Annotated in this window: 65 protein-coding genes (1 of these 65 only partly in view); 9 read left to right on the top strand and 56 right to left on the bottom strand. The window is 40.7% G+C overall.

Annotation, left to right across the window (positions count from 1 at the left end; all coding sequences use genetic code 11):
• The 41 genes from groL to OCF96_RS07155 form a co-directional block, all read right to left on the bottom strand.
• Positions 1-507, bottom strand: the beginning of a protein-coding gene (groL, locus tag OCF96_RS07355; protein ID WP_084927048.1) for a chaperonin GroEL. Its footprint begins 1,116 nt before the window's first position; the window shows 507 of its 1,623 coding nt (coding positions 1-507); it begins with the start codon at positions 505-507; its stop codon lies off the left edge, out of view.
• A gap of 15 nt (positions 508-522) precedes the next feature.
• A complete protein-coding gene (gene groES, locus OCF96_RS07350; protein WP_261044157.1) occupies positions 523-807 on the bottom strand; it encodes a co-chaperone GroES in 285 nt (94 codons plus the stop codon).
• 353 nt (positions 808-1,160) lie between these two features.
• A complete protein-coding gene (locus tag OCF96_RS07345; RefSeq protein ID WP_261446821.1) occupies positions 1,161-1,556 on the bottom strand; it encodes a single-stranded DNA-binding protein in 396 nt (131 codons plus the stop codon).
• A gap of 77 nt (positions 1,557-1,633) precedes the next feature.
• Positions 1,634-2,395: an SDR family NAD(P)-dependent oxidoreductase gene (locus tag OCF96_RS07340; protein WP_261446820.1), complete on the bottom strand. Its 762-nt coding sequence runs from the start codon at positions 2,393-2,395 to the stop codon at positions 1,634-1,636.
• A 41-nt stretch (positions 2,396-2,436) separates the two neighbouring features.
• Positions 2,437-3,063 (bottom strand): YtpR family tRNA-binding protein, encoded by a 627-nt coding sequence (gene ytpR / locus OCF96_RS07335; protein ID WP_261446819.1) that lies wholly within the window; start codon positions 3,061-3,063, stop codon positions 2,437-2,439.
• Positions 3,064-3,078: 15 nt separating this feature from the next.
• A complete protein-coding gene (locus OCF96_RS07330; RefSeq protein WP_172928074.1) occupies positions 3,079-3,396 on the bottom strand; it encodes a thioredoxin family protein in 318 nt (105 codons plus the stop codon).
• Entirely contained in the window at positions 3,393-3,692 is a 300-nt protein-coding gene (locus OCF96_RS07325; protein WP_261446818.1) for a DUF4651 domain-containing protein, read from the bottom strand. The genes OCF96_RS07330 and OCF96_RS07325 overlap by 4 nt, the downstream gene beginning before the upstream one ends.
• A 240-nt stretch (positions 3,693-3,932) precedes the next feature.
• On the bottom strand, positions 3,933-5,006 hold the full coding sequence (locus OCF96_RS07320; RefSeq protein WP_261044161.1) for an N-acetylmuramoyl-L-alanine amidase family protein: 1,074 nt from the start codon (positions 5,004-5,006) through the stop codon (positions 3,933-3,935).
• 119 nt (positions 5,007-5,125) lie between these two features.
• On the bottom strand, positions 5,126-6,733 hold the full coding sequence (locus OCF96_RS07315; RefSeq protein WP_261032666.1) for a CTP synthase: 1,608 nt from the start codon (positions 6,731-6,733) through the stop codon (positions 5,126-5,128).
• A gap of 236 nt (positions 6,734-6,969) precedes the next feature.
• Positions 6,970-7,557, bottom strand: coding sequence for a DNA-directed RNA polymerase subunit delta (gene rpoE / locus OCF96_RS07310; RefSeq protein ID WP_000418409.1), 588 nt, complete (start codon positions 7,555-7,557; stop codon positions 6,970-6,972).
• Between the two features lie 216 nt (positions 7,558-7,773).
• Positions 7,774-8,571, bottom strand: coding sequence for a hypothetical protein (locus tag OCF96_RS07305; RefSeq protein ID WP_261446817.1), 798 nt, complete (start codon positions 8,569-8,571; stop codon positions 7,774-7,776).
• An 18-nt stretch (positions 8,572-8,589) separates the two neighbouring features.
• A complete protein-coding gene (locus tag OCF96_RS07300) occupies positions 8,590-10,656 on the bottom strand; it encodes an ATP-binding protein (protein WP_084927044.1) in 2,067 nt (688 codons plus the stop codon).
• A 12-nt stretch (positions 10,657-10,668) separates the two neighbouring features.
• Positions 10,669-11,832 (bottom strand): DNA cytosine methyltransferase, encoded by a 1,164-nt coding sequence (locus OCF96_RS07295; RefSeq protein ID WP_084927043.1) that lies wholly within the window; start codon positions 11,830-11,832, stop codon positions 10,669-10,671.
• 71 nt (positions 11,833-11,903) lie between these two features.
• Entirely contained in the window at positions 11,904-14,555 is a 2,652-nt protein-coding gene (locus OCF96_RS07290; protein WP_261446816.1) for a valine--tRNA ligase, read from the bottom strand.
• A complete protein-coding gene (locus tag OCF96_RS07285) occupies positions 14,548-15,126 on the bottom strand; it encodes an AAA family ATPase (protein ID WP_261446815.1) in 579 nt (192 codons plus the stop codon). The genes OCF96_RS07290 and OCF96_RS07285 overlap by 8 nt, the downstream gene beginning before the upstream one ends.
• Positions 15,126-15,686, bottom strand: a complete 561-nt coding sequence (locus tag OCF96_RS07280) for a GNAT family N-acetyltransferase (protein ID WP_261014322.1) — start codon at positions 15,684-15,686, stop codon at positions 15,126-15,128. Before OCF96_RS07280 ends, OCF96_RS07285 begins: the two co-directional genes overlap by 1 nt.
• Positions 15,673-16,251 carry a flavin reductase family protein gene (locus OCF96_RS07275; RefSeq protein WP_049515942.1) on the bottom strand — a complete coding sequence of 193 codons (579 nt, stop codon included), beginning with the start codon at positions 16,249-16,251 and terminating at the stop codon, positions 15,673-15,675. The genes OCF96_RS07280 and OCF96_RS07275 overlap by 14 nt, the downstream gene beginning before the upstream one ends.
• A gap of 282 nt (positions 16,252-16,533) precedes the next feature.
• On the bottom strand, positions 16,534-16,929 hold the full coding sequence (locus OCF96_RS07270) for a helix-hairpin-helix domain-containing protein (protein ID WP_049515944.1): 396 nt from the start codon (positions 16,927-16,929) through the stop codon (positions 16,534-16,536).
• A 95-nt stretch (positions 16,930-17,024) separates the two neighbouring features.
• Positions 17,025-17,279, bottom strand: coding sequence for a DUF1912 family protein (locus tag OCF96_RS07265; RefSeq protein ID WP_000119706.1), 255 nt, complete (start codon positions 17,277-17,279; stop codon positions 17,025-17,027).
• Positions 17,280-17,288: 9 nt separating this feature from the next.
• Complete coding sequence (locus OCF96_RS07260; protein WP_261446814.1) at positions 17,289-18,623, bottom strand: DUF438 domain-containing protein; 1,335 nt, start codon at positions 18,621-18,623, stop codon at positions 17,289-17,291.
• A complete protein-coding gene (locus tag OCF96_RS07255) occupies positions 18,623-18,856 on the bottom strand; it encodes a DUF1858 domain-containing protein (protein ID WP_261446813.1) in 234 nt (77 codons plus the stop codon). Before OCF96_RS07255 ends, OCF96_RS07260 begins: the two co-directional genes overlap by 1 nt.
• A 265-nt stretch (positions 18,857-19,121) precedes the next feature.
• Positions 19,122-19,304, bottom strand: coding sequence for a hypothetical protein (locus tag OCF96_RS07250; RefSeq protein ID WP_000522924.1), 183 nt, complete (start codon positions 19,302-19,304; stop codon positions 19,122-19,124).
• 214 nt (positions 19,305-19,518) lie between these two features.
• Positions 19,519-19,869, bottom strand: coding sequence for a 30S ribosome-binding factor RbfA (gene rbfA / locus OCF96_RS07245; protein WP_001273601.1), 351 nt, complete (start codon positions 19,867-19,869; stop codon positions 19,519-19,521).
• Positions 19,870-20,125: 256 nt separating this feature from the next.
• On the bottom strand, positions 20,126-22,927 hold the full coding sequence (infB, locus tag OCF96_RS07240) for a translation initiation factor IF-2 (protein WP_261446812.1): 2,802 nt from the start codon (positions 22,925-22,927) through the stop codon (positions 20,126-20,128).
• A gap of 16 nt (positions 22,928-22,943) precedes the next feature.
• Positions 22,944-23,243, bottom strand: a complete 300-nt coding sequence (locus OCF96_RS07235) for a YlxQ-related RNA-binding protein (protein ID WP_001041390.1) — start codon at positions 23,241-23,243, stop codon at positions 22,944-22,946.
• Complete coding sequence (gene rnpM / locus OCF96_RS07230) at positions 23,236-23,529, bottom strand: RNase P modulator RnpM (RefSeq protein WP_261047396.1); 294 nt, start codon at positions 23,527-23,529, stop codon at positions 23,236-23,238. Before rnpM ends, OCF96_RS07235 begins: the two co-directional genes overlap by 8 nt.
• Positions 23,530-23,550: 21 nt before the next feature.
• Entirely contained in the window at positions 23,551-24,687 is a 1,137-nt protein-coding gene (gene nusA, locus OCF96_RS07225; protein WP_000032285.1) for a transcription termination factor NusA, read from the bottom strand.
• 43 nt (positions 24,688-24,730) lie between these two features.
• Positions 24,731-25,210 carry a ribosome maturation factor RimP gene (rimP, locus tag OCF96_RS07220; RefSeq protein ID WP_055386898.1) on the bottom strand — a complete coding sequence of 160 codons (480 nt, stop codon included), beginning with the start codon at positions 25,208-25,210 and terminating at the stop codon, positions 24,731-24,733.
• Between the two features lie 139 nt (positions 25,211-25,349).
• Positions 25,350-26,519: a glycoside hydrolase family 3 protein gene (locus OCF96_RS07215; RefSeq protein ID WP_261446811.1), complete on the bottom strand. Its 1,170-nt coding sequence runs from the start codon at positions 26,517-26,519 to the stop codon at positions 25,350-25,352.
• Positions 26,520-26,691: 172 nt separating this feature from the next.
• A complete protein-coding gene (trmB, locus tag OCF96_RS07210; RefSeq protein WP_153224279.1) occupies positions 26,692-27,327 on the bottom strand; it encodes a tRNA (guanosine(46)-N7)-methyltransferase TrmB in 636 nt (211 codons plus the stop codon).
• Positions 27,324-28,118 carry a cell cycle regulator CcrZ gene (gene ccrZ, locus OCF96_RS07205; protein WP_000362999.1) on the bottom strand — a complete coding sequence of 265 codons (795 nt, stop codon included), beginning with the start codon at positions 28,116-28,118 and terminating at the stop codon, positions 27,324-27,326. The genes trmB and ccrZ overlap by 4 nt, the downstream gene beginning before the upstream one ends.
• Positions 28,119-28,279: 161 nt before the next feature.
• Entirely contained in the window at positions 28,280-28,891 is a 612-nt protein-coding gene (locus tag OCF96_RS07200) for a CPBP family intramembrane glutamic endopeptidase (RefSeq protein ID WP_261446810.1), read from the bottom strand.
• A 26-nt stretch (positions 28,892-28,917) separates the two neighbouring features.
• Complete coding sequence (gene blpZ / locus OCF96_RS07195; protein ID WP_261446809.1) at positions 28,918-29,166, bottom strand: immunity protein BlpZ; 249 nt, start codon at positions 29,164-29,166, stop codon at positions 28,918-28,920.
• Positions 29,167-29,207: 41 nt separating this feature from the next.
• Positions 29,208-29,897, bottom strand: a complete 690-nt coding sequence (locus OCF96_RS07190; RefSeq protein WP_261446808.1) for a CPBP family intramembrane glutamic endopeptidase — start codon at positions 29,895-29,897, stop codon at positions 29,208-29,210.
• 28 nt (positions 29,898-29,925) lie between these two features.
• Entirely contained in the window at positions 29,926-30,246 is a 321-nt protein-coding gene (locus OCF96_RS07185) for a hypothetical protein (RefSeq protein ID WP_000645118.1), read from the bottom strand.
• Positions 30,247-30,260: 14 nt separating this feature from the next.
• Positions 30,261-30,488, bottom strand: coding sequence for a Blp family class II bacteriocin (locus OCF96_RS07180; RefSeq protein WP_261446807.1), 228 nt, complete (start codon positions 30,486-30,488; stop codon positions 30,261-30,263).
• A gap of 20 nt (positions 30,489-30,508) precedes the next feature.
• Positions 30,509-30,913, bottom strand: a complete 405-nt coding sequence (locus OCF96_RS07175; protein WP_261150472.1) for an immunity protein — start codon at positions 30,911-30,913, stop codon at positions 30,509-30,511.
• Positions 30,914-30,973: 60 nt separating this feature from the next.
• A complete protein-coding gene (locus OCF96_RS07170) occupies positions 30,974-31,642 on the bottom strand; it encodes a CPBP family intramembrane glutamic endopeptidase (RefSeq protein WP_261446806.1) in 669 nt (222 codons plus the stop codon).
• A 274-nt stretch (positions 31,643-31,916) separates the two neighbouring features.
• On the bottom strand, positions 31,917-32,108 hold the full coding sequence (locus tag OCF96_RS10260) for a hypothetical protein (RefSeq protein ID WP_419991739.1): 192 nt from the start codon (positions 32,106-32,108) through the stop codon (positions 31,917-31,919).
• 233 nt (positions 32,109-32,341) lie between these two features.
• The gene (locus tag OCF96_RS07160; protein WP_261446804.1) at positions 32,342-33,691 is read right to left on the bottom strand and encodes a sensor histidine kinase; all 1,350 of its coding nucleotides are present in this window, start codon (positions 33,689-33,691) and stop codon (positions 32,342-32,344) included.
• A gap of 13 nt (positions 33,692-33,704) precedes the next feature.
• Complete coding sequence (locus tag OCF96_RS07155; RefSeq protein ID WP_261446803.1) at positions 33,705-34,442, bottom strand: response regulator transcription factor; 738 nt, start codon at positions 34,440-34,442, stop codon at positions 33,705-33,707.
• A 295-nt stretch (positions 34,443-34,737) separates the two neighbouring features.
• Between OCF96_RS07155 and OCF96_RS07150 the strand changes: the two genes are divergently transcribed.
• Positions 34,738-35,067, top strand: a complete 330-nt coding sequence (locus OCF96_RS07150; RefSeq protein WP_261446802.1) for a helicase BlpT — start codon at positions 34,738-34,740, stop codon at positions 35,065-35,067.
• A 60-nt stretch (positions 35,068-35,127) separates the two neighbouring features.
• Here the strand turns inward: OCF96_RS07150 and OCF96_RS07145 are convergent, their stop codons facing one another.
• Positions 35,128-36,177: an ABC transporter permease gene (locus OCF96_RS07145; RefSeq protein WP_261446801.1), complete on the bottom strand. Its 1,050-nt coding sequence runs from the start codon at positions 36,175-36,177 to the stop codon at positions 35,128-35,130.
• Positions 36,174-36,905 carry an ABC transporter ATP-binding protein gene (locus OCF96_RS07140; RefSeq protein WP_261446800.1) on the bottom strand — a complete coding sequence of 244 codons (732 nt, stop codon included), beginning with the start codon at positions 36,903-36,905 and terminating at the stop codon, positions 36,174-36,176. The genes OCF96_RS07145 and OCF96_RS07140 overlap by 4 nt, the downstream gene beginning before the upstream one ends.
• A 67-nt stretch (positions 36,906-36,972) precedes the next feature.
• On the opposite strand from OCF96_RS07140, the gene OCF96_RS07135 reads away from it, so the two are divergent.
• A complete protein-coding gene (locus OCF96_RS07135) occupies positions 36,973-37,383 on the top strand; it encodes an HIT family protein (protein WP_049487995.1) in 411 nt (136 codons plus the stop codon).
• A gap of 9 nt (positions 37,384-37,392) precedes the next feature.
• Positions 37,393-37,680, top strand: a complete 288-nt coding sequence (locus OCF96_RS07130; RefSeq protein WP_049487998.1) for a hypothetical protein — start codon at positions 37,393-37,395, stop codon at positions 37,678-37,680.
• A gap of 25 nt (positions 37,681-37,705) precedes the next feature.
• Here the strand turns inward: OCF96_RS07130 and dnaJ are convergent, their stop codons facing one another.
• From dnaJ to OCF96_RS07075, 11 genes are all read right to left on the bottom strand, one after another.
• Positions 37,706-38,842, bottom strand: coding sequence for a molecular chaperone DnaJ (gene dnaJ, locus OCF96_RS07125; RefSeq protein ID WP_001066308.1), 1,137 nt, complete (start codon positions 38,840-38,842; stop codon positions 37,706-37,708).
• A gap of 331 nt (positions 38,843-39,173) precedes the next feature.
• Positions 39,174-40,997: a molecular chaperone DnaK gene (dnaK, locus tag OCF96_RS07120; RefSeq protein ID WP_000034661.1), complete on the bottom strand. Its 1,824-nt coding sequence runs from the start codon at positions 40,995-40,997 to the stop codon at positions 39,174-39,176.
• Positions 40,998-41,249: 252 nt separating this feature from the next.
• Positions 41,250-41,774, bottom strand: a complete 525-nt coding sequence (gene grpE, locus OCF96_RS07115; RefSeq protein ID WP_000046038.1) for a nucleotide exchange factor GrpE — start codon at positions 41,772-41,774, stop codon at positions 41,250-41,252.
• 26 nt (positions 41,775-41,800) lie between these two features.
• A complete protein-coding gene (gene hrcA / locus OCF96_RS07110) occupies positions 41,801-42,835 on the bottom strand; it encodes a heat-inducible transcriptional repressor HrcA (RefSeq protein ID WP_261446822.1) in 1,035 nt (344 codons plus the stop codon).
• Positions 42,836-42,995: 160 nt separating this feature from the next.
• Positions 42,996-43,508, bottom strand: coding sequence for a DUF2812 domain-containing protein (locus tag OCF96_RS07105; protein ID WP_218493998.1), 513 nt, complete (start codon positions 43,506-43,508; stop codon positions 42,996-42,998).
• Positions 43,509-43,542: 34 nt separating this feature from the next.
• Positions 43,543-44,118: a DUF2812 domain-containing protein gene (locus tag OCF96_RS10210; protein ID WP_004238824.1), complete on the bottom strand. Its 576-nt coding sequence runs from the start codon at positions 44,116-44,118 to the stop codon at positions 43,543-43,545.
• Positions 44,118-44,438, bottom strand: a complete 321-nt coding sequence (locus tag OCF96_RS07095) for a PadR family transcriptional regulator (RefSeq protein ID WP_000423971.1) — start codon at positions 44,436-44,438, stop codon at positions 44,118-44,120. Before OCF96_RS07095 ends, OCF96_RS10210 begins: the two co-directional genes overlap by 1 nt.
• A 122-nt stretch (positions 44,439-44,560) precedes the next feature.
• The gene (gene glnA, locus OCF96_RS07090; RefSeq protein ID WP_049501990.1) at positions 44,561-45,907 is read right to left on the bottom strand and encodes a type I glutamate--ammonia ligase; all 1,347 of its coding nucleotides are present in this window, start codon (positions 45,905-45,907) and stop codon (positions 44,561-44,563) included.
• A gap of 36 nt (positions 45,908-45,943) precedes the next feature.
• Positions 45,944-46,300, bottom strand: coding sequence for a transcriptional repressor GlnR (gene glnR / locus OCF96_RS07085; RefSeq protein WP_000659548.1), 357 nt, complete (start codon positions 46,298-46,300; stop codon positions 45,944-45,946).
• Positions 46,301-46,376: 76 nt separating this feature from the next.
• Positions 46,377-46,904, bottom strand: a complete 528-nt coding sequence (locus tag OCF96_RS07080) for an FUSC family protein (RefSeq protein WP_218493988.1) — start codon at positions 46,902-46,904, stop codon at positions 46,377-46,379.
• A gap of 135 nt (positions 46,905-47,039) precedes the next feature.
• Entirely contained in the window at positions 47,040-48,236 is a 1,197-nt protein-coding gene (locus OCF96_RS07075; RefSeq protein WP_001096743.1) for a phosphoglycerate kinase, read from the bottom strand.
• 239 nt (positions 48,237-48,475) lie between these two features.
• Between OCF96_RS07075 and OCF96_RS07070 the strand changes: the two genes are divergently transcribed.
• The gene (locus tag OCF96_RS07070; protein ID WP_261446799.1) at positions 48,476-50,107 is read left to right on the top strand and encodes a Na/Pi cotransporter family protein; all 1,632 of its coding nucleotides are present in this window, start codon (positions 48,476-48,478) and stop codon (positions 50,105-50,107) included.
• Between the two features lie 97 nt (positions 50,108-50,204).
• Here OCF96_RS07070 and OCF96_RS07065 read toward each other — a convergent pair whose 3' ends face one another.
• A complete protein-coding gene (locus tag OCF96_RS07065; RefSeq protein ID WP_261446798.1) occupies positions 50,205-50,501 on the bottom strand; it encodes a bacteriocin immunity family protein in 297 nt (98 codons plus the stop codon).
• A 21-nt stretch (positions 50,502-50,522) separates the two neighbouring features.
• Complete coding sequence (gene pepA, locus OCF96_RS07060) at positions 50,523-51,587, bottom strand: glutamyl aminopeptidase (RefSeq protein WP_120770573.1); 1,065 nt, start codon at positions 51,585-51,587, stop codon at positions 50,523-50,525.
• 295 nt (positions 51,588-51,882) lie between these two features.
• Between pepA and galE the strand changes: the two genes are divergently transcribed.
• From galE to OCF96_RS07035, 5 genes are all read left to right on the top strand, one after another.
• Positions 51,883-52,881 (top strand): UDP-glucose 4-epimerase GalE, encoded by a 999-nt coding sequence (gene galE / locus OCF96_RS07055; protein ID WP_261446797.1) that lies wholly within the window; start codon positions 51,883-51,885, stop codon positions 52,879-52,881.
• Between the two features lie 143 nt (positions 52,882-53,024).
• The gene (locus OCF96_RS07050; RefSeq protein WP_261446796.1) at positions 53,025-53,984 is read left to right on the top strand and encodes an ABC transporter permease; all 960 of its coding nucleotides are present in this window, start codon (positions 53,025-53,027) and stop codon (positions 53,982-53,984) included.
• On the top strand, positions 53,974-54,930 hold the full coding sequence (locus OCF96_RS07045; RefSeq protein WP_261446795.1) for an iron chelate uptake ABC transporter family permease subunit: 957 nt from the start codon (positions 53,974-53,976) through the stop codon (positions 54,928-54,930). Before OCF96_RS07050 ends, OCF96_RS07045 begins: the two co-directional genes overlap by 11 nt.
• The gene (locus OCF96_RS07040) at positions 54,927-55,679 is read left to right on the top strand and encodes an iron ABC transporter ATP-binding protein (protein ID WP_261031653.1); all 753 of its coding nucleotides are present in this window, start codon (positions 54,927-54,929) and stop codon (positions 55,677-55,679) included. Before OCF96_RS07045 ends, OCF96_RS07040 begins: the two co-directional genes overlap by 4 nt.
• Before the next feature lie 95 nt (positions 55,680-55,774).
• Positions 55,775-56,746, top strand: coding sequence for a siderophore ABC transporter substrate-binding protein (locus OCF96_RS07035; protein WP_261446794.1), 972 nt, complete (start codon positions 55,775-55,777; stop codon positions 56,744-56,746).
• Positions 56,747-56,904: the final 158 nt, after the last annotated feature.

Raw genomic sequence — 56,904 nt, 5'->3', positions numbered from 1 at the left:
TTTGCCAACTTTTTCCATGGCTTCAGAAATGTACTCACCGACTTTTTCAGAACGAGAAGAGACAGCAGCAACTTGAGCGATAGCTTCTTTGTTGGCAACAGGAATAGCATTGTTTTTCAAGGCTTCAACTGCTGCAGCAACTGCTGTTTCAATCCCACGACGAATGCCAATTGGATTGGCACCTGCAGTGACGTTTTTGATTCCTTCACGGACGATAGCTTGGGTCAAGACTGTTGCAGTCGTAGTCCCGTCACCTGCGATATCATTGGTTTTAGAAGCTACTTCTGATACCAATTTGGCACCCATATTTTCAAAATGGTCTTCCAATTCGATTTCTTTGGCAATGGTCACACCGTCATTGGTAATCAAGGGTGAACCGAATGATTTTTCAAGAACGACATTACGACCTTTTGGTCCCAAGGTTACTTTAACAGTGTCTGCAAGGATATCGACACCACGGACCATAGCTGAACGGGCATCTGATGAAAATTTAATTTCTTTTGACATACTTACTTTCTCCTTCTATTCTTCAATGATAGCCAAGATGTTAGCTTCGCCTACGATGATGTACTTTTCATCACCATCTTTGACATCAATACCTGCGTGGGCTTCAACTAAGACACAGTCTCCAGCTTTAACACTTGGAGCAACCAAGTCACCGTTCAAGGTACGAACACCTTGTCCAGTAGCCACAACTTGAGCTGTTTTTGTTTTTTCTTGGGCTGAGCCTGCAAGGACAAAGCCTCCAACAGTTTGTTCTTTTTCTTCGATTTTTAAGACCACACGGTCCCCTAATGGTTTCAACATCTGCTTTCCTCCATAATGAGATAGATATCATTAGCACTCTTTATATTCGAGTGCTAATTCATAGTTCTATTGTATCACTTGGTCAAAAATAGTCAAGAAAAAAGTCTGACTTTTTCAAGATAAAAAGCCTGAGACCAACTCAGACTTTTCAATGTTTATACTCAATGAAAATCAAAGTGCAAACTAGGAAGCTAGCCGCAGGTTGCTCAAAGCACTGCTTTGAGGTTGTAGATAGAACTGACGAAGTCAGCTCAAAACATGGTTTTGAGGTTATAGATAAGACTGACGAAGTCAGTTACCTATACCTACGGCAAGGTGAAGCTGACGTGGTTTGAAGAGATCTTCGAAGAGTATTAAAATGGCAATTCTTCCTCTTCCAAGACCAAATCCGCCAAGTCTTGGCCTGCATTATTTTCACGCATGGCACGTTGGGCACGACTTTCCAAGAGTTGGAATCCTGTCACGAGAACTTCGGTCACATAATTCATTTGACCGTTTTTCTCAAAGCGACGGGTACGTAGTTCTCCATCAACTGAAACAAGACTACCCTTAGTTGCGTAGCTTGCCAAGCTTTCTGCTAATCTGCCCCATAAGACAATGTTGACAAAGTCAGCTTCGCGTTCACCATTTTGGTCTTTGTAACGACGATTCACAGCAATGGTTGCTCGCGCAACTGACTTATCATTGTTGGTTTTATGCAATTCTGGTGTAGACGTCAAGCGTCCAATCAAGATAACTTTATTATACATATTTTCTTCCTCCTACTTATCTATTCGTAGGAAATCAAAAAAAGTTACAGATATTTGTAACTTTTCGAGAAAATTTTTTACTTTTTATGAACCATGAAACCTGTCGCCTGTTGATTGGCCATAATGGTCATATCTGTAATCTGCACACGGCGAGGTTGACTGGTCACATAGACTACTGTGTCTGCAATATCCTGAGCTTGCAAGGCTTCTATTCCCTGATAAACCGTCGCAGCTCGTTCTTTATCACCGTGAAAACGTACCGTAGAAAAATCTGTTTCGACAATTCCAGGCTGAATGGTTGTCACCTTGATATCTGTTGCTATGGTATCAATTCGCAGACCATCTGAAAAGGTCTTAACTGCTGCCTTGGTAGCTGAGTAAACAGCGGCACCGGCATAGGCATAAATTCCTGCGGTTGAGCCCATATTGATGATATGTCCTTGATTGGCTTTTGCCATTGCTGGCAAGAAACAGCGAGTGACTGCCATCAAACCTTTGACATTAGTATCCAACATGGTCAGCATATCCAATTCTTCATAGTCTTGATAGGGAGCCAAGCCAAGAGCTAGTCCAGCGTTGTTGACCAAGATATCAATCCTCCCTATTGTTTCTAGAATATCAGAGCAGACAGTCTTGACCATGGTCATATCCGTCACATCCAGTGGAAAGATCCAAACTGTTTGATTTGGATATGTTGCTGCAAACTCTGACTTGAGAGCCTCTAATCTGTCTGTCCGTCGCCCTGTTAGAACAACATTCTCCCCCTGCTCCAGATAAGCACGCGCAATCGCTTCACCAATTCCTGATGTCGCTCCTGTAATCACAACATTTTTTGCCATCTTATTTCCTTCTATCTGGTCTATCAGATACTGACAAGTTCCTAGGCAGTCCAGTGCTTCACTGGGTCAAAGGGAGTTCCGACAACTTGGTCTTCTGATAATTCAAGCACCCCACGTTTTTGCGGAGCATTTGGCAAATGCAATTCACGAGGGCTACACATCATACCAAAACTCTTTTCGCCACGAAGTTCGCCTGGAAAAATGAGATTGCCTTTGGGCATCATAGCTCCAGGAAGAGCCACAATGGTTTTCAACCCGACACGTGCATTAGGAGCCCCTGCAACGATTTGCACTGTCTTGTCACTTGCGACTGCCACTTGGCAGATGTTGAGGTGGTCACTATCTGGATGAGCTACCATCTCGACAATTTCACCAACAACAAACTTAGGTTCCTTGTCATTAACAATTTCTTCTGCAAAACCTTCCGTTTGTAATTCTTGGTTCAAACGAGCAACTTGCTCATCTGTCAAAAAGACTTGACCGCGCTCTGCAATTTCAAATAAACTTGAAACTTCAAAAATATTCCAAGCTACTGTTTCCCCATTCTCTTTGAGGAAAATACGAGCTACCTTGCCTTTGCGCTCCACGTCCAGTTTGGCATCTCCGCTATTTTTCACGATGAGCATAAGGACATCGCCGACATGTTCTTTGTTATATGTAAAAATCATTATTTCTCTTTTCTCCTATTTCAGTCCTGCTAAAAAGTCATTGATTTGTTCCTTGCTTTTACGGTCACGATTGACAAAACGACCGATTTCCTTGTCTTTTTCTAGAACAACAAGACTAGGAATCCCGTAAACATCCCAGAGTTTTGCTAAATCCATATACTGGTCTCGGTCCACTCGAATAAAGGTGAACTCTGGATTGGTCTCCTCAATTTCTGGCAAGGCAGGATAGATATAACGACAATCACCACACCAGTCTGCCACAAAAAGAAAGACTTTTTTGCCATCTTTCTCTACTAAAGATGCCAATTCTTCTAAACTTGCTGGTTGTATCATAAGACTTCCTCCTCATAGACCAGGTCTTCATTTTCATAGACAAAGGTATAATGACGGCCATCCTCAAAAATGACGCCACCAACCAAGCTCTCCAGACTACTTTCATAAACTTGAACATAGAGGGTCGCAATTTCCCCCATATCTGAAAAATGATCTCGCACAATCTCTGTCAACTCTTCCTGAGTCTTCATGAGCTTACGGTCATCTGCAACTTTTTTCGTAGCAAGGGCAAGGCTTCCAATACCAAGCAGAGCCAAGCCTGCCATCCACATTTTTTTAGCTTTCATACCCTTCATTTTAACACAAAAAAGGCTTTAGGACAAATGAGGAAGCAACAGAAAACAAGTAAAAAGCCTCTTCCTTTAAGGAAAAGGACTTCTTATACTAGAGCAAACTAGGAAGCTAGCCGCAGGTTGCTCAAAGCACTGCTTTGAGGTTGTAGATAGAACTGACGAAGTCAGCTCAAAACACGGTTTTGAGGTTGTAGGTAAGGCGACACTGACGTGGTTTGAAGAGATTTTCGAAGGGTATGATTCTTATTGCCAGGCACCTGAGTTACCAACGTAGTAACCATCAGGTGTGTAGGTATTGCGAAGCATCTTACCTGATGAAGCTAGATAATACCACTTGCCATTATCTTTGACCCAATCATTCGCTAGCATGGCACCAGAAGAACTTACATAATACCATTCTCCCTTGTCATAAACCCAAGCGCTTGCTTTCATAGCTCCTGAAGTTGATAAATAGTACCACTTGCCTTGGTCGTAAAGCCAATCACTCGTAATCATGGCTCCTGATGATTTAAAGGCATACCAGTTGCTACCTTGATAGAGCCAAGTTTTATTGAACATGACCCCTTGATCATTCATAAAGTACCAAGTTCCCTTGTCCTTAACCCAATCCTTCTGCACTAATTGACCTTGTTTTTGATAGTACCAGTTTTGGTTTGATTTTAGCCAGCTTTCGGCTTTTACAATCGGATAAAGTTCTTTGAAAGATCCTCCATCATATTTACGACTGATAATTTTTAGTTTTTCAAGCTTCAACTCGCCATTGCCATAGTCTGCCCAAGCAAAGACTTTTTGACCATTGACAGTCTCTGGTAATGTAGCAGTGTAAGTCTTGGTTTGATAATCCCATTTAGCACCGAGGTAAGTGTATTGATCATTTGATTCTTCAATACGATAGTAGCCTCTCTTTCCACTATCATTATGAATATCATCCACAACTTTCGTTGACCAGGTCTTCACTTCGCTTCCGCTCTTGGCTTCTACCTTGATATCTCCTCTATAGCCATATGGAACATAGAAATTCAGGTAACGTCCCTCGACACCAATCATAGACTTGTCCTTTTCTTGGCCTAGAAAATTGACTGTCTGATCTTGACCATTGAGACTGACCGTCCACTCGATTTTCTCGGTTTTTGGCAAATCCAAGACTTTAATATCCACTTCATGACCATTATTAAACCGAAGAATCTTGCCATCTTGATACTGTACTCCACACTTAACAACCCATTCTTCTTTAAGTTCAAATGCCTGCCCTGAATGAGGAAAAGCCAGTAAAGCTAGACCAGCTAGAGACAAACCAAATAATGTGATTTTTTTCATTGTAGTTCCTCCTTAGTCGTTGTTATGTTAATTATATCACTATGTTTTTATTTTGCAACTCATATCCTAAATATGCAAGCAAAAAACCTCTGAGATTGTTCTCAAAGGTTTTGGTCTTGCTAATTACTGTTCTCAACTGCTGCAGTCACAAAGGCAGTGTAGAGTTCTTCTGGACGATTTGGACGGCTTGACAGTTCAGGGTGATACTGACAAGCTACAAAGAATTTATTTTCTGGAATTTCCACGATTTCTACCAAACGATTGTCTGGAGAAACACCTGAGAAGACAAAGCCTGCTGCTTCAAACTGATCACGGAAGGCGTTGTTAAACTCATAGCGGTGACGGTGACGACGTTGCACCACTTCTTGATTGTGATAAGCAGCCGCTGCCTTAGAGCCACGTTTCAACTTAGATGGATAAAGTCCCAAGCGAAGGGTTCCCCCCATATCCTCAACATCAATCTGATCACGCATGATATCAATGATAGGGTATTTTGTTTCTGGTGCAAGCTCTGCAGAATTAGCACCTTCAAGTCCCAAAACGTGACGAGCAAACTCGATACATGTCAACTGCATTCCCAAGCAGACTCCCAACATTGGAACATCATTCTCACGCGCATAGCGAATGGCTTGAATTTTCCCTTCAGTACCACGTTGGCCAAAACCACCTGGTACGATGATTCCGTCCGCATCAGACAAGAGTTCCGCCACATTCTCTGCTGTCACATCATTGGCATTGATCCAATTGATTTTAACTTCTGCGTCATTGGCATAACCAGAGTGTTTCAAGGCTTCGACCACTGAGATATAAGCATCTTGCAACTCCACATACTTACCAACAAGGGAAATCTTAACTTGTTTCTTGAGGTTCATGACCTTGTCCACCATGGCTGACCATTCTGTCATATCTGCTACTGGTGCGTCTAATTTCAAATGGTCACAGACAATTTGATCCATACCTTGTGCCTGCAAGTTCAATGGAATTTGGTAAAGGTGTTCAACATCCAACGATTCGATAACGGCTTCTGGTGCCACATCACAGAACTGGGCCAGTTTATTTTTAATTCCTTGACCAGCTGGCTCTTCTGTACGAATAACCAACATATTTGGCTGGATTCCCAATCCACGCAATTCTTTTACAGAGTGTTGAGTTGGTTTGGTCTTCATTTCACCAGCAGCCTTGAGATAAGGAAGCAAGGTTGTATGGATGTACATAACATTATCCGCCCCCACATCTGCCTTCATCTGACGAAGAGCCTCTAAGAATGGCAAGGACTCGATATCTCCTACTGTTCCACCCACCTCTGTAATAATGACATCAGAATCAGTCGTTAGAGCGGCACGCTTGATTTTTTCTTTCAAAGCATCTGTGATATGAGGGATAACCTGAACAGTTGCCCCAAGGTATTCTCCACGACGTTCCTTACGAAGAACTTCACTGTAAATTTTACCAGTTGTCACGTTGGAATATTTGTTGAGATTGATATCGATGAAACGTTCATAGTGGCCCAAGTCCAAATCTGTCTCAGCTCCATCATCTGTCACAAAGACTTCTCCGTGCTGGTAAGGGCTCATAGTTCCCGGATCAATATTGATATAAGGGTCAAATTTTTGAATGGTTACTTTGAGACCACGATTTTTCAAGAGACGGCCCAGACTCGCTGCGACAATCCCTTTCCCAATAGACGATACCACACCACCAGTTACAAAAATATATTTCGTTGACATAGATTCCTCTTTCTAAAATGCTCAAGGTCTTGTCAACTACGAGGGGACATAGAAAACAAGACCCTACTAATAAGAATAATCTGGGACAACTGCACCAGATTCACAACTAAAATACAAGAAAATAACTTCTTGAAAAAACAAAAATAGCTCCCTAAGAACTAGGGAGCCCCGACCTCTAAAAGAGGTGCCCGAACAATATGATACCTAAAAATAGGATAATTGTCAATAGCTAATTTTTATTCCTCGATGTTTTCAGTATCATCATCTGAAAACTCGTCGTCTTCTTCGTTGAGATCCACGTCTTCACCCAAGTCATCAGGGGCAATCTCGTTAATTTCTGCATCGTAAGCTTCCACTTCATTTTTCTCATCATCTGGATTTTCATCATCGTATGAAAGAGCTGGATCTGCTTCGTATGCATCTTCGTCTTCTGGATCATCTGCATTGTAGTCAATAGCATCTGAATCACCATCCATGAAGGCATTGACGCGTTTTTTCTTAGCTTTTGGTGCTACTTCATCGTCGTCATTTTCTTCAAGAGCGATAATTTCTTCGTCAATCTCGTCCACACCATACCATGAACGAAGACCCCATTTGTTGTCTCCAAGTGAGATGAAGCTACCGTCAAAGTTCAACTCTGTGTAAAACAAAGGCAAGGCTTCACGGATATCGCTGTTTGATGTTCCAAGGTAGTTTTGAATTTCGTTTACAAGATCGCTAAAATGCATCTCATGATCGCGACCACGAAGTTCCAAGATAGCACGCGCTACCTCAATCATAGATAGTTCACTTTTTTCTTGCCCAGCAAATACTTCTAATTCCAAAGCGTTTCTCCTCATTTATACTACTATCGCCAGAGCGAACAGACTCTGACCTCATTTTATCATTTACTCTTTATTTTACGATAATTTTGCAGAATAGTCAAAGGTTAAATGGGAGAAAGTGACAGGACTTTTTATTTCTTTGCTACCCAGCCGATGGCATCGTGAGGTGGAGATATAGAAGCAAATTGACTAAGTTTGTTATACAGCTTCCTACTTCTATAAATCTAGTTTCTCTCTCAAATCTCTTAACTTACTTCTGTGTGTATCTAAATCATTTTCAAATATTTTTATCCTGGGATCTTCATTAGATACAATATAGAAGCATTTTTTTCTATGATCAAATGCTTCCCTAACATGTGCTAAAGCGTTTCGAATCTTTCTTTGTTCATTCCACAATGTATGAATATCTTGAGGAATATTCTCTTTTGTACAAAAATAACCTATCTGTTCATCATACTTGCCAGCTATCCCTTTTTCTCTTAAATGATATTCGATCTCAGCATGTTCACACATATACATTCCTCGAATAGCGTTTAATTCGTCCCATCTAGCTAATCCAATATCTATAGAATCTTTAAATTTCTGTTTAACATCTTCAACCGAATTCTTATCATCTACCGCAATAGATATAAATGAAAAATTAGTAAAAAGGTTAATATTATTCTCATCTTGCAATTTTTCAACAACTTTTTGAGATATTGTTGAATACTCATTTCGAGAATATAATACAAAAAAACGCTTATAATTTTTTGATTTTCTCACTTCAACTAAATAATCTAAACCCTTTTCAGCATCTACTCCTCCCCCTAAATCAAAGTCAGAAATAAAAAAGTCATATCGTTGTTCCCCACCTCTTGTCGTCAATAAGTCTTTTGCTTCACTAATATTAGTAACAACTTTGATAATAGGTTGGTATCCCTTAGATTGTATATGTTGTTCTACCGCTTCAACTCTTCCCTGATGAGACCTTCTATTCGCACCAGTTATAGAATCTTCTAGCCAAATTACTCTCACTTCATTTCTCAATTTCAGTTACCCCATTTTTATTTCAAAATTAACAGTTAATGCATCTTGCGATACATATATTTCCCAGTTGTACTCGTCACAAATTTCTTTAACCAAATATAATCCGACACCTGTTCCAAAATTTTTTGAACTGATTCCTAGGTCAAATATCTTTTCAATAGGTTCTATCTTTATTGGTGCTGTGTCTGAGCTAATAACAAATTTATTTTCATTATCTAAAAAAGAACACTTTATAAAGGTTGCACCGTTATCAATAGCATTTGAAATTAAATTGTCTACTAAAATTGCAAACTCAAAAACATCTATTTCTTTTCCATATTCTCCAGGACCTATCTCATCAATAATCCTGTTTCTATGTGGACTAACCTTAAGATAGCTCTTTAAATATGACTTAATATCAATTAGTTGCTTACCTATTAAATCATAAGTACCTAATTTCAAAAACTGTCTTTTTATAGTACTAAGACGATCCGCACTTCTTTTAAAATCAATAATATATTCACTGACTCTATCATATTCATTAGTTTTTCGAAAATCTTCAGCTAAATCACTAATTGTATAAACTAAGTTATCGCTAATTGTATTTAATTCATGAACAAATAATTCCTGTTTTTCTGGATCTTTTTCTTGTAACATTACTTTTTGAAGGGTATTTTGTGTTTCTAATTGATCATTTGTTTCTATCAAGTGTTCATTTTTTTGTTCCAGTATCTCAACCTTTTGTTCAGCTATTCTTTTTTCTCTTTCTTCCTGTCGTCGAGCCTCTCTTTCTTTCCTTCTTTCTTCCCTCTCTATTTCAAGTTTTCTTTCATCTTCCATGCGATCTTCAGCACTAATTTGCGTAGCAATTTTATTTCTTTCACTAATTAACTTACTAATAATTGGTTTCAAAATATTAATTAGTAGCTTAACTCGTTCATCTTCTCTTGAAAATCCTTCACGAGAGGATGTTGAAATATCTTCAAGTTCATCATTATCCAAGATATCGAAGGATATTTCTCCTTCTAAATAGACTCTCATAGCTTGAGTATTATCTAAATACTCAAGAAAATTTTCCACTGCTAACTTATCACGGACATATAATTTCAACCTGTTAGGTTTGTGAACATCATTTTTTACAAAATTTGGATCATTTTGCCTAGCCTCATTTGTATTTATTGTCGAATGGATACCAATCCAACCTTTTAATTCATAAGGAAAAAACTTAGATTTTCCAGAAGTAGTTATGAACCTTTCTCTACCTTCTATATTTTTAAAATCTTCTTTTGAAAATTTGACAACATCCCTACGTTTGGTCCTAAACTCAGGATATTTGCTATTTGGAATTAGTACACTTTTCGATAACTTATTGGATAAATTATTTTCTAAATCATTTTCAAAAAAGGCAAAAAAGTTTTTGAACGCTATTTTTTTCTCTACTTTTTCAAATGTTCTTCTTTGCCGAGAATCTGTTATATAGGCAACTTCTATCCCAGCATTAATATTATCTAAAAGATAGTAATCAGCCAAGCGAAGTTTTAAAGATTCGAATTTTGTCTCAGCAAATCCTGACATATTCACATCTACTAATTTAACAAGAGTTCCTGTATCATATTGTTCCCATAATTCTCTATTTTCAATTCCAACTTCCGAAGCATTTACTCTTATTAACTCTGGAACATCATTATCATTTTTATCAGTTGAATCTAACATCCATGCAGTTGTGACACCCGCTTTTTTTGAAACAATATAGTACTTTTTAGATAGAAATAACGTAGCTAGTTTACCTATCCCCTTGCGTCCTTTAATTTTATCTGACAATTCATTTTCAGACAAACGCTTATTCCTGCCTATTAATGCATATTTTGTAGCTAAGTCATTATAAGACATGCCACTTCCATTATCTATTATTTCCAAAATAGATTTTTTCTTATTAATAGAATTAATATATAATTTTACATTTGTTGCACCAGCATCTAATCCATTTGCTACAAGTTCAGAAATAGCACTCCATCTATTAGTATACATTTGTTTACCAAGTAAATTCAAAGCATAGTATGAAAAATTGAATTGTATTGTATTTTTTTCTGACATATTAATTCCTTTTTACAAATTATTTTCTTCAAAGAAATCTTTTATTCTATTAGCTAAATGAATACTTAAAATTGGAGGAACAGCATTTCCAATCTGGGTATTAATTGCTTGTAGACCTCCGACAAACTTATAATTATCTGGAAAAGACTGTATTCTTGCACCTTCCCTTGCAGTCAAAGCTCTATTTTGACTAGGATGAATGCACCGTAAGGAAGATGGTGTTGATAAATTATTTGTTATGGTTGTTGAAGGTCTATCCCACCACAATCGACCATAAGTATTACGATATCCTGAGGTTAAATATAGTTCTCTATCTAACAATCCATCTTCTACCATTCTATTTATATCATTCTTACCTTGTCCTTCCTTAAGTACAGCCATAATTTTCTGCAATCTTTGTCCATGATTACGACTTACATGATTAAATAATTGATCTTGATTACCTCTCATTAAAATTTGATAATCTGTTTGTGGATCTTCCACATATTGGTCCGCTCTGTCATTATTTCCTAAACTAGGTAAATCTCCAATAGCATCTCTTAAATTGAAGGGATTTTCAGAAGTACACTTTTCTGGAAAACTCCATTCAAACTCAATATTTAAATCATTTCTTACACCAATCAAAAAGACGCGTTCTCTATTTTGTGGAACACCGTAATCCTTAGCATTAAGTAATTTTGTATAAACTTTATATCCATGAACATCTCCAAAGCTAGATAAATCTTTAAAACTTTCTTTTACATTTCGAATAATTGGTCCATTTTGCTCGTTTTTCATGGTTAACAAACCATAAACATTTTCAAAAACAAACATTTTAGGTTGGATAAATGAAAGTATCCTTCTATATTCACGGTACATTTTTGCTCTCTTATCATACTGTCTCTTGCCAACCGTGCTAAATGATTGACATGGTGGACCACCTATAACTAAATCAACTCCTTTAAAATTGATTCCATTTTTCTTCAAAAATAATTTATCAATATTCGCAATATCATCTTCTATCATGGTAATCTTTGGATAATTTTGTCTAAATGCTTCAGCAGCATCAGAATTAAACTCATTAGCAAATCGAATATTAAAATCTTCTCTAGAAACAAAAACATTATTTTCAATTTTTTTCTGAAAACCAAAGGTTAAACCTCCAGCCCCAGAAAATAAATCAATTACATTAATCATAATTTATCCTTTTTAAACTCTAGTAAGACTATTATACCAAAAAAACACGGCTCATCACCGTGTTTCTATGTTTATTTCACCAACTTCTTCATCTCATCAATACGTGCTACGGTCGCATCGTATTTAGCTTGGTAGTCGGCTTGTTTGTCGCGTTCTTTTTGGACGACTTCTGGTTTGGCATTGGCTACGAAGCGTTCGTTAGAGAGCTTCTTGCCGACCATGTCCAGTTCTTTTTGCCATTTAGCGAGTTCCTTGTCGAGACGAGCTAGCTCTTCTTCGACATTAAGAAGGTCTGCGAGCGGCAGGTAGATTTCTGCTCCTGTGATGACGCTTGACATAGCGAGTTCAGGTGCAGGGATGGTTGATGCGATTTCCAAGTGTTCTGGATTTGTGAAGCGTTTGATGTAGTTGACATTGCTGTTAAAGAAGGCTTCCAAGTCACTATCGCTAGTCTTAACAAGGATGGTGATAGGCTTGCTTGGAGCTACGTTTACTTCAGCACGCGCATTACGAACGGCACGAATCAAGTCTTTGAGGCTTTCCACACCAGTGTGGGCAACAAGGTCTTCAAAGGCTGGGTTGACAGTTGGGTATTCTGCTGTCACGATAGAGCCTTCTGAGATTTGTCCAAAGATTTCCTCTGTCACAAATGGCATGATTGGGTGAAGGAGACGAAGGATCTTGTCCAGAGTGTAAAGGAGAACAGAGCGTGTGATGACTTTCTCTTCTTCGTTGTCGCTATAAAGGACTTCCTTAGTCAATTCAACGTACCAGTCCGCAAACTCATCCCAGATGAAGTTGTAGAGGATGTGTCCAGCGACACCAAATTCAAACTTATCAAAATTGGCAGTAGCTTTTCCGATGGTTTCATTGAGGTTGTGGAGAATCCAACGGTCTGTGACATTTCCAGCTTCCTTGTTGGCAACTTTTTCGACATTGGCAGTTGCTTGCTCAAGGGTCAATCCTTCATTGTTCATGAGGATGTAGCGAGAGATGTTCCAGATTTTGTTAATGAAGTTCCATGAAGCATCCATTTTCTCGTAAGAGAAGCGCACGTCTTGTCCTGGTGCAGAACCATTTGAAAGGAACCAACGAAGGGCATCGGCACCGTATTTCTCGATGACATCCATTGGGTCAATCCCGTTACCGAGTGACTTAGACATCTTGCGTCCTTGCTCGTCACGGATAAGACCATGGATAAGGACATTTTGGAATGGCTGACGACCAGTGAATTCCAAAGATTGGAAGATCATACGAGACACCCAGAAGAAGATGATGTCGTAACCTGTTACCAAGGTTGAAGTTGGGAAGTAACGTTTGAAGTCTTCTGAATCGACATCAGGCCAGCCCATAGTTGAGAATGACCAAAGGGCAGAACTGAACCAAGTGTCCAAGACATCTTCGTCCTGAGTCCAACCGTCACCTTCTGGAGCTTCTTCACCGACGTACATTTCACCCTCAGCATTGTACCAAGCAGGGATTTGGTGACCCCACCAGAGCTGACGAGAGATTACCCAGTCGTGGACATTTTCCATCCATTGGAGGAAGGTATCGTTGAAACGAGGTGGGTAGAATTCTACCTTGTCTTCTGTATCTTGATTAGCAATAGCATTTTTGGCCAATTGATCCATCTTGACGAACCACTGAGTAGACAAGCGTGGTTCGACCACAACACCTGTACGCTCTGAGTGACCAACACTGTGGACACGTTTTTCGATTTTAACAAGGGCACCGATTTCTTCCAACTTAGCAACGACTGCTTTACGAGCTTCAAAACGGTCCATACCTGCAAATTCAAAGGCAAGCTCATTCATAGTTCCGTCGTCGTTCATGACGTTAACTTGTGGCAAGTTGTGGCGTTGGCCAACCAAGAAGTCGTTTGGATCGTGGGCAGGCGTGATTTTCACGACACCTGTACCAAACTCAGGGTCTGCGTGCTCATCCCCAACGATTGGGATCAATTTATTAGCGATTGGAAGAATAACATTTTTACCAATCAAATCCTTGTAGCGTGGGTCTTCTGGATTGACCGCAACCGCAACGTCCCCAAACATAGTCTCAGGACGAGTTGTCGCAACTTCAAGGGCGCGTGAGCCGTCTTCCAACATGTAGTTCATGTGATAGAAGGCACCTTCAACGTCCTTGTGAATCACCTCGATATCAGAAAGAGCTGTACGAGCTGCTGGGTCCCAGTTGATAATAAATTCACCACGGTAGATCCAACCTTTCTTGTAAAGGTCCACAAAGACCTTACGAACAGCTTTTGACAAACCTTCGTCAAGAGTGAAACGCTCGCGAGAATAGTCTACAGAGAGCCCCATCTTGCCCCATTGTTCCTTGATGGTAGTGGCATACTCGTCTTTCCATTCCCAGACTTTTTCCAAGAATTTTTCACGACCGAGGTCATAGCGGCTGATGCCCTCTCCACGCAAGCGCTCCTCTACCTTAGCCTGAGTCGCAATACCAGCGTGGTCCATACCAGGAAGCCAAAGCGTATCAAAACCTTGCATGCGTTTTTGACGGATGATGATATCTTGCAAAGTCGTATCCCAAGCGTGACCAAGGTGAAGTTTCCCAGTTACGTTTGGTGGCGGAATGACGATTGAATAAGGCTTAGCCTTTTGGTCTCCTGAAGGCTTGAAAACATCAGCGTCAAGCCATTTTTGGTAACGACCAGCCTCAACCTCGGCTGGATTGTATTTAGGTGAAAGTTCTTTAGACATGTGTTTGTCCTTTCTCTATTTTGTTCATTTTATTTTGAATTTGCTTAGCAGCTTCTTCTGCTGATAAATTCGTATTATTTATTTTAAAGTAGTGGTGCAACTCATTTGGTTGATGTTGAGAATTTAATTGAAGTGTTTCAGCAGTCTCTAAAATTTCTCTTTCAGATACCTCAATATGTCGTTTTAAGGGTTTGTGCTTTAATCGATTCTCCGTTCGATTTCGACGTATGCGCTCTTCAAGACTTGTTTCCAACTCAACAAAAAGAATATCTTGATGATAATCATCCAACAAATTCTGAATTTGCTTTAAATACATCAGCTGGTACTGATTTGAAAAATCAATTACGTCAGTTAAAATTACTGATCTCTGATTTCTTGCACTTGCTCCAAGGAAAGAAAAGGTAATTCCACGAACAAATTCCCACATCTCCTCTGTATAATCCTGATAGATTTCTAGTGCAAAATCGATAGCTTGATGGTTATAAAAGAGGGTAGAATCCGTCAGTCGAGACACTTCTTGACCAATGGTCATTTTCCCTGAGGCCGGAGCACCAATGATGAAAAGATGCATCAATTCACCTCCCACTCACTCCTCAACAAGCCATATATCAGACTGTCACAGCGGTTTCCTTGAATATCTTTACGGTCTCTTATGCGAGCTTCAAGAATAAATCCAAGTTTTTCTGCGACTCGTTGACTTTGGAGATTGTGACCAAAACAACTCAGCTCAATCTTGTGAAGACCTAGTTCTCTAAAAGCTAGGTCAATCAAAGCTCGCGCTGCTTCTGGTGCATAGCCTCGACCCCAGTAGTCTGGGTGCAAGGTATAGCCAATCTCTAGCACATCATCCGCATGGCGATGGTTGAAATCAACAGAACCAATGACTTTATTGGTTCCTTTGACGACAATCCCATAGCCAGCTGGGAGATTGTCCTTTTGATTGCGTTCTGGAAGGATATGCTCCAGATAGTAAACCTCATCTTCAAGGGTTTTGACTGGAGGAAAGCCTGCTGGATAGGCGACCTCTGGCAAACTAGCATAGGCATGGATATCTTCAGCGTCAGTCACTGTACGAACTCGTAGGACGAGTCGTTCGGTTTCTAATCGTTCTGGTAACTCAGCTCTTGTCATCCTTCTTCCTCGCTTTTTTGATGAAGCTCCCCTTAATATCTACACGCTTGTCCAGATAACGATAGACGCGCTGATATCCATCTCCCATGAAATATGTTGGGGCAAACAGTTCATTTCTAAAATGCCCCTTTTCATCCAAAAGTTCTGGGTCAACAAGTCGCTCAACAATCTTAGCAAAGATATGGCAGATTCCATCTTCCTCGATAATCCGATCTACCTGACAATCCAAAACGACTGGACAATCCTCTAAAATCGGTGCCTGAGTTCGTTCAGAAATTTCATAATGCACTCCCAAACGTTCCAATTTCTCCTGATGACTGATAAAACCAGCCTGCTCCATCTCGAGCATGATATTTTCATCAGGAATATTCACAGTAAATTTTTGATAATGTTTAATTTGCTCTGCAACATTCTCTCTCGCAACGACTCCAATCACAATCCAATCTCCTAGACTATAAGAGGAACTACAGGTCGTGATGTTATATCCAAAATTCTGATCTTGATATCCTAAAATAAAAACAGGAAAGCCATAGTATAGTTTATTAGTTTTAAATGATTGTTTCATAACAACCTCCTTTGCCTAAGACACAAAAAATCGCCCCTGCCATCTACGTGACAGGGACGAATGTGTTTATCCGCGGTACCACCCAATTTCGGGCCAAGCCCGCAACTCTCGTCTTTAAAATAAAAAGACACTTTTATTTCAATTTTTCATCCATTAGCAACTAGTTTTGACACATTTGTGGACTTCTCAGCACCGCCACTTTCTGTAAAACGTGGGATTCAAAACACCTCTAATGGCTCTATTGTAGCAAGATTTTGACGGAAATGCAAGGCACAAGAAATATTACTTGAACTTGATGCCGTTTTCTTTCAATTTCTTGATGGTAGCTGGGCCGATTCCTTTCAAGGCAAGGAGTTCTTTTTCAGTCCAGTTTTTGAAATCTGAAGCAGACTTAATTCCTTCATCATAGAAAGTTTTGGCACGGTCAAGTGGAAGTCCACCCAAGTTTGCTGCAAAATCTTCTACAGAATTGGCTACTTTTTGAGCTTGCTCTTTGGTAGCTTCTACTGCTTGTTCAACTTTTTTAGAAACAGCCTTACCAGCTTGGCTTGCTGACTGTTCTGCACGTTTTACGACTTTTTTTGTCTCTTCTACAACCTTAGTCACAGTATTTGAAAAGGCACCTGCACGACGGAGGCTATTTCGTAATTGTTTTTTACGATTGAGTTTCTTTGACATGATAAAATCCTTTCAATAAAAAATCCCTGCTCTGACAAGGATTTAATATAAATATTCTATCAAGATTTTAGTAAAAAATCAAGAATCTTTCTCGTTTAATAATTTCGCTCACCAAACAAGCCATCTGGCAAATCATGGAATCCCTTGCCTGCCTTGAAGTTTTCAAACTTACCAAGCAAGAACTGATAAGCATCCAAGCGACTTTCGTATCGAATCATGGCATCTTTGGCACGCTCATCTTGGTCTTCTTCATAGACTTTTTGGCTTTCCTTGTGCGCCATGTCGTTAATCATAATCTGGGTATTGACCCAGGCTTCAAATTCCTTCATAAATTCTTGTTCGTAACTCATTTTTTCTCCTTATTCTAATCCACGGAAATAGTCCGTGTCAATCTCACGGTAGGGCTGGATATCCTGAACGTATTCCAACACACCTTGGAATTCTCCCTCTTCATCGTGCACTGCTGCGTAAGTGATGTGGACAAATTTACCTCGCGACTCAGACTTGAACCACATTTCATACTTGTCCTTGATTCCCTCACGAAGTCCCTTCATGATGGTCTTGACCTTATCCAAGTACTTAGGCGGATGGCAGAGTTCGACATTGCGCCCAACTTGAGACGGTGTTCGTTTGAAAATCATCTCATCAGCTGGCGTATTGTCATTGTAATACTGGAAAATATCGTCTTTATTGACAAAAGTAATCTCCATAGGGAGGTGATTGAGGATGAGATTGGCCTGCTCGACCGAGAGATAGCCATTGCCAAAAGCCTGTTGACTATGACGGTCCAGCACTGCTCCCTTTTCCTTAGGGGTAAAGGTAATGGTGAACTGGCCTTCTGGTGTATCTATGACTTGTTGAACCTGGCCTTCTGCCGTATCTAACTGTACAGTCTCCTCTGCAATCTTTTCCTCAACAAAACTCTGTCTTTCTGGCACCCATTTTTCAGACGGACGAATGATGGCATAACCATAGGCGTCACTCTCCTCCGCAATCTGAAGCCAGTCATCCTGAGTAAAGGATTCAAGGAGAATCATGAGAAGGATGGACTCTTCCTTGAAAATCATACTTTCAAACTCTGTCGCAAAAGATTCAAAAGCTTCCTTTACAGTGGAAATCGACACTTCTGGCAATGACTTGGCTGTCGCTAAAGCTGTTTGAAATAGTTCCCTAATCTGGTCATCCACTCCCCACATAACTTTTGGAGGTGAATCGTGTCCATAGCGCTCCATGATAGGAAAGAAGAGTTCTTCCTTACGTTGGTAATGGATATCAAATTGACCCACAAGTCCCATCTGACGGATCAAACCCTTACGCATCTCCGAAAGCATTTCCTCGTCTTCCATAGACTCATAGGTATCTAACAACCTCCGAATGCGAATTAAAGCTGCACGGAGAGCCAGATTTTCTTCCTTGAAGACCCGAACGGGGTGGCCTGGATGCTCAGTATCTGCAACTTCGACACCCTTAACAGCATTTTTAAAAAGATTGGCATGGACATCACAGAGTTCCATAACATCTTCAAAGGTGACACCTGAGTCTGAGTTCATCAGCTCGTGCTCCATAAGAGAAATCTCGATGGCCGAAACACCTGTAAAGGTCGCATCAAAGCGCTCCTGAACTGATTCAGGAGAGGCGCCATTATGCAATTCTAACAAAATATCCCGTAGGATATGAATCCGTTCATCTGCCATTAGTCTAATCCAATCACTTCATAGCCGTTCGCTTCTAGTGTGCGGACAATCTTGTCCATAGGAGTTCCTTCAAGCTTAGAACCCTGTTTGAGCGATACTTTGCGACCGACTGTGTTGCGCATCAAGGAATTAGCAAGTGGTTTAAAACCAAGCTCCACTAGGATTTCCAAGACTTCTGGATGCTTATCCACCACTTCTGCAACAGGAATTGACACATCGATGATATTGTCCATGACGACCTCCATTGAATATTCTAAAATGATTTTACTGCTTATATTATACCATATGGAAAGAGATTAAAAAACTAGCAGTACAAGACTTGCTAGTTCTCTGCGACTTGGATTACGGACTAAATAAGTTTAAAGAACCAATCCAATATTTTAAATAATAGCTTGTATAACAGCAATTGGACTGCAAAAGAGATGATCATCCAAAAGAATTTCACAATCCCAAAAATTGGTTTGATAAAAATAATGGCAAGAAGACCCAAAAAAAATTTCATTCTCTCTCCTCTGGCTTAATGAGCCACCGAGCCGTATCCATTAACTTGTCTGCAATAAAGAGTTTCCCTAGACCGACAACGACATTATCATCTTTCTTTATCGTTTTCATCACTTTTACACCTTGCATGGTTAAAAAGTAATTCCCGTAAGTTTTAGCTAGAATTTTTATGAGTCCCATCTTATCTTCCCTCGTTTAACTACAGTCTCAAAATATTAACGATACCAGTCTTGCTGGCTATTACTGAAAAATCGTTTTATCTCACTCTTTTCATTTCCTATAATATCATACAAGCTAAATTTTATAAAGCTTTTTAATAATTTTTAAGTATAGAAAGATTCCTCAGTATGTTTTGTAGCCATTTCCCCACTAAAAAAGAGGGTTGCCCCTCTTCTTAGTTCTTATCCAGATTGCGTAGCATTTCGTCAATCTTGTTTCCATATTCGATAGATTCATCTTTGACGAAGGTCAAATCTGGGATTTTGTACAATTTCAAATTGCGACCAAGTTCACGTTTGATAGTACCAGTTGCTTTTTCAAGACCGATTTGGGCTTTTTGATTATCTGAAGCAAGGTTACTCAAAATGGTGTAGTAAACCTTGGCAACAGACAAGTCCCCCAGCATCTGAACATCTGTGATGGTCACGCCTTGGACACGCGGATCACGGACTTTCTTTTGCAAAATCTCATTGACTTCACGCTTGATTTCCATGCCCACACGATCCGTACGGAAATGATTTGCCATGATATTCCTTTCTCTACTTTGAACCAAAAGCTAGGCCAGCAGACCTAGCTATTTTTAAACCTATTGATTCTCATTTCAAATTGAAACGAAGTTCAATTTGAAATCATCCGCTTCTTTCGCTGTGGTGAAAGTGATGGAACTGATTTATCAGTCCCATCACAGGGGATTTTTGAGACCCTAGGCTTCAAAAATAAGCAATGAAACCATCGGTTTGCTTGCGTCCCTCACCAGCTAAGAAAGGAGCAAAAATCTTATCTTAACGTTTGATTTCTTCCATAACATAAGCCTCAATCACATCATCAGTCTTGATGTCATTGTAGCCATCGATCATCAATCCACCTTCACGACCGTTTGTAACTTCTTTGACGTCGTCTTTGTAGTGTTTCAAGCTTGCAAGTTCACCATCATAGATAACGACACCGTCACGGATAACACGGACTTTAGAGTCACGGGTAACCTTACCGTTGATAACCATGAATCCACCGATAGTTCCCACTTTAGACACCTTGAAGGTTTCACGAATAACTGCTTCACCGATAACTTTTTCTTCGAATTCTGGATCAAGCATCCCTTTCATAGCTTCTTCCATCTCTTCGATAACCTTATAGATAATGCTGTGGAGACGGATTTCAACATCGTCAGCTTCTGCTTGTTGACGTGCTTGTGGTGTAGGGCGTACGTTGAAACCAACGATAAAGGCATTTGAAGCCTCGGCAAGGGTCACGTCAGATTCATTAATTGCACCAACTGCCGAGTGGACGATGGTAACTTTGACACCTTCTACGTCGATCTTTTGAAGTGAGGCAGAAAGGGCTTCAACAGAACCTTGTACGTCGGCCTTGATGATAACATTAACTGATTTGAGTTCACCAGCTTTAAGCGTATCAAAGAGGTTTTCAAGGCTGACACGTTGGGTAGCTTGACGTTGTTTCATAAGGGCACGTTTGGCACGCTCTTCACCTGCTGCACGCGCAGATTTTTCATCCTCGTAAACAGCAAAGTGGTCACCCGCCATTGGCGCTTCATTCAAACCTGTAATAGAAACTGGTGTTGATGGTCCAGCAACTTTAACACGACGACCAAGGTCATTGGTCATAGCACGGACACGCCCGAAGGTATTTCCGACAACGATTGGGTCTTGAACATTCAAGGTACCTTGTTGAACAAGAAGGGTTGCGACCGCACCTTTTCCTTTATCCAAGCGTGCTTCGATAACTGTACCGATCGCACGAACTGTTGGGTCTGCCTTAAGCTCTTGGATTTCAGCCACAAGAAGGACTGTTTCCAACAATTCTTCGATGTTTTGATTGAATTTAGCTGAGATTTCAACAAATTCAGAATCTCCACCCCAAGCAGTTGACATAACCCCATGTTCTGCCAATTCACCGATAACGCGTTCTGGGTTGGCACCTGGTTTATCAATCTTGTTAATGGCTACGATGATTGGAACGTTGGCCGCTTTTGAGTGGTTGATGGCTTCGATAGTCTGAGGCATAACCCCGTCATCTGCCGCTACGACCAAGATAGTAATATCGGTAACAGATGCACCACGCGCACGCATAGATGTAAAGGCCGCGTGTCCTGGTGTATCAAGGAAGGTAATCTTCTTACCATTTTCCACAATTTGGTAGGCACCGATATGCTGAGTGATACCACCTGCTTCACCTGTCGCAACACGAGAGTTACGAAGGGTATCTAAGAGTGTTGTTTTACCATGGTCAACGTGTCCCATGATAGTTACAACTGGTGGACGCTCAACCAATTCATCTTCATTGAGATAACCATCTTCGACAAAGAAACGTTCGATGTCGGCATTATCCACTTCAACTTTTTGTTTGGCTTCGATACCATAATCCACCATGAGGAGTTCAATTGTTTCCCCATCCAAGGATTGGTTTTGTGTGGCCATGACACCCATCATGAAAAGTTTCTTAACGATTTCAGCTGGTTCACGTTTGATACGTTTTGCGATTTCCGCAACGGTCATACCATCTGTATATTCAAATTCTGTTGGCAATTCATGGAATTTACGTTCTGTAACAGGTTTTGGAGCCTGATTACGGTTGTTCTTGTTATTGCCTTTTTTGTTCTTCTTGTTATTATTCCAGTTACTATTCTTTTGATTTCTCACTTGATTTTGACTACTTCGATTCTTTTGTTGTTTTCTAGGACCATCTTCTTCGCGATCGTAATCATCGCGTTCTTTGTCTGGTCGGGCTTGCTTCTTACGACGTGTATCCACTGCAGGTTCTTTTTTCTCAGGGACGACTTCAACCACTGCTTGAACTTGCTGTGCTTGTTGCGCTTGTTCAGCTAACTTAGCCACTTCTTCAAAGATTTCCTCTGGCTCCTTGCGTTTGTTAGCTTGGGCTAAGGCTTCTTTGGCAGCCTGAGTCTGTTTGAAACGTTCCTCACTTGAACGGGCGTACTCTGCATTTTGCTCTGCTTTGAGGGCTGCTGCACGGGCTTTAAAGTCAATACGTGGAGCCGCTTGATTTGGACGTTTGTCCTCTTGTTGACGGCGCTCATTTCCACGATTTTGCTGACCTTGCTGTTTCTTAGCTTGGTCATTAAAGCGACGATTGTCGCGGTTGCCTTGACCAGGTTTACCACCATTACGGCCGTCATTTTTCTGACGGTTTCCGTTTTGTTGTTGGTCACGGTTATTGCCCTTATTTTGCTTGCGTCGTTCTGCCTGCTCTTTGGCACGGGCTTCACGCTCAGCCTTGAAATTACGGCTTTGCGGCTTAGCTGCTACTTTTTCTGTCTTCGGAGCAACTTGCTCAGCAGGTTTTGCCTCTTCCTTAACTACAGCTGGTTTAGCTGGTTCAGATTTTTCGGCTTTCTTTTCTGCACTTGCTTTTGGTGCTGCAGGTTTTGCTTCTGCTTTCGGAGCAGCTGCAGGCTTAAAGCTGGCAGCGATTTTTGCAGCGACAGCTTCTTCCACACTTGATGAGTGGCTTTTCACATCCAAGCCCAACTCTTTTGCACGCGCTACAACTTCTTTACTTTCTTTTCCAAGTTCTTTTGCGATTTCGTACAATCTTTTCTTAGACAAATCATGTCCTCCTCTTCTATTCCATAAGAGACCTCATTTTCTTTGTAAATCCAGCATCTGTTACAGCCAAAACCTTTCTCGATTTTCCGACTGCTATGCTTAATTCCAGTGTTGAAAACACGGTTACAATTTCTACTTGATAATAATGACTTTTATCTTGAATCTTCTTGGTTAGATTGGGTCCAGCATCATGGGCTAGAAAGACCAACTTGGCCTTGCCGTCTTGAATGGCCTTGACGACCAACTCTTCACCCGATATGATCCGCCCTGCTCGCTGAGCGAGTCCCAAGAGATTACTTATCTTTTGCTTATTCAAGTCCTAACTCTCTTCTTTTCACTTTGTGATCCACATAAGCGATCAACTCGTCATAAAAGTTTTCATCCACTTCCATGTTAAAGCTGCGGTTAAAGACCTTCTTCTTTTTCGCCTCTAAGGCTTCTGCATTGTCTAGCTTGATATAAGCGCCGCGGCCATTGGCCTTGCCTGTCGGATCGATAAAGACTTGTCCTTCCTTATTTTTGACAATGCGGAGCAAATCACGCTTATCAATCACTTCATTGGACACAACAGACTTGCGCAAAGGGATTTTTCTCGTTTTCATCTTTCCCTCCTCTAGCAGCTTTTACTCTTCAACAGTATCGTTTTCTGCTTCCAAATCTACCGAACCAGCTTCTTCCATGGCTTCAAATTCGCTAGCAGACTTGATATCGATACGGTAACCAGTCAAGTGAGCTGCCAAGCGAACGTTTTGTCCACGACGACCAATGGCAAGAGAAAGCTTGTTATCAGGAACAACCACCAAGGCACGTTTGCTGTCGTTTTCGTCAAAGATAACTTGGTCAACTTCAGCAGGGGCAATGGCATTGTAGATAAATTCAGCTGGATCTGCTACCCACTCGATAACGTCGATATTTTCTTCGATTGGCACCATACGGTCGCTCTTGGCATCGTAGCGAGCTGGGTGGAATTTGCTAGTAATCTTCTTGATATTAGCCCCACCACGTCCAACGATTGTACCGATAGCATCTACGTTTGGATTATGACTGCGAACTGCAACCTTAGTACGGTCACCAGCTTCACGAGCCACGCTCATGATTTCAACAGTTCCATCATAAACTTCTGGAATTTCTTGCTCCATCAAGCGTTTGATCATTTCTGGATGGCTACGGCTAACAAAGACGTTGACACCGCGAGGGTTGTCTTCAACCTTGTAGACATACACTTCAATACGATCATGAGAAGCAAAAACTTCTCCAGGAATTTGGTCTTGTTTTGACAATTGGGCTTCGATGCTGCCAAGGTTGACATAGATGAAGCGGTTGTCAAAGCGTTCTACTGTACCAGACATGATTTCTTGCTCATGTTCTTTGTAAGTATTGTAAGTGATGGCACGTGTTTGCTTGCGCATTTTTTCCATGATGGTTTGTTTGGCAGATTGGGCTGCTACACGACCAAACTCAGCAGGTGCTTCTTCAAACTTGATCTTATCTCCAAGTTCATAGGCTGAATTAATGGCAAGAGCATCTTTCAAGCTGATTTCCAAACGGCTATCAAATACTTCATCAACAACTTCACGGACAGTATAAACTGTAAAGTCACCTGTTTTTTCGTTAAAGTCAATAGCTACGCTGTCTGATTGACCATAGCGTCTGCGATAAGCGGAACGAAGCGACTCTACTACTGCGTCGATGATATCTTCTTTTTTGATTCCCTTGTCTTCTTCCAAAATGCGGAAGGCCTCTAGCATTTCTTTACTCATGTTTTCTTCACTTTTGAATCCTCAAAAGCTATCCTTTCTTTTTCTATAATTTAACTGCTAAACGTGCTTTTGATACTAAACTGTATGGAATTTGGACAGTTTTCTTACGCGTCTTGTCCATATATTCCATGGTCAACTCGTCCTCTTCGAAAGCCAACAAGGTTCCTTCAAAGACCTTTTGCTTATCGATGGCTTGGTAGAGCCCGACATGGATGTATTTCCCAACCGCTCCAGCGACGGCATCCTTGGTTTTCAAAGGACGTTCCAAGCCTGGACTGGTGATTTCTAGGAAATATTGTTCTGGGAAGGGATCTGGCTTGATGGTGTCTAGGACAGGACTGATAATTTCTGTCAAGTCTGCCGTGTCGTTCAAGGTAATTCCTTCAGGTTTATCTACAAAAATACTGAGAATCATGTCACTGCCAATCTTTCCATACTCGATATCCACGAGTTCGAAAGGTGATTGAATGACAGGTTCTACAACTTCTCTGACTAATTCTACGATTGTTGCGATTGCGTCCACCTCCTCATAAGCAAGAGGCGAAGATATTTCCCCGCCTCACTTTTCATATTCTTGTTACAAGTATAACACAAATCAAGCTAACCTGCAAGGATTTGACCTTGAAGCTTTTTGTCTGAACTTACAAGACTACACTTTTCTTTTACTGCGCCTCTTCTAATAAGCCCAAGTCGTATTTCCAAGTTAAAATACGTCTGACAGACTCATCAATACGTTCTTCTGTCAACTCTCCAGAGGAAATTTTCTTTAATAGATAAGGGATCTGGGTTTGATAGGATGACCCTAGAATCAGGTCATTTCCAGCTACAATCACTTGAAAAGCAGCTTCGTCTTGACTGACAAAATCGGCTATGCCTGCCATATCAAAATCATCCGTCATAATGACACCTTTGAAATGCAATTCATTTCGAAGAAGATCCGTGATTTTTGGGGAGATGGATGACGGCACTGTATCGATTTTAGATAGGATATTGTGAGAGACTAAGACACTATCCGCCCCTGCATCTATCCCAGCTTGAAAAGGAAGAAAATCGGCTTGTCTTAATTCATCCAGAGAACGGTTGTCTTGGATAATAGCGGTATGACTATCTCCATTATCGCCATATCCTGGAAAATGTTTCAAGGTTGACCCAACCTTACTCTTTTTAAGTTCTTCTACGACCTCCTGAACATAGCTTGCAGTTGTTGGGGCATCTTGTCCAATCGTTCGATCATAGATAAAAGCAGATTGATCCCTTGCAAGATCTGCAACCGGGAAAAGTCCAGCATTGATCCCAACAGATTTTAGTAGTTCTGCCTTTTGCTTCGTATCAGAAATCACCGCCTCCATTCCCCCTTGCTGATAAAGTGTCATAGGAGATTGGAAAGGAGTTTCTAAAATCGAACTGATACGAGTCACTGGCCCCCCTTCTTCATCTGAACCAATCAATAAAGGAATCTTTGCAGCAGCTTGGTAGCCCTTTGTCAAAGCCTTTATATCCTCTATGCTTCGTCCCTCAAAATCTCTTCCAAATAAGATATAACCAGACAAATGATAGGATTGGAGATCTTCTATCTGATGATCAGAAGGAACTCTGGCCCAAAATAATTGTCCCACTTTCTCTTCCAAGGTCATCGTGGCTAATCTGTCTTCGATAACCTTATTTTCCTCAACTTCACTGGTTTCAATAGTTGTCTCAGTTTTTTCTACTTGTACCTCTTTTTCTGCCTGCACCCCTACTTGTCTATGTTGTTGATAATCTGAAAAAATTAAACCACCTATGACAAGGATAAAGAACAGATAGAATGTAAGAGGATTTATACTATTTCTCATAACCTTTTCATTATACCACTTATCCGGCCGCAAATACACACTTAGCAAAAACTACCTGTTTGAAAATTAAACTAAAAGGACCTAATTCTGAGCAATACAGAACTAAATCCTTGGAATATATGATTTGTTTATCTTTTTGAATGCGAAACAGTTTTTTTGAAATCTCTTTAGATTAAAACTGAGCCTCAACTCGGTAGATAACTTGCCCCTTGTTGGAGAATTTTTGCTCGTATTCTGTCATGACATTGCCTTCAAAATCACTGGCATGTAAATCAAGCCAAACACCATTGAGCTTCATGCCATACTGAGAAAAGCTCACTAGGCTGTACTCAAACAAGCCACGGTTATCCGTCTTGAAATGAATTTCTCCATTTTCAGGCAAGATACGCTTGAAGGTATCCAAGAAGGTCTTGTAAGTCAAACGACGCTTTTCATGGCGTTTTTTAGGCCATGGATCTGAAAAGTTCAGATACAAGCGATTAATCTCACCGTCTTCAAAGTAGTCAGTCAAGTCAGAACCATCTACCCACAAGAGCTTAATGTTAGGCACTCCAACTTCAAGCACCTTGTCCAAAGCGTAGCTCAAAACAGACTTTTGAATATCAATCCCGATATAATTGATGTCCGGATTTTGTTTGGCCATACCTGAAACAAAGGCACCCTTTCCACTTCCAACTTCCACATGAATGGGATTATCATTGCCAAACAAGTCCCGCCATTTCCCCTTGGCTTCTAAGGGATTGAGGACTACATACTGGGGATTTGCCTCTAGTAATTCTGTCGCCCCTTTACGATTTCTAACTCTCATCTTCTCTTTCCATACTTGTCTCGGAAGTGACGCAGGCCATGAATCTCCCGATTGACATTTTCTAAATCTTGGTTCATATAATACTTGGAAATCTGGCTCAAGTAAGACAATTGACCGTACCAATACAATTTATTTAATACCGTCTGATTGTACTTGTAACCGTAGTAGGTCAACCATTCCTTCCACTGATGCTCTGGAATATAATGGCAGAGCATATGGGCCACATCAAACATGCGGTCGGTCAAGCGAACCGAATCCCAATCTACCAAATAAATCAAGCCACTATCTGTCTCAATCCAATTACTATGTCGTACATCTCCATGGACAATGGTCGCATGGTCCTCTCTAAATCCTGGAATAGTCTGACGTAAATCAGCCATCACTTCACTGATAAAATGATTTTTACGCAAAGCATCTGGAGCCGTTTCCTGCCAAGACTGTAGTAAATCTACAGGTGTTTCCATGGCATATCCCAAACGACTCAACTGTGTCATCAACGGACGTGAGCGATGCAGGCGGGTTAAAATATTGACGATTTGCTTACGATTCATATCATAGGGGGTCAATATCTTGCCTGTCAACCATTCTTGAGCACACATATCACGCCCATCTGCCAAACGGCGACTCCATAATAATTGTGGAGCAATTTGTTCTCTAGCTAGTCCAGGTAGGATTGGAGAGGTGTTCATTTTTACAAAGATACGCTTCCCATCAGGATAGCTACCCATATAAGCCTTGCCACTTTTCCCAGGTATGGGAGTCAGTGTTAGCTCATTATCACCCAAATCCATTTCTTTCCTCCGTATAAAGTTTCCTTACTATTCTACTAGTTTTTGGCCTATTCGTCAACCGCTCCAGACCTGATTCTCAAAGAAAAGCCTCTGGATTGGCTTGGGTATCATTATAGAAAGAAAAAGGCAAGCACCGTCTTCTGCTTACCTTTTCATGATTTTTATAAATAATATAAGAGTGGCCAAGCATTGTAAAACATGTGAACTAGAGTAGAAACCCATAGGTTTTGGCTCTTTTTATAAGCAAAGCCCAGCAACAAGCCCCCAAGTAGATAAAAAATAAACGAAGGGACATTAGAAGGTCCATGCATGAAAGAAAAGAGAGAGGAAGTTAGTACAAGCCCTAACCAAGAGTTGTCAAAAACCGCACCTTGAAGAAGTCCTCTAAAAATGAGTTCCTCCTGGATGGGTCCAAAAACTGAGGAAGTCAAAATCAAAGACAGAGAAATTCCTCTGCTGACTTCCGCCAAATGTTGAACTCCTGCGCCAGAAGAAATAGCGAAGAAATGAATATAAACCAGCGTCTCAAGCACACTTAGAAGAAAGATTGTAATGAAAAGCAAAATGTCTTTCTTCCTTAACATCCCAAAAGAAATCATTTCAAACTTTCTAGCATAAGTAACACTCAGCGAGGTTACAAGAAGACTTACAATAATCAATTCAGATTCATTTTGAAAAAAATCCCCGTGGTTAATCGTATAAGGAACTGTAATGACGATTAGTAGTACTAAAAATCCAAAACACAAGGCATGAAATTTATCAAAAAACTCCATAAAACTATCCTCCTCAACAAACTCCCCTACAACTCATCCTTTAACTCTAGCCTTTCCAAAACAAACCATTTTAGCAACCAAAATCCGACCACATAGCCAGCCCCTATGAATATAGCCATAAAAGCTAGCATGGGATTCAGAAAATAAAAAATCACAACAGATACAAAGGTTAGCACAAAAACATTAAAGGCAATGGTGTCAGAAGCCAAGACTAGAATATAGGGTGTCAACCAGTCTAAGGTTTTTGAATCTAGGAAAAATAAGTGTTTATACATGATGACCTCCTCTATGGCTGAAAAGCAAACCTTTTGTTTTTTTACCCCAAGACTCTATGTAGAAAAGTGAGCAAAAATGGTAAGTTTGCGATGATATTATTAACAATATGAATCGAATAAGAAGGATAGATACTCTTCGTATAACGTGTTAGACAGGCAAATAGACAACCCACTGCCGTATAGACAAAAATATCTGCGAGACTTGGCAAGCTAGAAAAGTGGGGCAAGGCAAATAAGAATGACGGAAAGAGAAGATCCAGCCCCCATCTCGAATTCTTAAAGAAGGCATGTTGAAGCAGGCCTCTACATACCAATTCTTCCATCAGAGGCCCTAGTACGATTAAAGTTAGGTAAACACCAAACTCCGCAAAATTGGTCTCACTATAGGCAATAAACAAATTCCAACCTTCGTTTGTCCCCTGAACGTGTTTAGCTGTCAGATAGTTAAAGCAGATAAGTACAACAGCGGCTAACACCGTCAGAACAGAATAGCTCAACCACTTTTTCCTAGGGATACAAAAGAGATAAGCATGGCCCGACCTGACCAAAATCCAAACCATCAAGCTGATAAAGAGAAGGCTGATGATGTTTCGAATCCAGATAAGATTTCCTACCCAAGACGAGAACTCCCAATAGTTGCTCCAAAATCGGGTTGTCCAAAACAGTCCGAAAAACAGAAACAAATAAGAAAGAATTGCACTCGCTTTGAAAAGAATAGGATGTTTTTTCATAGCTTTCTCCATTACAATTAAATGATATCTAATCATTTTCTAAAATTTGATAACTTTTGTGAAATGTTTTAGCAGAAACAACTCTATGATTGGTGATATCTATATAATCACCTGGATAACCAAGAACATACATCCCATAACCAGCAAATCCTCCTCCAACTGTTCCAACTAGACCAAACTTGATATTCGTTGCGAGAGAAGTGTTAAGACCTGCCATTAGAATGCGCACATGATTATCCAACCAAACCATATAATTTTTTTGAAAAGCTTCCTCTACCCAACTTGGTTTAGGAGTTGCTTGACCAATTTCCCAAACATCAACAATTTGATTCCCATATTTTGCCTTCATAGCTTCAATCCTTTTTAAATACCATTACATGAGTTGGGAGTTCCCCCTATACCATAAGGACCACATGGTTTTGAAAGATGTATAATAGGCCACTTACCATTTAATTGGTCCAAAGTTGGAGAAAGTGCTAGCCCACCCAATAAACCAGAAATCATATCTCCCCAACCTCCGAAACCTCCTTCAACTTTCGCAAGCATCTCAGTATCCATCATTTCAAATTGTGACATCGTTTTTGTATTCATAACAAAAACTTCATTAGCCCCTACTTTTTATAATACTTCAAGCCCCACATGAGCAAAAGCATGATAATCAAGCAGAGAATAGCGCCAATATAGGCAATTAGTTGTTGATAGAATTCTCCTGCTGTAATCCCTCTATACAAACAAATAATAGACATAAAGCCTGTCAAACCAATAAACATAAGTTGATTGGTTCTAGGACTAACCAAATCATCATCTTCAAACTCTCTTATCCTCATTTCCCTAGTGAGGTAAACAGTGACCAAAATAGAAGCCAAGTTAATAACCACTAAAAGAAATTGGAAAACCAAGGAAAAATTTAAAAACTGACGAGATAGAAATAAATAAGTAGAGACAAGCAAAGGCAACTGACCTAGGAACAATCTCGCAAGGAAGATGTTCCGTTTTTTAGCAAGAAAAGTTTTCATTTCTTTGCTCCTTTCATATAATATCAGACGAAAAACTACACAAACTCATCGGTTCAAAACCTAAGTAGCCAGAAAAAAGAGACAGGTGACAGTAGCATTCATCAAACCATGTACAACTACACAGGAATATAGATTTCTCCGCTTTATATAGAGAATTCCTAATACAATTCCTGACACTAGATGTTGAGAGAGCATTTCTCCGTCATGAGCAAATCCAAAAAGAACAGCCGAAAGGATAATAGCAACTATGGGAGAATATTTTTCTAAACTTCCTAAAATGATTCCTCTAAAGAGTATCTCCTCCAAAAGAGGTTGAGTGAAAGTAGTTGACAACCAGAATAGAACTATGTACAAGAAACCACTTGTTTCCAAATGTTGAAAAAAGCTTAAAGAACTTGTATTATCATGGACTTTTCCAAGAACGGTCGTGAAAAATATAAAACCAACTACTAAAACCAGATTAACCAGATAAGCAAGAACAATCCATTTCAATTCTACCCACTTGATTGGTAAGCAATATAAAGTAGTCTTATCACCCCACCTCTTAATGAGACATACAAGAATAGTTAAGCATATAAAGAAAGATAGAAGGAAGAAACCAACACTGAACACATCTCCCATTACTCCGTCATAAAAACGTCTCACAACAGTTAATGGTACAACTTGAATGGCAAAAGTAAGTAAAAAGCAGGTAATTATTTTTTTTAAGATAGAAATCGATTTTTTCATAGTTTGTCCCTTTTTCAACTACTTAATAAAATATTTTTCTAATTTACTACTTCCACGAACGAAGACCCCCGCTTCCTTAACTTGAGTTTTATCTCACTTTCTGCTACAACCTTTACACTGCTAGTATAGCACTCATTTTATCCTTGGATCACTCAAATCATAAATGGTCATCAAAACATCTTGAATTGTAAAAAATTAAAAAAAGCAAGCATGAAAAACATACTTGCACTAGGGGAATTTAACAATGTGAAAATACATCGAAAGCTATTCAGCCTTACTTCCGTCTGTTCTGATAGATTCTCATGATTGCAACAAGGATACAGGCTGTCCCACTTGCCAAAACCAAGAGGGTAATGATAATGTTGATAATTTCAGGTGTCCTCTCTATTCTGTTGACAAGACGGACTAAAGACAATACTGTCAATAAGAGTAGAGCTACTGACCCTGTCCGAATTAAAGAAGCCATTCGGTTCTCAACCGCATATAAAAAGGATGGTAACATAACACAGGCTATAGCAATCACAAACAGATTACTCCCCGTTTCTTCTCCCTTATTCACCACGGAAATCATGAGAAGATTCGATGCTATAATCAACGTAGAACAGATGATAAAAAATGATTTCTTATTCATTTAATATACCTCACATACTATAGTATTTTAATTGATGACTACAGGCGGTACTTCTTTCCACAAATCTTCTAATCATCGACTGACATCGAGTGAACTGTTAAAACCTGACGAAAGACTTGATTTTGACAGGTGGTATTTAGACTGGTATTAGGATGGCTTTCCACAATTTTCATAACGGTATAGAGACCAACTCCTCTCTCCTCCCCTTTAGAACTGGCTCCAAAGGAGAAAATTTCAGAAATATCGATGCCCTCTTCTTTGATGGAGTTTTCAATGATAAAGGTCTCCTGTGCTCCATTTTTTAAAAAGGCGATTGAAACGTGAGGTTGACTGGCCTCTGCACTGGCTTCAATAGCATTGTCACAAAGGATAGACACAATGGTTAGAAAATCAAGTAGGCTCATCCCCTCTACCTGAATCTCCTCTGGAACTTCGACATTAAAGACAATGTTCTTATCTCTGGCTTTTAGAAATTTTCCTGCTAGAAGACTTTTGAGGGCTTTATCACGAATATTCACCAATCGTCCAAGGTCATATTTATTGTCCTGCAATTTTTCACTAGAATCCTTTAAGACGGAGTCGTAGACCTCTTTTATCTGCTCCATATCCTCCTCTTCAATGCCCAGACGTAAACTGGTCAAGAGGTTGGTGTAGTCATGGCGAAAGCTCCGTACTTCCTTGTAAAGTTCCTCTATATGCCGACTATAGCGTTCCATATCTCTGTAGCGCAAGGCCTGCTCTTGGTCCAATCTCTCATGAAGTTTGTCCTTCAAGTAGGTATCCAGCTTCTTGATAACCCCCATAAAAAAGAGTAGGTAAAACACTAGGATGAGATGGCGAACAGTCGTTGATTGAATACCTTGTTCATATTCAAAGAAAGATAGATTTTCCATGACTAGATAGTAAGCCCCCATTATCCAGTTAATCGTAGTCAGAGACTTTTGAAAACCTTTATCTAGAATCTCCTTTCTCAAATTAGTGAAATCATAGTCTAACCATTTCAAAAAGGCTAGAGAAATGAAGAAATTGAAAATTATTATACATAACCCAGTAAATGAGTAGTCATTATATACTTGCCCTTGTCCCAAAAATGGAAGTACAAAATAAGAAATACCTCTATAAAAGAGATTCACCAATATCATTGGAAAGAGACCATAAAAGAAAAGGAGTTTTTTAGGAAGCCCTCTTAACAATAAGAAAGACAAGCCTATACCGTACAAGGGTTCCATAAAATAAGATAGGTAATGATTTCCTACTATATAGCTAATCATTACAAAAACAAAGGCCAATAGTATCTTAAAAAGAAAAGCCTTAAAAATTCTCTCAAAAGTGAGACCAATTCCATCCACCTTAAAGAAAATGACAATTTCTAGTCCCTGAGTAACAAGTGTATACAATATAACCCAAATATTATACATAAGTTCTCCTAACTCAATGCAAGTTATTGATAGCCTCAGATACTTCCCTGACCTTATAACGCGCTATCATACAGCTTCCACCATTGGGAAAGTAAAGAAGTTTTTCTTTCTTATCCAAACGAACCACATTGGCAGGATTGATGAGAAAAGAGCGATGGCACTGCAAGAGACGGGGCTCCTGCTTGAAAACCTCCTCTAAACTCGCTGTAAATTCCAGCCTGTCTGTCTTGGTATAGAGAATAACACGATGGGCTCTGGGCGACGTTTCGAGATAGTAAACCTCTTTAAAAGGATACTGGAATTGGGCAAATTTTGATTTAAAGTAAAAGCAATCTTCCGCCAGACTCTTACTATCTTGACTATTGGCATAGAGGAGGGCTGTCTCGATCCGAGATTCAAACTCCTCTGCTGACAAAGCCTTATCAATATAGTCCAAAGCAGACACTTGGTAGCGAAAGGACAGGGGCATAAACTCCGAGTGAGTCGTCACAAAGACAATCAGGGCATAAGGATCCCGATCCCGAATCTTTCTAGCCACCTCTAGACCTTTCATCTCCTCATTTCGAATCTCAATATCCAAAAAGAATAGTTGATGCGCCCCCTTCTCATGCACCTCTGCCAGCAGTTGGTCTGGCTTGCCAAAGACCGCAAAAGAGCTGGGAGTGATATGATGTTCTTTCAAGAGTTTCTCAATCGTCGTTTCAATCCTAGTCTGTTGGGAAAAATCATCTTCTAAAACAAATATTCTCATCTTCTTACTCTCCTTGTTTCGATTTCTTCCTAAAAAGAGAATAGCAAAAATACTCTGACACAAGCCCACCAAATCTTAAACAGGCCTTTAACGCTCCTGAAATGTGTCTTGTTCCTCAAATAAGCATGATAATCTTATCACTATTTTATCATAAAATCTTAACAGTACCATTCAGGAAATTTCAATAACAATTAAAGATTTGTAGATAAAAAAGGAGATAAATGTGATAAACTGACAGTATCAAAATACAATTGCTAGAATCAAGACTAGCACCCAGATTAAAGGAGGAATTTTCATGACAGATGCAGACCCTATCAAAAGAGCTCAGGCTTTGATTACTGACTTAAACAAAGCCTACCAAGCATGTAAACAGGCAAGCGCTGACGACGTCCGCTTTCAGGAGCAATTAAACTCTATTCTTGGCTTTCTAGCCAAGGCTGAAACAGTGGATAATCGAGTCTTGATTGAACTGGAAAAATTTTACCAGACTTCCAGTCTCCTCATGGGACTCAGCGCCCTCAATCCAGATGCTCCTACTCGCGACGCTTGGCGGGCCTATGACCGCTTCCACTTTGACCAAGTCAAGACCAAGTTGAGTCTCTACGGACCAACCATTATCCTGTAGAAATAAAAGAAGCTGAGACAAACTGAACTCAACTTCTTTTTTAGTGTCATATAGGCAATGTTAGTCCTGCATCTGACGTTTGACCTGATAAGGTAGGTACAAGACTAGTAAAACCAAACCAGCTCCCAGTAAGGCTAGAAGGGCTAGTTTTTCTTGGAAGGTGATCAACCCAACAACTAATTCCACTACTAAGACCAAACTGGTCAATCCTCGGACTACCGCCTGCAAGCCTTTTTCTTTTTGCCCCTTGTCCAGTGGAAAGAGTTGGGTCAAATACTGGTAGTCAAAGGCATGATAGAGGGCCAGCAACTGGAAGAGCAAGAGATAGTTAAAGAGAACCACCACTGCTGTCGCAATCCAAGCTTGCTCGATAAAGACCTGCGCCAGTATGGAAAGCAAGAGAAGACGGAGACTGAGGGCAAAGAGGTCTCCATTTCGCAGATAAGAACGCAGATAGAGATTTTGCCAAATCTTCCCAGGAACCTTCTGAACAGCCTTTAGGATAAAGTCCAGATAGGCACGACGCTTGACGCTGTTTGAAATTCCCTTTACCTGCGTAAAGAGGGCAAAGAAACGAAGCAAAACTTGCTTACGCTTGCTTTCTTGGGAAATGACATAGTCCCAGTCCAGTCCAGTTTCTGTAAAAAATTTGCTGGCCTTTTGACGAAAGAGGAAATATTTTCCTACCCCAAATAAAAGCACATAGACCAGAAAAACTGGCAAGCCATAACCCATGGCTAAAAATAAAGGCGCAAATAAAAGCAAGAAAAGGGTTTGGACAAAGAGCCAAAAGACTAGGGAAATGCCAGTTTGACGCTTGAGATGGAGCTTGATTTCCTCTTCTCCAACTAAGAGAAAGAGCTTGTCTGGAGCCTCCATATAAGTGGCAATTCCACCCCAGAGAAAAAGTAAAACAGACGTAATTCCTACAAATAAAAGGATAGGCCAATGATTTTCAGGAAAATGTTGCAAGAGTTGACTGTACTGGTAGGCTAAAAATCCCAGCAGAACAAGCAGGAACAAGACAAAGTGGTCATTGAGAACATAGCGCAGATAACCAAGACACTCCTTACGAAAAGCCTGCTTTCTCTTTAAAAACAAGTCTTTCATAGCTCCTCCTCTTTGGTCAGAGCCAAGTAAATATCATTCAAACTAGCCTCAGGCATGTCAAAGGATTCGCGCAGTTGCAGGAGATTTCCCTTAGCACGCACCTCTCCCTTGTGAAGAATGACAAAGGCATCACACATCTTCTCCGCCGAATCCAGCACGTGGGTACTCATGAGAATAGACTTGCCTTTTTGCTTTTCCACTTCCAAAAGCTGAATCAAGTCCGCAATAGCCAGCGGGTCAAGACCAAGGAAAGGCTCATCCACGATAAAAAGACTCGGATCCACCACAAAAGCACAGATAATCATGACCTTCTGCTTCATCCCTTTTGAAAAATGAACAGGAAACCAGTCTAATTTCTGATCTAGACGGAACATTTTCAACAAAGGTTCCACTCGCTCAAAAGCCACTTTTTGCTCAATACCATACGCCATAGCAACCGTTTCGATATGTTCTCTGAGGGTCAATTCCTCATACAGACTAGGCGTCTCAGGAATGTAGCCAATCTGCTTGCGGTAGCTCGTTGCATCTTCTTGCAGTGTCAAGCCATTGATATTGATAGAACCACTATAAGGTGTCAACAGACCGATAATCTCATTGATCGTCGTCGATTTCCCAGCACCATTGAGACCGATCAAACCGACCAACTGCCCACTTTCAACAGTAAAGGACACATCTTTCAAGACAGGGACATGAACATAGCCACCTGTCAGGTTTTTAATTTCTAACATATTTTCTCCAAATCTGGTATAATGTAGCTATATTATATCAAAATTCAATACAGTAGAGGTAGATTTTATGTCAGATTGCATTTTTTGTAAAATCATTGCAGGGGAAATTCCTGCTTCAAAAGTATACGAAGATGAACAGGTTCTTGCCTTTCTTGATATCTCTCAAGTGACACCAGGACACACCTTGGTCGTACCCAAAGAACACTATCGCAATCTTTTGGAAATGGACGCTTCTAGCGCCAGCCAACTCTTTGCCCAAGTACCAAAAGTAGCTCAAAAAGTCATGAAAGCTACCAAGGCTGCTGGTATGAATATCATTGCCAACTGTGAAGAAGTCGCTGGTCAAACCGTCTTTCATACCCACGTTCACCTCGTGCCTCGCTACAGTGCGGACGATGATCTCAAGATTGATTTTATCGCCCACGAACCAGACTTTGACAAACTTGCTCAAGTCGCTGAAACTATCAAAAACGCCTAAGGAGTTGCCATGAAATTATCCAATCTACTGCTATTTGCAGGAGCTGCAGCTGGAAGTTATCTGGTCACAAAAAATCGCCAAACCATCACAGATGAAGTCTTGAATACCACTGACCGCGTTCAAGCTATCAAGGATGATGTGGATATTATCCAAAACAGCCTCCAAATCATCGACCAGCAAAAAGAACTCATCAAGGAATATCAAGAAGACCTGACTTACAAGTTTAAGGTCTTGGAAAAGGATATCCAGACTAGACTAGCTGTTATCAAAGAAACACAGGAAACTGAAGATAAGTAAAAAGAGCCCGACGGCTCTTTTTACTTTATTCTCCTTCAAAGGCATCTTTAATATGGTCAAAGAAGCCCTTTTTCTTTGGATTGACTTTCAAATCACCAGCAGCTGCGAATTCTTTCAATGCTGCTTTTTGGCGGTCGTTCAAGCCTGTCGGTGTTACGACATTAACGGTAACGTATTGGTCACCAACTGCACCGCCACGAAGGCTCGGAGCTCCCTTGCCACGTAGACGGAATTTCTTACCAGTCTGAGTCCCCTCTGGGATAACCAATTCAACATCACCGTGAACAGTTGGGATATCTACTGTATCACCAAGAGCCGCTTGGACAAAGTTGAGGTTGAGATTGTAGAAGATAGTAGTTCCTTCACGTTCAAACTTGTCGCTGGCTTCCACAGAAACCACTACATACAAGTCACCATAAGGTCCACCATTAAAGCCAGCTTCACCTTGACCAGCTAGGCGAATTTGTTGACCTGTTTCCACACCAGCAGGGATTTTGACATGTACACTATGGGCTTGTTTTTCATGCCCTGTTCCGTGACAAGTTGTACATGGATCTTTGATTTCTTTTCCGCGACCATGACAGACATCACAGGTTACTTGGCGACGCATCATACCAAGCGGAGTCTGCGTATCGACGTTAATGACACCAGCGCCATGACAGCGTCCACAAGTGACTGGACTTGTTCCTGGCTTAGCACCTGAGCCATTACATGTACTACAGCTTGCTTCACGGTTATATTTGACTTCTTTTTCAGCTCCAAAAATAGCTTCTTCAAAGGTCAAATTGACACGATACTGGAGATCATCCCCCTGACGAGGAGCATTTGGATTGCGCGAAGCACCACCACCGCCAAAGAAACTTGAGAAAATATCCTCAAAGCCACCGAAGCCACCTGCCCCGTCAAAGCCGCCGAAACCGCCAGCACCACCAAAACCACCATTGGCACCCGCAGCACCATATTGGTCATAGGCCGCACGTTTTTGGTCGTCACTCAAAGTCTCATAGGCTTCCTGAACTTCCTTGTACTTTTCCTCAGCACCAGGCTCCTTATTGATATCTGGGTGATATTTTTTCGAAAGCTTACGATAAGCCTTTTTGATCTCGTCTGCCGAAGCGTTTTTTGACACCCCCAGACGATCATAAAATTCAGTATTGTTCATAATTCAAGATACAAAGGGCGTCAAACGGACACAGCCAAAATAGGAGTTTTGACGACGGACGCTTGCGTCCTAGAAAAAACTATCTTTTTGGCACAGCCCGTAGCCCGTGTTCAATTCCCTGAACACCTTTGTTCCTTTCTATTGATATTTTGAATCAAACCTCGATTTAGGTCAGGTTCAATTCCTATATTTCATATTGATGAGACAAAACCCAAATAAATCAGGTTTAGTCCCTTTTTATCGAAAAACAGAGGCTGGGTTGCAACCTCTGGATTTCTTCTTATATCCGCCTGATTTTCAAGCTCGGGATAAAATAGTCCACTGGACTATTTTATTTTTCCGTAAACTCTCCGTCTACGACGTCATCGCCTGCGTTTCCTGTGGCTTGTGCGCCTTCTGCTCCTGCTTGAGCTTGTTGGGCTGCTGCGGCTTGTTCGTAGAGTTTCACAGCAAGTCCTTGAGCTTTTTCGTTCAATGCTTCAAGTTTTGCTTTCATGTCGTCCAAGTTGTTGTCTTCTTGAGCTTTCTTAAGGTCATCAAGAGCAGCTTGGGCAGCGTCACGTTCTGCGTCGAATCCTTTGCCTTCAGTTTCCTTGATAGTCTTTTCAGTCGCAAAGATTGCTTGGTCTACTTCGTTACGAAGGTCTACTTCTTCTTTACGTTTCTTATCTGCTTCAGCGTTTGCTTCTGCATCTTTCATCATGCGGTCAATTTCTTCATCAGTCAAACCTGAGTTAGATTGGATCACAATAGTTTGTTCTTTTTGAGTTCCAAGGTCTTTGGCCTTAACAGACACGATACCGTTCTTGTCGATGTCAAATGTTACTTCGATTTGAGGAATTCCACGAGGTGCAGCTGGGATATCTGTCAATTGGAAACGTCCAAGAGTCTTGTTATCTGCTGCCATTGGGCGTTCACCTTGAAGAACATGAATATCAACTGCTGGTTGGTTGTCTGCCGCTGTTGAGAAGACTTGTGATTTAGATGTTGGAATTGTTGTGTTACGGTCGATGAGTTTTGTAAAGACACCACCCATTGTTTCGATACCAAGTGACAATGGTGTTACGTCAAGAAGGACAACGTCTTTAACATCACCAGTAATGACACCACCTTGGATAGCAGCACCCATGGCAACAACTTCATCAGGGTTTACTGATTTGTTTGGTTCTTTACCAGTTTCAGCTTTAACTGCTTCTACAACGGCTGGGATACGAGTTGAACCACCAACAAGGATAACTTCATCGATTTCTGACAAGCTCAAACCTGCATCAGAAAGGGCTTGACGAACTGGAACTTTTGTACGTTCTACAAGGTCACGAGTCAAATCGTCAAATTTTGCACGAGTCAAAGTCATTTCCAAGTGAAGAGGTCCAGCTTCACCAGCAGTGATAAATGGCAAGCTGATTTGAGTTGAAGTTACACCAGAAAGGTCTTTCTTAGCTTTTTCAGCTGCATCTTTCAAACGTTGCATTGCCATCTTGTCAGTAGACAAGTCAATACCGTTTTCTTTCTTGAATTCTGCTACCAAGTGGTCGATAATTTTTTGGTCAAAGTCATCACCACCGAGTTTGTTGTCCCCTGCAGTTGACAATACGTCGAAGACACCGTCACCCAATTCAAGGATAGAGACGTCGAATGTACCACCACCAAGGTCAAATACCAAGATTTTTTCTTCTTTGTCAGTCTTGTCCAAACCATAAGCAAGAGCTGCTGCAGTTGGTTCGTTGACGATACGTTCTACTTCAAGACCAGCGATTTTACCAGCGTCTTTTGTGGCTTGACGTTGAGCGTCGTTGAAGTAAGCAGGAACTGTGATAACTGCTTTGGTTACTTTTTCACCAAGGTAGTCTTCAGCATAACCTTTCAAGTATTGAAGAATCATAGCTGAGATTTCTTGTGGAGTGTATTCTTTTCCGTTAGCAGAAACTTTTTCAGAAGTTCCCATTTTAGATTTGATAGAGATAACTGTATCTGGATTTGTAACTGCTTGACGTTTTGCAGCATCACCAACGATGATTTCACCGTTTTTGAATGAGACTACAGATGGAGTTGTACGGTTTCCTTCTGGGTTTGCGATGATTTTGCTTTCAGTTCCTTCAAGAACTGCAACTGCTGAGTTTGTTGTACCTAAGTCAATACCGATAATTTTAGACATGTGTTTTTCTCCTTAAATTTTATATTCTATTTTTCTTTTTGATACTCTTCTTAAGTGGCGGCGCCGTCAGAGCTTGACTTCGTCAATCTCTTTGACTAAACTTTGAGCCTAAGGTCTAAAAGTTTGCGCAAATAGCGCCACGGCGAAGAGTATCGTCTTTGGTTCGCTTCGCTCACTATTGCAAAGCCAAATATATTTTATCTTTCTTCATAGTTTATTGTCGTTTCGGACAAGTTTTTTAAGTTCTCTAGCCTAGTTGTACACCACTACCATAGCTGGGCGTAGGATGCGGTCATGGAGTTTGTAGCCTTTTTGGAAAACTTGAGCGATGGTATCTGCTGGGTGTTCATCGTCTGCTGGAAGAGTTTGGATGGCCATATGATAGTTATGGTCAAATTCACCGTCAGCTGCGATTTCTTCGATTCCTTCTTCTTTCAAAGCGTGAATCAAGCTTTCTTGCACCATTTCCAAGCCCTTCTTCACATCATCTGTCAAACCTTCAACTGCGAGTGCACGCTCAAGGTTGTCCAAAGAAGGGAGAATCGCTTTTGCCAAGTCCTGGCTACGATAACGTTGCAAATTTTGACGCTCTTCATTGGCACGGCGTTGGATATTTTGCATTTCTGCATGAGCGCGAAGATATTTATTTTCGAACTCATCTGCACGTTCATTTGCCAAGTCCAATTCAGACTTCTCAGGAGTTGTTTCTTCTACCGTTTCCACAACTTCCTCTTCTTGAACTTCTTCTACTTCTTCATTTTTTATATCTTGGGCCATTTTCGCCTCCTTTAATGATTTCAATCTTAATGTACTTCGTAATGATTACTGCTGAGGTAGCGGTAAAAATCTGTCAACTTCATGGTCAAAACACGATTGACTACATTGACTTGGTTGATTAATTGCTGATAATCCAGATTAACTGGACCGATAATGGCTAGAATTCCAACTCCCCGATAAGGAATGAGGAACTTGCTACTAATCACCGCTAGGTCGGCTAGACAGGACTCTTGACTGTCTGCAACACGAACGTTTTGCATCTGATCTTCACGCAGACCCTCACGAATCTCCAGAGCCACCTTTTGCGGTTGGTCAAAGAACTGATAAGCTGCCAGATTGGCAAAATTCAAGAGATTGACTTTGCCCGCCACCACAATGTTTTCGTTGAACATTTCCTTAAAGATATGTTCAAAGAGATCGATAACATTGTCCGTTGTTGTAAAGTAACGCTGGATAATCTGCGGAATCTCCGTCCGAATCTTGTAGTGAATATCTAGAACGGTGTGGCCGAGGAAACGTTCCTGAATGATGCTCTTCAGCTTCAGCAAATCCTCCTGCAAAAAGTTCCTTGGAATCAGAAACTGACTGGTAACCGTTCGAGACTCGTCTAGGGTGAATACCGCCAAGGCTGTATGTTGCCCCAAAACAACGATATCAAAGGCTGTCAAACGTTGCCTGCTCGGCTCAACATCCAGTGCTACTACCGTACAGCCACTCAAGTCTGTCAGCAGGTTAGCAGCCTCTTGCAGAATACCCTCCAATTTGAAGAATTCCTGATCAAAGGCTTTGACAATCTCATATACCTCATTTTCAGCTAGTCGGTCAAAATCCAGTGAGTGTTTCACATAGTACTGAAAACCAGCAACACTTGGCATCCGACCACTTGAAGTATGGGCCTTCTCAAGCAACCCTTGCTTTTCTAGAGCCGCCATGTCATTACGAATGGTTGCACTGCTAGAGTTAATAGACTCTTGCAAGGCTTTGGATCCGACAGGTTCGTGCGTTTTGGTAAAGATGTCAATAATCAGATTTAAAATATCCTGCTGACGCTCTGTAACCACCTCATCACTCCTCTCTGTCTGATCGATTAGCACTCGATACACTCAAGTGCTAACTTATGATTCTATTATACACCCTTAAAAGAGAATGTCAAGACAAAAACTCAAAAAATTAGCACTCTTTTGCCAAGAGTGCTAAAAATCAGTCTAAAGACCTAGAACCTTACTGTTTATCTACTCGGTATGCCCTTTTAAGCCTTAAATAGCCATGAATTAAATAAGAAATCATAAAGGCATATAAAAGAAAAATAACGAAGAAAGACATAGAAAGTTCTTCTTTAAATAAACTTATACAAACAACCAAACCACCTAAGAAAGTAGCTGCACATGAACGAAATCTATATCGCATAACTTCCCATCTGAGCCCCTTACTCATATAGACTTGATCCTCTGGAAGTATATTAGAAGCCGGTTTACGAAAAATTGAATAAAAACCTCTTTCTATCAATTCCCAACCTCTATTTCTAAAATCTTGCAGTTCATGCTTATATTTTTTAAGAAATCTAGAATCATAGATACGGTAGATGACATCGTCTGGTTGACATTGGTCAAAATAGAAAAAACCAAAACGACTCGTTCTATACCTCCAACCTTTCAAGTGCATCTCATGTAAATATTCTTCTTTCTTATCCTCATCAAGAATCGTAAAAATCCGAAATTGTAGTTTGCTTTTCATCATCGCACCTCCAAATTAGAAAACATGCATGGTTTTATTTATCAGATAATTCTTTCCACTTTTGAAACAATCTCCAAAAAATATAAGACATCTGAATCGAATGAACTATCAATAAAACACCATCTATTATAACAATCAAAAACATTTCCCAACTGAAAGAACTACCTCCAGTGACAAACTTTGAGAAAACCGGTAGTAGAGCTAAAAAGAGAAGCAAAATAGGAAGCATCCGCCTCGTTAAAATCCGTTTGACCATAGCTAGCTTCCCGGCCGCGTCATTATAAATTTCAAACTCGGCATCCAACTCAATTCCAGAATGAAGCTTTCTAAAGTAGGAAAAACCATTAAAGTCTGTAATATGCTCCCATCCACAGTCTTTAAATAATTGTAAATAGGAGGCTCTCTCTGATTTTTTCATAGGATAAAAGTCCAACTGATAAGACACCTGCTCCGGTTGGCACTTTTCAAAAGTATACTTAACCGCAACTACTAAGTTAGAGTAGGTCACTTCCTTGAGTTTCCAGCCCTCAGCATGCATTTTTCTAAGATATAAAGCCTCTCTATCATAATCCGCAATGGTAGCAATTCTATAAACAACCTTCTTTTCCATCATCTTTCCTCCAGACTGTTTCTATAGAGCCGTTCAATACGTTTCAATTCAATATCTAAGACTTTTCTTCCCAAGTCTGTAATCTGATAGATTTTACGCTTCTCCTCTTCTCGGACAAAGGAAATCAAACCATCCTTTTCCATTTTTGACAAGGTTCCATACATAGTTCCAGGACTAATCGAAACTTGCAAATCTGTCATCTCCTTGACCTTTTGCGTAATACTGTACCCATGACCTTCCTTTTGCAGACAGAACAAGATATAAAAGCCCGTTTCCGTCATCGGAAGATAAACTCGACGAATCTTATCCGTTAATTCCATTTATAGCTACCTCCTATCCAGTTCGATATATCGCACTTCGTTATATAAAATATATCACACCTCGATATAAAATACAAGAAAAAAAGATTATCCTCACGGACAATCTTCCTTCTATATTAGTATTAGTAAAGGTCTAAATAATTATCAATTTCCCATTGTGAAACGAAGGTTGCATAACTTGCCCATTCGATTCGTTTGGCTTCAAGGAAACTAGTATAGATATGTTCTCCGAGAGCCGCTATGACAACTTCATCTTCTGTCAAAGCTTTCAAAGCGTTGTGAAGGGTTGATGGAAGGTCTGTAATACCAGCTTCCTTACGCTCTTCTGCTGTCATGATGTAGATATTTTCTTCGATAGGAGCTGGTGCTTCGATTTTATTCTCAATACCATGCAAACCAACTTCCAACAGCACAGCCATAGCGATGTAAGGGTTCGCCATTGGATCCACTGAACGCAACTCAAGACGAGTTCCCATACCACGTGAAGCAGGCACGCGCACAAGTGGCGAACGGTTACGACCAGCCCAAGCAATATAAACAGGCGCTTCATAACCTGGAACCAAACGTTTGTATGAGTTAACCGTTGGGTTCATGATGGCAGTATAGTTGTAGGCATGCTTAATCAAACCACCAAGGAAATGGTAGGCCGTTTCTGACAACTGCATTCCTTTTGGATCATTTGGATCAAAGAAGGCATTGTTTCCTTCTGCATCAAACAAGGACATATTACAGTGCATACCTGATCCGGCAATACCAAATTTTGGTTTGGCCATAAAGGTTGCGTAAAGACCATGTTTGCGAGCAATGGTTTTAACAACGAGTTTAAAGATTTGAATCTTATCACAAGCACGGAGAACTTCATCGTACTTAAAGTCAATCTCATGTTGTCCAACCGCAACCTCATGGTGACTTGCTTCTACTTCAAATCCCATTTTGGTCAAGACATTGACAATCTCACGACGTGTATTGTCCGCAAGGTCAGTAGGCGCCAAATCAAAGTAGCCACCCTTGTCATTTACTTCAAGTGTTGGGTCTCCATTTTCATCAAGTTTAAATAGGAAGAATTCTGGTTCTGGTCCAAGGTTGAAGGACTTGAATCCCACTTCTTCCATGTGACGAAGAGCACGTTTCAAATTGCCACGAGGATCACCTGCAAATGGCTCACCTTCTGTTGTATAGACATCACAGATCAAACCTGCAACACTTCCATTTTCATCTCCCCAAGGGAAGACTGTCCATGTATCCAAGTCAGGGTACAAGTACATATCTGACTCATTGATACGTACAAAACCTTCAATAGAAGATCCATCAAACATAGCCTTATTTGACAAGACTTTATCTAACTGTTCATCTGTAGCAGGAATTTCGACGTTTTTCATGGTTCCCAAAATATCTGAGAACATGAGACGAATAAAGGTAACATTTTTTTCCTTGACTTCACGACGAATATCTGCAGCTGTGATTGGCATGAGTTTTCTCCTTAATGTATAACTACTTGCGGTTGCCTAACCGCGACCAAAAGGTGACCGTACTGAAGCAAAGCGACCCTGTTGGAGGAGTTCATTATGAAGTGCACGACGCACCTCAGTCTGACTCACCGCTTTCTTGGATTTCGCTTCACGTTCAGCATATTTTTTCTTGATGGCAGCGATATTATAACCTTCAGAGATATAATCTTTGATTTCAAGCAGACGATCCATGTCATTCAAGGAATACATGCGACGGTTCCCTTCGTTTCGATCAGGCTTAATCAACTCTTGATCTTCATAATAACGAATCTGACGCGCCGATAGGTCGGTCAACTTCATAACACTGCCGATAGGAAAAACAGCCATATTTCGGCGAAATTCTTTTTCCTTCATTTACAATTTCCTTCTTTCTGTCTATTATAGTCTAAAAAAAGACAAACGTCAATTGATAATGTTATAAAATGTAACATTATTTTTCTTTTTTCTCTAAAATGAGCCGAATACGATCAATATCGTAATTTACGAGAATTGCGACAAAAACTCCCATGAAAGTTTCTGATACACGCGCAAACACGTACAAAATCGTTTCCCCACTCGGAATTGATAAGGTAATGATTAACATAGCTGCTACACCACCAATAACCCCTGCTTTGTTATTCATGGCTACATTTGTCATAATGGTTAACATGGTGCAGATTGGAACAACAACTAAGGTTACCCAAAAGGCTTCGTGGAAAAAACTATTTATTAGGAAGAAAACCAAGGCATAGAGGCCACCGATACTATTTCCTAGAATACGCGAAGTCCCAAAATGAACACTCTTATCAAAACTCTCCCTCAAGCTAAAAACGGCTGTCAAAGCACCGATTTGAAGACCTTTCCAACCAAAAAAGCCAAAAATCAAGAGAACTAGAAAAACAGCAATACCTGTTTTAAAGGTTCGCATACCAAGTTTGAACTGGGATTTATCGAATTTATATTTTTTAAAATAACTCATAATCTCAACTTTCTATTTCCATTTTATCATAATTTGGGTGATTTTATGAGCAATAGTTGAGAGGAAGCGTTTTTATTTTGAGCAAAAGAAAAGAGGAACTTTCATCCCTCTCTTCTTTGATTCATTTATGAAATCTTATTTTTCTGTCAATGCTGCAAGTCCTGGAAGAACTTTACCTTCAAGAAGTTCCATTGATGCTCCACCACCAGTAGAGATCCATGAGAATTTGTCTGCGCGACCAAGGTTGATTGCTGCGGCAGCTGAATCACCACCACCGATGATTGATTTAACGCCTGGTTGTTTCACGATAGCGTCCATCACACCGATTGTTCCAGCTTGGAAGTCAGGGTTTTCAAACACACCCATAGGTCCGTTCCATACAACTGTTTTGGCACCAGTCAAAGCTTCATCAAATTTAGCGATAGATTTTGGACCGATGTCAAGACCAAGGAAGCCTTCAGAAACTGCTTCACCTTCAGTGTCACGTACTTCAGTGTAACCAGCAAATGCGTTAGCTTCTTTTGAGTCAACTGGCAAGATCAATTTACCGTTAGCTTTTTCAAGAAGAGCTTTAGCGACATCCAATTTGTCTTCTTCTACAAGTGAGTTACCGATTTCGATACCTTGTGCTTTGTAGAATGTGTAAGTCATACCACCACCGATAAGAACTTTATCAGCTTTTTCAAGCAAGTTTTCGATAACACCAATCTTGTCTGAAACTTTTGAACCACCAAGGATAGCCACGAATGGACGTTCTGGAGTTTCAACTGCTTCTTGGATGTAGGCAATTTCGTTTTCAAGAAGGAAACCAGCAACTGCTTTTTCAACGTTTGCTGAAATACCAACGTTAGATGCGTGTGCACGGTGAGCTGTACCGAATGCATCGTTTACGAAGATACCATCTCCAAGTGATGCCCAGTATTTACCAAGTTCAGGATCGTTTTTAGATTCTTTCTTGCCGTCAACATCTTCGTAACGAGTGTTTTCAACCAAGAGAACTTGTCCATCTTCAAGAGCGTTGATAGCTGCTTCCAATTCAGCACCACGAGTAACACCTGGGAAAACAACGTCTTGGCCCAATTTAGCTGCCAAGTCTGCTGCTACAGGAGCAAGTGATTTACCAGCTTTATCAGCTTCTTCTTTCACACGTCCAAGGTGAGAGAAAAGAATTGCACGTCCACCTTGTTCGATGATGTACTTAATAGTTGGAAGAGCTGCTGTGATACGGTTGTCGTTAGTGATTACGCCATCTTTCAATGGTACGTTGAAGTCAACACGAACGAGGACTTTTTTCCCTTTCAAGTCAACGTCTTTAACAGTAAGTTTTGCCATGTTACAAAAACCCCTTTATTTATTTTATTCGAAACTATTATATCACACTTTGGAAATATAAGGAAAGATTTCACAAGATTTTTCGATATTTAATCTTTGTGGCATGCTAGAGTATATTATTTTTGCTTTTTCTAACGAATTTTCTTTCTAAAATCTTAGCTTAACACTTGTTAGATTTACTTTTATCCTTTAAAATAGAATAGGAGAAATTCCGTTATTATTTTTCGGAGGAAAAAGAAATGTCCATTAATTGGCAGGAAATTTTATTTCACTTTTTAGGTGGTCTGGGACTATTCTTATATAGTATCAAGACCATGGGAGACGGTTTGCAACAAGCTGCTGGAGATCGCCTTCGTTTTTACATTGACAAATATACCAGCAATCCGTTCTTCGGTGTGCTAGTTGGTATCGGTATGACGGCGCTAATTCAGTCAAGTTCTGGTGTCACAGTCATTACAGTGGGGCTAGTCAGCGCAGGACTTTTGACCTTGCGTCAAGCTATCGGTATTGTCATGGGTGCCAATATTGGAACTACCGTTACATCCTTTATCATCGGTTTTAAGCTAGGAGATTACGCCTTACCAATGCTTTTCATCGGAGCGATTTGTCTCTTCTTCACCAAGAATCGCTCTATCAATAACATCGGACGTATCATTTTTGGTGTAGGTGGTATCTTCTTCGCTCTCAATCTTATGAGCGGTGCAATGGAACCTCTAAAAGACCTGCAAGTCTTTAGAGACTATATGGTTGAACTAAGTAAGAGTCCTATTCTAGGTGTCTTTGTCGGAACTGGACTAACCCTACTCATTCAAGCTTCTTCCGCAACTATCGGTATCCTACAGAATCTTTACGCAAGTGGTTTGATTGATCTACAAGGTGCCTTACCAGTCTTGTTTGGTGATAATATCGGAACGACCATTACAGCTATTATTGCTTCTCTTGGAGCCAATATCGCCGCCAAACGTGTTGCTGGTGCCCATGTCGCCTTTAACGTGATTGGTACGGTTATCTGTATTGTCTTCCTTGTACCTTTCACTGGCTTGATTCAATGGTTTGAATCTACACTCAATCTGGCTCCAGAAATGACCATTGCCTTCGCCCACGGAACCTTTAATATCACAAATACTATTATCCAATTTCCCTTCATCGGAGCCTTGGCCTACTTCGTAACCAAGCTCATCCCTGGTGAAGATGAAATTGTGAAGTACGAGCCACTTTATCTTGATGAACATTTGATTAAACAAGCTCCATCAATCGCCCTCGGAAATGCGAAGAAAGAGCTCCTTCACTTAGGAAATTATGCTTCTAAAGCCTTTGACCTTTCATACAACTACATCATTGACCTTAATGAAAAGGTTGCTGAAAAAGGCCACAAGACGGAAGAAGCCATCAATACCATTGATGAAAAATTGACTCGTTACCTCATTACTCTTTCAAGTGAGGCCCTTAGCCAAAAAGAAAGTGAAGTGCTGACCAACATCCTAGATTCATCCCGCGATTTGGAACGGATTGGAGACCACGCAGAAGCGCTAATTAACCTGACTGACTATCTTCAACGTAAAAATGTTGAGTTCTCTGAAGCTGCTTTGCAGGAATTGGCTGATATCTATCAAAAAACCACTGGCTTTATCAAGGATGCACTTGATAGTGTGGAAAACAATGATATTGAAAAGGCTCAAAGTCTGATTGAACGCCATAAAGAAATCAACAATATGGAACGTGTTCTCAGAAAGACCCACATCAAACGCCTCAACAAGGGTGAGTGTTCAACACAAGCTGGGGTCAACTTTATCGACATTATTTCCCACTACACTCGTGTGTCAGACCACGCTATGAATCTAGCGGAAAAGGTCATCGCTGAACAAATCTAAGATCCAAGAAGCTATCCTAAATAGGATGGCTTTTTTCTTTTCCTAATCAAGAATTGCTTTTTTTACATATAGAAAAATGCTTTGATTCACAATGGAATCAAAGCATTTTAAAGAGTTCCCCATACATAATCGCAGAAGCTGCGGTTCCTCTGTACTTAGCTTCTTCTCTTTTGATAAAGCGAGCTAAGTTGAGTAACTCAGGTGCTGAATGTTTGGGATTTAGGAGCAATTCACGATTGACCAGACCTGAGAGACGAACTGCCAACAATTGCTCATTTGTAGTAGGCAGTTTTTTAGCAGTCTCTAGGAGAGCAGCAACTAAATCTTCACTCAAATCATGTCGAGCATGATTGTAAAGATCTTTTATAAGGCTTTCTAGGTTTGGTTCTACCATCCCAACCACCTCCCTTATGGTTTAATAATTTTTAATCAAATCAACTGTTGAACGATCCAATTTCTTCACCAAAGCTTGTAAGAAAGCTTGAGCTTCTAGGAAGTCATCCATAGCATAGAGGGTTTGGTGAGAATGGATATAACGAGCGCAGACACCGATAGTTGTTGATGGAACACCACCATTTTTCAGATGAGCTGCTCCTGCATCCGTTCCGCCTTTTCCACAGTAATATTGGTACTTGATACCAGCTTCCTCAGCTGTTGTCAAAAGGAAGTCCTTCATCCCTGGGAGAAGCAAGTGACCTGGATCATAGAAACGAATCAAGGTTCCATCCCCAATCTTGCCTTGACCTCCATAGACATCACCAGCAGGTGAACAGTCAACTGCTAAGAAGACTTCTGGATCGAATTTAGTTGTGGAAGTATGAGCGCCACGGAGACCAACTTCTTCTTGGACGTTAGAGCCAAGATAGAGTTCATTTCCGAGTTTTTGACCTGACAGAGCTTCCGCCAACTCGCTAACCATAAGAACACCGTAGCGGTTGTCCCAAGCTTTTGAGATAATATTTTTTTCATTGGCTGTTAAGATTGCAGAACTATCTGGTACGATGGTGTCACCAGGACGGATGCCAAAGCTTTCTGCCTCAGCCTTATCCGCAAAACCACCATCAAAGACGATATCTGCAATGGCTGGCATGGTTGGCCCACCCTTACCACGAGTCAAATGTGGAGGGACAGAACCTGAAATCACAGGAATTTCACGACCATCACGAGTCAGAAGTTTGAAACGTTGGCTGCTGACAACCATTGGGTTCCAACCGCCGATTTCTACAACACGGAAGGTACCATCTGGCTTAATTTCGCTGACCATAAAACCAACTTCATCCATATGAGAAGCGACCAAGACACGCGGTGCATTCGCAGCTTCTGAATGTTTAATCCCGAAAATACCACCCAAGCCATCTGTCACCACTTCATCCACATGCGGTGTCAACTTTTCACGAAGATAGGCACGGACAGGCGCTTCATGACCTGAGATAGCAGCAAGTTCTGTTACTTCTTTGATTTTTGAAAATAATGTTGTCATTTCAGTTCCTTCTTTCTTTCATCCATTTTACCACTTTTTATAGGAGAAGGATAGCGGGAAGGTGGATTTCTAAGTTAGTATCTTCGTCTTGCTCTATCTCAGAAATGGATAGTATTCTCTTGCATTTGAAGTGAAATCTAAAAAACATTCCAAGATTAAGTCGAAACTTTATTTCCAAACAAAAAAACAATCCGATACCGAAATCGTTCAAATTTTTCATGAAATTTACAGAAAATAGTTGACTTTCCTTTCTTATTTCTTTAAAATAGTACAAAACTAGAAAAAGGAAAAAATCATGACCAAAACAATTCTTGTTACAGGTGGAGCTGGCTACATTGGCTCCCATACCGTTAAAGCTCTTTTAAATGCTGGCTACCAGGTTCATGTCTTAGATAATCTTTCTACAGGAAATCGTTCGTCTGTAGATAGTCGTGCTAGCTTTAAACAACTGGATGTTTATGATGCTAGTGCCTTAAAAGCCTACTTGGAAGAAAACAAGATTGACGCTGTTCTCCATTGTGCAGGTGAGATTGTTGTGAGCGAAAGTATTGAAAATCCAAGCAAATACTTCACTGCCAATGTTGCGGGTATGAACCAAGTTCTCAAAGTCTTATCTGAAGTTGGCATTCAAAAAATTATGTTCTCTTCAACTGCTTCCCTCTATGGTAATAACTGTATTGACAAGCCAGCTACTGAAGATACCTTGCTCGACCCTGTCAACCCTTATGCAGAGACAAAACTGATGGGCGAACGAATGATTTACTGGATGGCTAATCGCTACGATTGGAAATATGTTATTTTCCGTTACTTTAATGTTGCTGGGGCTGAAATGGATGCTTCAAACGGTCTACGTGTGAAAAATCCAACTCACATCATTCCCAATATCAACAAGACCGCATTGGGACAAAATGATAGCCTAAAAATATTTGGAGATGACTATGATACACGCGATGGTTCATGTATTCGAGATTACATTCATGTCTTGGATCTTGCACAGGCTCATGTTAAAGGAATGAACTACCTATTTCAAGAAAACAGTTCTTCTCAAATCTTTAACTTAGGAACTGAAAAAGGCTATACCGTCAAAGAAATCTTTAAAACTGCCGAAGAATTACTGAATCAAAAAATACCACACGAAATTGTTGCTCGCCGTGCTGGTGACCCAGCCAGCGTCCTAGCAGACGCATCAAAAGCTAAAAAATATCTTGATTGGAAGGCTAGCTACTCTCTTGAAGATATTATTTTATCGGATTATCATTGGCGTGTTAAAGAAGGTAAAAACATTTTAGAATAGGAAAACAGAGGAGAAGGTCCTGGTACTCTCTCCTTGTTTTATTCATTAAATTGTCAGAAAATTTATTGACAGATTAAAGAAATCGTGTTACAGTAATATCCGCAGGTATCTTTCGATATCAAATCTACATGAAAGGACGGGGTATGAAACTTTCTCATTATTTAATTGGCTTACTTCTACTCCTAGTCTTTCTCTCTATTAGCATTGGGACCAGTGATTTTTCATGGGGAAAACTTTTTGCTCTGGACCATGAAACTTGGCTTCTATTTCAGGAGTCACGTCTCCCTAGAACCATCAGTATTCTCCTGGCAGCCTCTAGTATGAGCATGGCAGGACTCCTCATGCAGACCATAACTCAAAATCAGTTTGCTGCTCCAAGCACAGTTGGAACGACTGAAGCCGCCAAACTGGGAATGGTGCTGAGCCTCTTTGTCTTTCCATCAGCTAGTCTGACCCAAAAGATGCTCTTTGCTTTTGTTTCATCCATCGTATTTACCCTCTTCTTCCTAGCCTTTATGGCCATTTTTACTGTAAAGGAAAGATGGATGTTGCCTCTGATTGGGATTATCTATAGCGGAATTATTGGTTCTATGACAGAAGTTATCGCCTACCGTTTCAATCTAGTTCAGAGTATGACAGCTTGGACCCAGGGCTCCTTCTCCATGATTCAGACCCATCAGTATGAGTGGCTCTTCTTAGGCCTCATCATCCTGATAGCCGTTTGGAAATTATCCCAAACCTTCACCATCATGAATCTAGGGAAAGAAACCAGCGAAAGTTTGGGGATTTCCTACTCCCTACTTGAAAAACTAGCTCTCTTTCTGGTTGCGCTAACGACAAGCGTCACCATGATTACCGTGGGTGGCTTGCCATTTCTTGGAGTCATCGTTCCCAATCTTGTTCGCAAGCACTATGGAGATAATCTAAGTCAAACCAAACTCATGGTCGCACTGGTAGGTGCCAATCTAGTTCTGGTCTGTGATATCCTATCCCGAGTTCTAATTCGACCCTATGAGTTGTCTGTCAGTCTTCTACTAGGAATCATTGGTAGCCTCGTCTTTATCCTACTTCTATGGAGAGGGGGACGAAAAGATGCAGTTTAAAAGCAAACATACCAAACTCTTCGGTCTTCTCATTATTCTGGCCATCGGAGCTTGTCTCCTCTATTTTTGGCCCATCACTCACTTGTCAGCCTTTGCTTGGAAGTTGCGTTCCCAAAAGATCATCGTTTATCTCTTGGTAGCCATCGCGACTGGGATTTCGACTATTAGTTTTCAAACCTTGACAGAAAATCGCTTCCTGACACCTAGTATTTTAGGAATCGAATCCTTCTATGTCCTACTGCAAACTCTGCTACTGGTTTTTGAAAGCAAGTTTCTTCAACTTGGCAAGTATCCCATCTTAGAATTCCTAGTTTTGCTTCTGCTTCAATCCCTCTTCTTTCTTGCCTTACAAGGCTACTTGAAGACACTGATGAAACAAGACCTGGTCTTCATCCTGCTAATCTGTCTAGCCCTCGGAAGTCTCTTTCGAAATATCAGTACCTTCCTTCAGGTCCTGATGGATCCAAACGAATACGATAAACTGCAGAACAGTCTCTTTGCCTCCTTTCAACATCTCAACACTTCCATCCTAGCCATCGGCTCTCTAATCATCCTTGCTTTGACAGTCTTTTTCTTCCGGAAAGCAGTCACTCTGGATGTCTTGCACCTACAAAGAGAAACGGCTCACATACTGGGCCTCGATGTTGAAAAAGAACAGAGAGAACTCCTCTGGGGTATCGTGCTTTTGACCTCAACTGCCACTGCCTTGGTAGGACCTATGGCCTTCTTCGGCTTTATGCTGGCTAACCTCACCTACTTAATCGTCAAAGACTATCGACACAAGTTACTCTTTATCGTAGCCATTCTGATTGGATTTATCAGTTTGACCTTGGGGCAAACCCTCATCGAACGAGTCTTTGCGCTGGAAATTCGCATCAGCATGATCATCGAGAGCGTGGGTGGCCTTTTATTCTTTATCTTACTATACAGGAGGGCGCGTCAGTGAAACTGGAAAACATTGGCAAATCCATTCAAAAACAGGATATTTTGCAAGGCATTTCGCTTAAAGTCAGTCCTCAAAAACTGACAGCCTTTATTGGTCCAAATGGTGCTGGAAAATCGACTCTCCTCTCCATCATGAGCAGACTTACCAAGAAAGATCAGGGAATTCTCAGTATCAAAGGCCGTGAAATCGAGAGCTGGAATTCGCAAGAACTGGCTCAAGAACTGACTATCCTAAAGCAGAAAATCAATTACCAAGCCAAATTGACTGTTGAAGAACTGGTCAGTTTTGGACGTTTTCCCTACAGTCGAGGTCGACTGAGACAAGAAGACTGGGAAAAAATCCGAGAAACTCTGGACTATTTAGAACTGACCAACTTAAAAGACCGCTACATCGATAGCCTGTCTGGAGGACAACTCCAGCGGGTCTTTATCGCTATGGTACTGGCCCAGGATACAGACTTTATCTTGCTGGACGAACCACTCAACAATCTCGATATCAAGCAAAGTGTCAGTATGATGCAGATTCTTCGGAGACTGGTGGAAGAACTCGGCAAGACCATTATTATCGTCCTCCACGATATCAACATGGCCAGTCAGTATGCAGATGAAATTGTTGCCTTCAAAGATGGCCAAGTCTTTAGCAAGGGAACAACCAATCAAATCATGCAGGCTGACCTCCTCAGTCAACTTTATGAGATTCCCATCACGCTAGCTGATATCAATGGCAAGAAGATCTGTATTTATAGCTAGTAACATAGAAACTCGTGTTAGAAGAAACTTTGTCTCTTAGTCAATAAGACCAAGAGATTCTCTAAATCGTTATCACATTTTAAAAAGGAGAAATTATGAAAACATCCCTTAAACTTTACCTTACTGCCCTAGCAACCAGCTTCTTGCTCCTACTTGGTGCATGTAGTACAAACACAAACTCAAGCACTAGTCAGTCAGAAACAAGCAGTTCTGCTCCAACAGAGGTAACCATTAAAAGTTCACTAGGTGTAGTCACACTTTCAAAAGTCCCTGAAAAGATTGTGACCTTTGACCTCGGTGCTGCGGATACTATTCGCGCTTTAGGTTTTGAAAAGAATATCGTCGGAATGCCTACAAAAACTGTTCCGACTTATCTTAAAGACCTAGCTGGAAAAATTAAAAATGTTGGTTCTATGGTTGAGCCAGACCTAGAAGCCCTTGCTGCTCTTGAACCAGACCTAATTATCGCTTCACCACGTACCCAAAAATTCGTAGATAAGTTCAACGAAATCGCTCCGACTGTTCTCTTCCAAGCAGGCAAAGATGACTACTGGACTTCTACCAAGACTAATATCGAATCCCTAGCAAGCGCCTTCAGCGAAACAGGTACACAGAAAGCCAAGGAAGAATTGGCCAAGCTTGACAAGAGCATTCAAGAAGTCGCAACTAAAAATGAAAGTTCTGACCAAAAAGCCCTTGCCATCCTCCTCAACGAGGGAAAAATGGCAGCCTTTGGTGCCCAATCTCGTTTCTCTTTCTTGTACCAAACCTTGAAATTCAAGTCAACTGACACTCAATTTGAAGACTCTCGCCACGGACAAGAAGTCAGCTTTGAAAGTGTCAAAGAAATCAATCCTGACATCCTCTTTGTCATCAACCGTACCCTTGCCATCGGTGGGGACAACTCTAGCAACGACGGGATCCTAGAAAATGCCCTCATCGCTGAAACACCTGCCGCTAAAAATGGTAAGATTATCCAACTAACACCAGACCTCTGGTATCTAAGTGGAGGCGGACTTGAATCAACAAAACTCATGATTGAAGACGCACAAAAAGCCTTGAAATAAGCTACTTTAAACTCAATCACATCTTTACATGATAAAACGCATCCTATCAAGCTCACTCAAACCTGATAGGATGCGTTTTTAGGCTCTATAATATTTGTAGTGGGTAAATCCCCTATAGATATTATGGAGCCTATTTTTGTGTAGAAAAAAAGTCCCAT

This window comes from Streptococcus mitis (genome assembly GCF_946190065.1).
GTDB classification, from domain to species: Bacteria; Bacillota; Bacilli; order Lactobacillales; family Streptococcaceae; genus Streptococcus; species Streptococcus mitis_DE.
The sequence above is the reverse complement of the archived record's forward strand: the minus strand, read 5'-3'. Positions and strand labels throughout refer to the sequence as shown.

What these genes read in the sequence shown, in the direction of transcription:
- OCF96_RS07345 (WP_261446821.1), bottom strand. Translation starts at nt 1,556, where the DNA reads ATGTATAATAAAGTTATCTTGATTGGACGCTTGACGTCTACACCAGAA.
- OCF96_RS10260 (WP_419991739.1), bottom strand. Translation starts at nt 32,108, where the DNA reads ATGGCTTCTTTAATTCGGACAGGGTCAGTAGCTCTACTCTTATTGACA.
- OCF96_RS07280 (WP_261014322.1), bottom strand. Translation starts at nt 15,686, where the DNA reads ATGACAAGAGCTGAGTTACCAGAACGATTAGAAACCGAACGACTCGTC.
- OCF96_RS07075 (WP_001096743.1), bottom strand. Translation starts at nt 48,236, where the DNA reads ATGGCAAAACTTACTGTTAAAGACGTTGACTTGAAAGGGAAAAAAGTC.
- glnA (WP_049501990.1), bottom strand. Translation starts at nt 45,907, where the DNA reads ATGCCAATCACAGCTGCAGATATTCGTCGTGAAGTCAAGGAAAAAAAT.
- OCF96_RS07140 (WP_261446800.1), bottom strand. Translation starts at nt 36,905, where the DNA reads ATGTTAGAAATTAAAAACCTGACAGGTGGCTATGTTCATGTCCCTGTC.
- OCF96_RS07050 (WP_261446796.1), top strand. Translation starts at nt 53,025, where the DNA reads ATGAAACTTTCTCATTATTTAATTGGCTTACTTCTACTCCTAGTCTTT.
- galE (WP_261446797.1), top strand. Translation starts at nt 51,883, where the DNA reads ATGACCAAAACAATTCTTGTTACAGGTGGAGCTGGCTACATTGGCTCC.
- pepA (WP_120770573.1), bottom strand. Translation starts at nt 51,587, where the DNA reads ATGACAACATTATTTTCAAAAATCAAAGAAGTAACAGAACTTGCTGCT.
- OCF96_RS07170 (WP_261446806.1), bottom strand. Translation starts at nt 31,642, where the DNA reads ATGAAAAAATCGATTTCTATCTTAAAAAAAATAATTACCTGCTTTTTA.
- OCF96_RS07315 (WP_261032666.1), bottom strand. Translation starts at nt 6,733, where the DNA reads ATGTCAACGAAATATATTTTTGTAACTGGTGGTGTGGTATCGTCTATT.
- ccrZ (WP_000362999.1), bottom strand. Translation starts at nt 28,118, where the DNA reads ATGGATTTGGGTGATAATGAGCTAACACTGACTCCCATACCTGGGAAA.
- dnaK (WP_000034661.1), bottom strand. Translation starts at nt 40,997, where the DNA reads ATGTCTAAAATTATCGGTATTGACTTAGGTACAACAAACTCAGCAGTT.
- OCF96_RS07185 (WP_000645118.1), bottom strand. Translation starts at nt 30,246, where the DNA reads ATGAAGGCAAAATATGGGAATCAAATTGTTGATGTTTGGGAAATTGGT.
- OCF96_RS07145 (WP_261446801.1), bottom strand. Translation starts at nt 36,177, where the DNA reads ATGAAAGACTTGTTTTTAAAGAGAAAGCAGGCTTTTCGTAAGGAGTGT.
- grpE (WP_000046038.1), bottom strand. Translation starts at nt 41,774, where the DNA reads ATGGCCCAAGATATAAAAAATGAAGAAGTAGAAGAAGTTCAAGAAGAG.
- OCF96_RS07265 (WP_000119706.1), bottom strand. Translation starts at nt 17,279, where the DNA reads ATGAGTTACGAACAAGAATTTATGAAGGAATTTGAAGCCTGGGTCAAT.
- trmB (WP_153224279.1), bottom strand. Translation starts at nt 27,327, where the DNA reads ATGAGAGTTAGAAATCGTAAAGGGGCGACAGAATTACTAGAGGCAAAT.
- OCF96_RS07340 (WP_261446820.1), bottom strand. Translation starts at nt 2,395, where the DNA reads ATGGCAAAAAATGTTGTGATTACAGGAGCGACATCAGGAATTGGTGAA.
- OCF96_RS07135 (WP_049487995.1), top strand. Translation starts at nt 36,973, where the DNA reads ATGTCAGATTGCATTTTTTGTAAAATCATTGCAGGGGAAATTCCTGCT.
- OCF96_RS07065 (WP_261446798.1), bottom strand. Translation starts at nt 50,501, where the DNA reads ATGGTAGAACCAAACCTAGAAAGCCTTATAAAAGATCTTTACAATCAT.
- OCF96_RS07045 (WP_261446795.1), top strand. Translation starts at nt 53,974, where the DNA reads ATGCAGTTTAAAAGCAAACATACCAAACTCTTCGGTCTTCTCATTATT.
- OCF96_RS07175 (WP_261150472.1), bottom strand. Translation starts at nt 30,913, where the DNA reads ATGAAAACTTTTCTTGCTAAAAAACGGAACATCTTCCTTGCGAGATTG.
- rbfA (WP_001273601.1), bottom strand. Translation starts at nt 19,869, where the DNA reads ATGGCAAATCATTTCCGTACGGATCGTGTGGGCATGGAAATCAAGCGT.
- OCF96_RS07255 (WP_261446813.1), bottom strand. Translation starts at nt 18,856, where the DNA reads ATGGACAATATCATCGATGTGTCAATTCCTGTTGCAGAAGTGGTGGAT.
- OCF96_RS07070 (WP_261446799.1), top strand. Translation starts at nt 48,476, where the DNA reads ATGTCCATTAATTGGCAGGAAATTTTATTTCACTTTTTAGGTGGTCTG.
- OCF96_RS07290 (WP_261446816.1), bottom strand. Translation starts at nt 14,555, where the DNA reads ATGTCTAAAGAACTTTCACCTAAATACAATCCAGCCGAGGTTGAGGCT.
- ytpR (WP_261446819.1), bottom strand. Translation starts at nt 3,063, where the DNA reads ATGATTTTTACATATAACAAAGAACATGTCGGCGATGTCCTTATGCTC.
- OCF96_RS07035 (WP_261446794.1), top strand. Translation starts at nt 55,775, where the DNA reads ATGAAAACATCCCTTAAACTTTACCTTACTGCCCTAGCAACCAGCTTC.
- OCF96_RS07155 (WP_261446803.1), bottom strand. Translation starts at nt 34,442, where the DNA reads ATGAGAATATTTGTTTTAGAAGATGATTTTTCCCAACAGACTAGGATT.
- glnR (WP_000659548.1), bottom strand. Translation starts at nt 46,300, where the DNA reads ATGAAGGAAAAAGAATTTCGCCGAAATATGGCTGTTTTTCCTATCGGC.
- OCF96_RS07095 (WP_000423971.1), bottom strand. Translation starts at nt 44,438, where the DNA reads ATGGAATTAACGGATAAGATTCGTCGAGTTTATCTTCCGATGACGGAA.
- OCF96_RS07190 (WP_261446808.1), bottom strand. Translation starts at nt 29,897, where the DNA reads ATGAAAAAACATCCTATTCTTTTCAAAGCGAGTGCAATTCTTTCTTAT.
- OCF96_RS07320 (WP_261044161.1), bottom strand. Translation starts at nt 5,006, where the DNA reads ATGAAAAAAATCACATTATTTGGTTTGTCTCTAGCTGGTCTAGCTTTA.
- dnaJ (WP_001066308.1), bottom strand. Translation starts at nt 38,842, where the DNA reads ATGAACAATACTGAATTTTATGATCGTCTGGGGGTGTCAAAAAACGCT.
- OCF96_RS07295 (WP_084927043.1), bottom strand. Translation starts at nt 11,832, where the DNA reads ATGATTAATGTAATTGATTTATTTTCTGGGGCTGGAGGTTTAACCTTT.
- OCF96_RS07105 (WP_218493998.1), bottom strand. Translation starts at nt 43,508, where the DNA reads ATGAAAAGCAAACTACAATTTCGGATTTTTACGATTCTTGATGAGGAT.
- OCF96_RS07300 (WP_084927044.1), bottom strand. Translation starts at nt 10,656, where the DNA reads ATGTCAGAAAAAAATACAATACAATTCAATTTTTCATACTATGCTTTG.
- OCF96_RS07150 (WP_261446802.1), top strand. Translation starts at nt 34,738, where the DNA reads ATGACAGATGCAGACCCTATCAAAAGAGCTCAGGCTTTGATTACTGAC.
- OCF96_RS07275 (WP_049515942.1), bottom strand. Translation starts at nt 16,251, where the DNA reads ATGAAACAATCATTTAAAACTAATAAACTATACTATGGCTTTCCTGTT.
- OCF96_RS07160 (WP_261446804.1), bottom strand. Translation starts at nt 33,691, where the DNA reads ATGTATAATATTTGGGTTATATTGTATACACTTGTTACTCAGGGACTA.
- OCF96_RS07330 (WP_172928074.1), bottom strand. Translation starts at nt 3,396, where the DNA reads ATGATACAACCAGCAAGTTTAGAAGAATTGGCATCTTTAGTAGAGAAA.
- nusA (WP_000032285.1), bottom strand. Translation starts at nt 24,687, where the DNA reads ATGAGTAAAGAAATGCTAGAGGCCTTCCGCATTTTGGAAGAAGACAAG.
- OCF96_RS07215 (WP_261446811.1), bottom strand. Translation starts at nt 26,519, where the DNA reads ATGAGAAATAGTATAAATCCTCTTACATTCTATCTGTTCTTTATCCTT.
- groES (WP_261044157.1), bottom strand. Translation starts at nt 807, where the DNA reads ATGTTGAAACCATTAGGGGACCGTGTGGTCTTAAAAATCGAAGAAAAA.
- OCF96_RS07270 (WP_049515944.1), bottom strand. Translation starts at nt 16,929, where the DNA reads ATGTCAAAGAAACTCAATCGTAAAAAACAATTACGAAATAGCCTCCGT.
- OCF96_RS07285 (WP_261446815.1), bottom strand. Translation starts at nt 15,126, where the DNA reads ATGCATCTTTTCATCATTGGTGCTCCGGCCTCAGGGAAAATGACCATT.
- OCF96_RS10210 (WP_004238824.1), bottom strand. Translation starts at nt 44,118, where the DNA reads ATGGAAAAGAAGGTTGTTTATAGAATTGCTACCATTGCGGATTATGAT.
- blpZ (WP_261446809.1), bottom strand. Translation starts at nt 29,166, where the DNA reads ATGTATAAACACTTATTTTTCCTAGATTCAAAAACCTTAGACTGGTTG.
- OCF96_RS07325 (WP_261446818.1), bottom strand. Translation starts at nt 3,692, where the DNA reads ATGAAGGGTATGAAAGCTAAAAAAATGTGGATGGCAGGCTTGGCTCTG.
- OCF96_RS07130 (WP_049487998.1), top strand. Translation starts at nt 37,393, where the DNA reads ATGAAATTATCCAATCTACTGCTATTTGCAGGAGCTGCAGCTGGAAGT.
- OCF96_RS07200 (WP_261446810.1), bottom strand. Translation starts at nt 28,891, where the DNA reads ATGGAGTTTTTTGATAAATTTCATGCCTTGTGTTTTGGATTTTTAGTA.
- OCF96_RS07080 (WP_218493988.1), bottom strand. Translation starts at nt 46,904, where the DNA reads ATGAGTTATTTTAAAAAATATAAATTCGATAAATCCCAGTTCAAACTT.
- rnpM (WP_261047396.1), bottom strand. Translation starts at nt 23,529, where the DNA reads ATGAAAACGAGAAAAATCCCTTTGCGCAAGTCTGTTGTGTCCAATGAA.
- OCF96_RS07260 (WP_261446814.1), bottom strand. Translation starts at nt 18,623, where the DNA reads ATGGCAGATGAACGGATTCATATCCTACGGGATATTTTGTTAGAATTG.
- OCF96_RS07250 (WP_000522924.1), bottom strand. Translation starts at nt 19,304, where the DNA reads ATGGGACTCATAAAAATTCTAGCTAAAACTTACGGGAATTACTTTTTA.
- OCF96_RS07180 (WP_261446807.1), bottom strand. Translation starts at nt 30,488, where the DNA reads ATGAATACAAAAACGATGTCACAATTTGAAATGATGGATACTGAGATG.